The sequence below is a fragment of the Bartonella sp. CL25QHWL genome (genome assembly GCF_042195335.1).
Lineage (GTDB): Bacteria > Pseudomonadota > Alphaproteobacteria > Rhizobiales > Rhizobiaceae > Bartonella.
The window spans coordinates 57,672-115,342 of sequence record NZ_JBHIOE010000006.1; the positions used below are offsets into that span (position 1 = coordinate 57,672).

Genomic DNA, 57,671 nt, shown 5'->3' on the forward strand with positions numbered 1-57,671 from the left:
AGTGATGCTCATTCCTTTGGTAACGGCATGGGACGTGAACTTTATCACAATTATCAAAATCGATTAAAAGATCTTAATGCTTGTGATTTTGGTGACCTTCTACTTCATTCTATCTCTATCTTCCAACATAATCCAGATATTCTTCGCGAATATCATTCTCAATTTCGTTATATTCTTGTCGATGAATATCAAGATACAAATACAGCACAATATCTTTGGCTTCGCCTTTTGGCCCAACATCCTCAAGGTCAACATGTTAATCTTTGTTGTGTTGGCGATGATGATCAATCCATTTATGGATGGCGTGGTGCAAAAGTCGAAAACATATTACGTTTTGAAAAAGATTTTCCTTCTGCTAAAATTATTCGTCTAGAACGCAATTATCGCTCAACATCCCATATTCTCAAAACCGCCTCCCATCTCATTGCTCATAATGAAGAAAGGCTGGGAAAAGTCCTTTTTTCTGCTCAAATAAAGAGTGAGGAAGAAAAGGTAAAAATTCATTCAGCATGGGATTCGGCAGAAGAAGCACGAGCAATCGGAGAAGAAATCGAACGCGCACAACAAACCGGTCATGCATTAAATCATATGGCTATATTGGTACGCGCATCATTTCAAATGCGTGAATTTGAAGATCGCTTTGTAACACTTGGCCTTAATTATCGCGTCATTGGTGGTCCTCGTTTTTATGAGCGAATGGAAATACGTGATGCCATGGCTTATTTACGCGTTGTTGTCCAACCTACTGATGATTTAGCTTTTGAGCGTGTTATTAATACACCAAAACGCGGCATAGGAGATGCAACCCTGCGCATTCTTTATGAGAGTGCACGTGCACGTGCTGTTCCTCTCTTTTCTGCTGCCGCTGACATCATTGAAACAGATGAATTAAAGCCTAAGGCACGCAGTGCGTTACGAAGCCTCATTGAAAGCTTCCGCCGCTGGCAAAATATGCTTCAAGACACTCCTCATAGAGAACTTGCCGAGATCGTCCTTGATGATTCTGGTTATACAACCATGTGGTTAGAAGATCGCTCACCAGAGGCTCCTACAAGACTAGAAAATCTTAAAGAAATGATTCGTTCCATGGAACAATTTGAAAATCTTCAAAGTTTTTTGGAACATGTTGCACTCGTTATGGAAACGGAAAATAATGAAAATATGGATGCAGTCAACATCATGACACTTCATTCAGCCAAAGGACTTGAATTTGAAACAGTTTTCCTTCCAGGTTGGGAAGAAGGACTCTTTCCCCACCAACGCTCATTAGATGAAGGTGGACGTTCAGGATTAGAAGAAGAACGGCGCCTTGCTTACGTAGGTCTAACAAGAGCAAAAAAACATTTGCATATATGGTTTGTATCTAATCGAAGAATTCATGGACTTTGGCAACCTGCTCTTCCCTCCCGTTTTCTAGATGAATTACCAGCAGAACATATAGAAGTTGTAGAAATGGAAACATCCTATGGTGGTTATGGAAAATCTTCCTTTCAACATCACGATTCCTTTTATACTGACTATGCAACAGCAAGACAAAAGCGTGCACAAAAAAACAAGAATATTGAAGGGAAAGTTATCTCTCAATCAATCTCTCATGCACCATCAGATTTTTCTGTCAATGATCGGATTTTTCACATAAAATTTGGTTATGGTCATATTACAGCAATAGACGATCATAAATTGACAATAATGTTCGAAAAAGCCGGAGAAAAGCGTGTACTAGACAATTTTGTAAACAAAGCTTAATTACAAGTAAACCACGATCAGTTTTTTCAAGAAACCACTTTATTTTATTCTGAATGTCATTTCCATTTACGAACAAAGGCTTCAATAGGCAAATTTTGCATATCAGGCAATGCGTTGTGAATTTTATCAAGCGGCCAATCCCACCAAGCCATATCTAAAAGGCATTCTATCACATTATTGGGAAAACGCATCCGCAACCGTTTAGCAGGCACCCCAACGACAATCGTATAAGGCAAAACATCTTTCGTTATAACAGCGTTCGCGCCAATGATAGCGCCATGACCAATAGTCACCCTAGGCATAATAACCGCACCATATCCAATCCACACATCATGCCCAATAATAACACGTTTTGCACAACGCCTTTCACGAAAACCACTATCTAATGCCATATAACGAAAATATTCGTTTGGACGATAGGTTATTTTATGCGTTGAAACGCGCTCCATAGGATGCTCCAACGCATTCATCCGTACATGAGATGCAATAGAACAAAAACGCCCAATATCGCTATAAATAGCCTCACTATTACGTTCTAAATAAGAAAAATCTCCAACGGTTACATCCCGTAAAATCACCCGCTCATTAATTTCCACATAGCGCCCTAATTTACAACCATGCAGCCGTGCCGTCGTATGGATACGAGGCTCACTTTCATGAAACCGAAGATCGTTCTCAATATTCATGCATCTTTCACCAATGTTTCATCATAGATATGGAAAGACATACCAATCAAGCCAATAAAATCAACCATGAAACACACATTGCAAAACAAACCTGCCGATGTTACAATTTCTCGATCTATTTAAGAGAGTCAAACTATGAAAAATGTAATACGCATCTTGGGGCTGACAATCATATTTCTTGCAGGTGTTTTTATTTATGATACGCTGACAAATAAGCCTTTAGGTGATAACTTTACTCTCACTGATTCTAATGGAAAAAATATTACTGAGGCTGATGTTCGAAGCAAGCCTTCAATAATTTTTTTCGGCTTCACTATGTGTCCTGAAAGCTGCCCTACCACACTGATGAATCTTGATCGATGGCTTACAGCCCTTGGGCCTGAAGCTGATAAATTAGGTATATGGTTTGTGACTGTTGATCCTGAACGAGACACACCAAAAGTACTCCATGATTATCTCAGTAATTTTAACAATAAAATTGTTGGCATCAGCGGAGATCCTGAAAAAGTTCATAAAATGGTCAATTCTTTCAACATCGTTGCTGAAAAAGTCCCTGAAACAGATGGAAACTATACATATAACCATACAGCAGCAATTTTTTTACTCAAAAAAGGTGGAAAATTAGCTGGCGTTATCCGTTATGACACGAAAGAAAGCGATAGCGAATTAAAAGATGAAATCGCCATTGAACGGTTAAAAAAACTCATCTTAAACTAAAAAAACCGATCAAAAGAAAGAACAGCATGTCGCAACAAATTCGCCTCTATTATACTGCTTCTAAAAATGAAGCAGAACGGTTCTATACCCTTATAGAAACAGCCTTTGACGAAGAAGGGTATCCTCTTGCTCTCACAGAGATAGATGAACAAAATGCTGTATATGAGCTTTCTCTATATGTCGATCAAGACAATCAAGAGAACGCATTGAAACGTTTTGCTCAAATCCTTTCTATAGATTTTGATAAAATTAATATGGAAGTTTTACCCAACATTGATTGGGTACAAAAAAGCCTAGAAGGACTAAAACCTGTGCAAGCTGGTCCTTTTTTTCTTCATGGAAGTCACAACCGAAACGCCATTCCAGCAAATGTTCTCCCTATTGAAATTGAAGCTAATCAAGCTTTTGGCACTGGACATCATGGAACAACAGCCGGTTGTTTAGAAATGATTGCCAAAGTCATGAAACACGAAAATCCAAAAAATGCCCTTGATCTTGGTACTGGGAGCGGTGTACTAGCCATTGGCATAGCAATGCTCAAACCAATTCCTGTGCTTGCATCCGATATTGACCCAATTGCTGTTCAAGTTGCACAACACAATATCGAATTCAATGGTGTCAAGGAATATATTACAGCTATTACAGCAACAGATTTTGCCCATGATGCAATTGCATCACGAACCCCTTTTGATCTCATCGTTGCCAATATCCTTGCTAATCCGCTTATTGAACTTGCGCAAGAAGTGGTAAAGGCACTTCAAAAAGGGGGATCACTTATACTCTCTGGAATTCTTGAAGAACAACATGCCCATGTTTTGGAGACTTATATAAAACAAGGAATGAAGCATATCGAAACATACCACCGGCAAGGATGGGTTACGATACATCTGAAATAAAAGAAAAGAAAAGGACGTCGTTATGTATCAATCTTTTGAGGCGACAACAAATCCTGCTTATACAGCAGAACGCATTTCTTGCCTTCGTAAAGAACTCGATCACCTTGGACTCGATGGTTTTCTTGTTCCGCGGTGCGATGAGCATCAAGGAGAATATGTCCCCCCTCATGCTCAACGCCTTAGCTGGTTAACCGGCTTTACTGGATCAGCTGGGATTGCACTGATTTTAAAAAACAAAGCCATCATATTTACAGATGGGCGATATAAGCTCCAAGTTCGCCAACAAACTGATCCTGATATTTTTAATTATGAAGATCTCATAACTTGTCCTCCCTCACAATGGCTTGAAAAAAATGGTCAAAAACTTTCTATTGGCTTTGATCCATGGCTCCACACGATTGCTGCCACCGATGCATTGAGAAACGCATTAGAAATGAAAGCAGGTGGAAAACTTGTAGAAGTTCAACATAATCCCATTGATTTGCTCTGGCATAATCAACCAAAATTACCACAATCTGCCTTATCAATTCACCCTCTCAAATATGCTGGGTGCGATACAGATGAAAAACTCGCTTTGATTTACAAAGATATACAGCAAACTCATGCAAATGCTTTTATTTTTACAGACCCCTCTTCCATTGCATGGACATTCAATATACGGGGCAATGATGTTTCCAACACGCCTTTTTCCCTTTGTTTTGCTCTCATTCCACTTAACGAAACACCAACCTTATTCATTGACAGCAAAAAACTTGGTGTAGAACAGAAACAATATCTGGAACATTATGCAAAATTATATGAACCAGAACAGCTTATTCCCAAGATCAAAGAGTATGTTCAAAAAGGGACCGTGTTTGCCTTAGATCCACAGCTAACATGCGAAAAATTACGAACTGTTATTGAAGAAAAAAATAGCTCTTTTATCACACTTACCGATCCTGCTGCTCTACCACGTGCCATTAAAAATGACACAGAACTCAATGGCGCACGCAAAGCGCATCTACGCGATGGTGTTGCCCTAACCCGTTTTTTTTCTTGGTTAGATAAACAAATACCAGGGTCAATAAGTGAAATTTCTGCTGCTCAAAAATTAGAAGAATTTCGCATAAATACAGCAAACGAAATGGGAGAAAAACTTAAAGATCTTTCTTTTGATACAATTTCAGCAGCAGGAGAAAATGGCGCCATTATTCATTATCGTGTAACGACACAAACAAATAAACAACTCAATGCTGGTGAACTTTATCTTGTTGATTCAGGTGGCCAATATCGTGATGGAACGACAGATGTCACACGTACAGTAGCAATTGGGAATATTGGAGAAGAAGAAAAACGCTGTTTCACTCTTGTTCTCAAGGGCATGATTACTCTTTCAACTGCTTGCTTTCCCAAAAGAACCCGTGGACAAGACATTGATATTCTAGCACGCATTGCATTGTGGAAAGCTGGTTTTGATTATGCTCATGGCACCGGTCATGGTGTTGGGTCTTATCTTTCTGTTCATGAAGGACCACAAAATATTTCCCGCAAAGGATGCCAAGAACTCATCTCCGGTATGATTCTTTCAAACGAACCAGGATATTATCGCGAAGGTGCTTTTGGTATCCGTCTTGAAAATTTGATGATAGTAAAGCCAGCACAAAAAATTGATGGTGGAGATATAGAAATGCTCTCGTTTGAGACACTCACACATTGCCCCATTGATCGACGGTTAATCCTTCCAGAGCTTTTGACACAAGAAGAACGGCAATGGCTCAATGATTACCATGCGCGCGTTTATCAGATGAATGCACCTTACTTAAATGAAGAAGATAAAAAATGGGCAAAAGAAGCAACAATGCCCCTTTAAATGAAGCAACCTATAACTTTTACCCTTTCTACAAAAACAGCACCGTCTTTTTTTAGAGAAAAATATGTACTTGCGTCAGGAAATACAAAAAATATTTCTACAAGATACTTCACGTTTTTTCTGATATGGCAAACACTGACCTAGGTGAAGCAGAGTGAGATACGCCTGCACGTGGTTAATGCTTATTTTGGGTATTACCATCTAGACACTACCATATCCCTAGTTTCTTTATATGGAAACTCTCGTTATATTTTGTAATCCTTCGCATCGTATTTCTAAAACACCTATTATAACCAGCTTATTACGCTGTTTGGATTCAAAAATTCTGCATATTTATTCGAATAAATTTTACCTTTTTGTTTGCTTCACAATGATAATTTATATTATTTTAATTCTTGAATCATTTTCAATAGTTGTAGTTCATTATAATACATATTGCTACAATAAAATAGAATCTGCTATGAAATAAAATTAAGTATTTAGAATTAAAAGAAGGAGCATGCTGATGACATCAGCGTTAAAGTTTTTTATTTATTTGCATAGTTAACAGTAAAATATTATTTTCTAGACTATTACTTACTGTTGAAAAAAAGTTACCCACAATATAGATAGTTTCCAACTACACAGTATAAAAACAACATATATGGAGGCATGTGTTTTGACCTGAATGTGTTATTCAGCTAAAAATTAACAACAATAACAGAGGATATGAAAAACTAGATAACACAAAAACAGTCACGTAAATAAAGAAGATTCAAACTCTCTACAGAGTTTTACAAATGCTCTGAAAAATACACAATAAAACGTGTGTCTTATAGCTTGTTAGTTAACAAAATCTTAAGCACAGATCTTAGTAATCTATATCCTTTCCTTATCCAGTATTTTAGAAATAAAGTGACTATCCTAATGCGTATAATTTTATTTTGTTCCGTAATATTATTATTTGGATACTATATTGGGCCTTCTGTATTGAAGGAAATTACTAAATTTAAGCGAATTCCTATTGCTTTATTTTCTGAAAATCAAGTCATTACTCCAAATCAGTACGATAAATTATACGAAGAGTACGTAAAGACACAATATCCTGATAATATATACGAAGAGCGCCTAGAAATTGCAAAAAAATATCTGGATAATAAGAGTTATGGTGTATATCATGTTCTAAGCCCTGGGATGGTAGTACTAATTCCTGAAAATATAAATCTTATCCATGCGAAAGTTGTTTGGTGTGCATGCCTTGTGGACTTATTACAGGGAGAGTACAATAAAAAATTTCCAGCATTATCCCTACCTACCTACATACATAAGCTACGTTCTCAATATAATTGGAAAGAAAACGATTTCATTTGGGCAAAAAATTTGGTCATGAACTCGACAGATCCAATGTTTAGATACGCACGAATGGTATTTAATTCTGAAATATTCTCAATCCAAATACTAGCTCTAATAAACGAAATTTCCTATGCTGAGAAATTTGAGAGAGATGAAGGAAGTCAGGAAAAAAATTATGCTGCTAGACGCATTAGCGAATATCCGAAATTTTGTAATGAAATTGGACAAGTGTATCATCTAATAATGCCTGATAAGTATAGGTACCAGTAATCTTTTATAAATTCAACATAATAAACAACTCGCATTTATATCCCTTATTCATTTATAGCGGAATGTTTTATTATATTTTGTAATCTTCCACGTTACATTTCTATTACGGCATTTTGGATTAAATTCTACATATTTGTTCAAAAATTTTACCTTTCTTCACAGTAATAATTTATATCTTTTACTAATAATAACCTTGCATATTCTTCATCATAATAGTTTAAGTTTAATATTTAAGTTCAACGTTAATTATTTTAATAACTTAATAAATATCAAAGTATATGGCGCTCTATTTTTGCAAAAAACAGCTCCTATTATCCCCTTTTTGATTTCATCCCCCCAAAAAATGTAAGAAAGATAATCATATCAACAGTATACGATCTTCTGGGAAACACCCTTTAAATATTATGTTTCTCAATCAGCTGTAGCCAAACCTCTTCATCGATAACCTCAACACCTAATTCTTCAGCTTTAGCCAATTTGGAGCCCGCTCCAGGTCCTGCAACAAGAAGATCTGTTTTTTTAGAAAGTGAACCAGATGTTTTAGCCCCTAATCGCTCTGCCAATGCTTTTGCTTCATCGCGTGACATATGCGACAAAGTTCCTGTAAAAACAATGATCTTCTCCGCTATTGGTGAAGAATCTGCTATGATAGGCTCTTCATCAAGAGGGGTTACTTCTTCAAGCAAAACAGATAAAATCTCACGGTTATGCGCTTCTTGATAAAAATCAACAATTGCGCTCCCTACCTGTGGTCCAATTCCTTCGATATTGGTAAGCTCCATCCAAGCCTCATTTCCTTCTTCATTTTTCTTATCACATGGCATAAGTGCTTCCATAGCCGCGGTCTCAAAAGCTGTATAATTTTTATAAGCACGTGCAAGGCGGCGTGCATTCACTTCGCCAACATGACGAATCCCCAATGCAAACAAAAAACGGCTCAAAGGAATTTCTCGGCGCGCATTAATGGCATCATACAATTTCCGCACTGAAACAGTACCAAAACCTTCCATATTTTCCAAACGTATCAAAGATTTTTCTTGGCGCCGTTGTAACGTAAAAATATCGGCTGGTGTATGAATACAAAGCGCTTCATCTTGAACATGGAAAAAGAACTCCACTTGTTTTTTACCCAAGCCCTCAATATCAAAAGCATTGCGTGAAACAAAATGACGAATACGTTCAATCGCTTGTGCCGGACAAATAAGCCCCCCTGTACAGCGACGCACGGCTTCTCCCACTTCACGAACAGCATGACTCCCACAAGCTGGGCACAAATGAGGAAAAATAAAAACAGCAGCATCTTTCGGGCGTTTTTCAATGATAACATCAATAACTTGAGGGATCACATCACCAGCACGTTGTACAATCACGCTATCGCCTACACGGATATCACGTCCTTCACGAATGGGCTCTCCTTTATGACCAATTCCCTTAATATAATCCTCATTATGCAAACTAGCATTGGTCACCACCACTCCACCAACAGTAATAGGCGTAAGACGTGCAACAGGTGTCAAAGCTCCCGTGCGACCAACTTGAATGTCAATATCTTCCAAAAGCGCTATCGCTTTTTCTGCTGGAAATTTATGAGCGATAGCCCAACGCGGCGAACGAGAAACAAACCCCAAACGCTTTTGGAGCATCAAATCATTAACCTTATAAACAATGCCATCAATATCATAGCTTAAAGAATGACGGCATTCTTCGATATCGTGATAATACGAAATAATTTCTTTTACTGTCTTAAAGACTTTTGTTAATGGATTGATAACAAAGCCATATTCTTTTAGCTTTTTCATCATCTCCATTTGACTTTCTGCCAATATTTCACTCACCTCACCACAAGCATAAGCAAAAAATTGAAGTTTTCTGCTAGCGGTTATCCGTGAATCAAGCTGACGGAGTGAACCAGCCGCCGCATTTCGAGGATTGGCAAAGGTTAACTTGCCCTTCTCTTGTTGGCTGATATTCAGTGCTTGGAAATCTTCCCGCCCCATATAAACTTCACCGCGAACCTCAATGATATCAGGAAAATCACTTTGTAAAACTTGTGGAATATCAGCAATTGTTCGGGCATTTGCCGTCACATTTTCACCGACAGTTCCATCCCCACGCGTTGCCGCACGCACAAGCCGCCCCTTTTCGTAGCGTAAAGACAAAGATAAACCATCAATTTTTGGCTCCGCTGTTATTTCCAACACTTGTGTTTCTGGAAGCCGTAAAAAACGACGAATACGCTCAACAAATTCACTAACATCTTCAGAGCTAAACGCATTATCAAGTGAAAGCATAGGCTGTGCATGAACAGATTTTTCAAACTTTTCAGAAATTGGTGCCCCAATTTTATGTGAAGGAGAATCAATACGTATAAGCTCTGGAAAAAGAGCTTCAATTTCTGCATTACGGCGGCGCAAAGCATCATATTCTGCATCAGAAATTTCAGGCTGATCATCACGATTATAAAGCACATCATGACGTGCAATTTCTTTTGCCAACCACTCTAATTCACGTTCTGCTTCAACAGCTGTGAGATTTTTATCTGCATCTTTGTTCATAAAATCTATTCCAAATTACAAGCACTGCCACAAGGATTTCCACACGCATCCTCATCAAGTGAATCTCAATAAATACAAGCTTTCCAGTATTTTTATCGCTGACTAATTACCTTTATGCTAGAAGCTTTTGAGCCGCTGCACGCGCTTCTTCAGTAATCTGTTCTCCAGCCAACATACGGGCAATTTCTTCTGCACGCTCATGCTCTTCCATTTTATGAATCGCAGTAACAAAGCGTCCTTTATCATGACTCTCAATTTTTGAAATAAGAAAATGACCATGCGCTTTCGATGCAACCTGTGGAGCATGCGTAATAGCGAAAACTTGGACATGTTCTGATAAGCATTGCAACCGTTGCCCAATAGCCGCTGCAACAGCCCCCCCAACGCCTGTATCAATTTCATCAAAAATCAGCGTCGGTGCTGATCCTCGATCAGATAAAACAACTTTTAATGCCAGCAAAAAACGAGATAATTCACCGCCAGAAGCCACACTAAGCATGGGACCGGCCCGTGTGCCAGGATTTGTTCGTACCCAATATTCAACACGATCACATCCCTCTGCACTCCGCTTTTCCATATCACTTTGCATTTCAACAATAAATTCAGCCCTCTCTAATTTCAATGCCGGTAGCTCAGTCATCACGCTTTCAGACAAGTTCTTTGCAACCTCTTGACGTTTTATTGACAACGCTTGCGCTAACATATCATATTTTTTTTGTGCTTGTCTTGCCTCATCTTCAAAGCGTGTCAATATAGTCTGAGCCTCTTCAAAATCAGCGAGTTCTGCATCCATTTTATCGCGTAACTGAATCAATTCATCCGCTGAAACTTGATATTTACGAGCAAAACCCCGAAGAGAAAAAAGACGCTCTTCTATCCGTTCCAATTCATCAGGTTCAAAATCTAATGCTCGTATTGCCGTCTCAATACCTTCTTGTGCTGTTGCAAGTGCATGCAATGCCTCATCAATAGATTTCACCACTGGTACAATAAGTTCTTGCGCCTCAGGAATTTTCCGCTCCAAACGCCTCACCAAATTAGAAAGTACTGGGATTGGTGATTTTTGACCCGTTAAAAGATCATCCGCTTCTTTAATATCTGTCGCTATTTTTTCTAATTTAAGCATATCAGCACGACGAAGAGAAAGAGCTTCCTCTTCACCAACTTTAAAATCAAGCTTTTCAAGCTCTTCTACACACGCACGAAGATAATCAACCTCACGTACGGCACTCTCTACTTTAAGACGCTGCCGTTGCAAACGCTCCTCAAATTCACGCCATGAGTGATAACACTGACGCAAATTTTCCACTTCATCTTCAAGACCACCAAAGGCATCTAATAATTGGCGATGTGTAGCAACATCAACAAGCGCACGATCATCATGTTGTCCATGGATTTCAACCAGCAAACGGCCAACACTCCGCATCAATGCAACACTAGACACCTGATCATTGATAAAAACACGGCTACGTCCATCACTTGATTGCACACGTCGTAAAATAATATCACCCTCATCATCAAGACCATTCTCACGAATAAGTTGACGTGCAGGATGTGAAACAGACACATCAAAAACAGCTGTGACCTGCCCGCGGTCAGCACCATGACGCACAAGCGAAGCATCACCCCGCCCCCCTAGAGCAAGTGATAAAGCATCAAGGAGAATAGACTTCCCCGCACCTGTTTCTCCAGTTAAAACCGTCAACCCCGCCGTAAAATGAATATCAAGCGTTTCGATCAAAACAATATTATGAATCGAAAGCTGTACCAACATAGAGAATCAACGTACCCTCTTCTTATCACCACCTAAAGCATTTGAGATCCAAGAAGATTTATGCTCACGTGGCGATATTTTATTCTTCTGCAAGAGATTATAAGAAAATTTATACCACTCACTTTTGGGATAATTACGTCCTAAAATAGCTGCTGCCGTCTGTGCTTCCGCCGTTAAGCCGAGAGCAAGATTAACCTCAGTCAAGCGGAAAAGCGCTTCTTCAATTTGATTTGTATCAGAATACTCTTCAACCACGGTACGAAACCGTCTACTTGCCGCAAGGTAACGCCGCCCCTCTTCATAATAACGGCCAATCTGCATTTCTTTACCAGCCAGCTGTTCGCGACCAAAACGGATTTTATCCTTAGCATCCTTGACATACTCAGAATTAGGATAACGCTCTATAAGAAGCTGCATAGCAGCAATAGCACGTTTCGTATCACGTTGATCACGTGTAACATCAGGAATCCGACGGAAAGAAGAAAGACCAATAATATAATACGCATAAGCCGAGTCAGTCGACCCTGGATAAAGAGTAATATAGCGTTGAGCCATACTAATTGAATCATCATACTTTCCGAGTCGATAATTAGTAAAAGCACCCATGACCAAAGATTTACGCCCCCAGTCTGTATAAGCGTACTGTTTTTCAATCTTCAAAAACTTCTTCGATGCATCCCCAAGCCGCCCACTTTCAAGGCTAGCAAGCGCCTGATTATAGAGAACATCTGGTGGCTCTATTTTCAAAACATAAGCAGATGGATCAAGGGTTTTTTTCTCTTTAAAGAGACATCCCGCTAACATACAGGTGCTTCCTAAAAGTACCACCCCCAATATCTTGCGTACAATGTTAGATTTTCTATATGTCATATTTCCAATGCACACATGAGATTTTTTCATAGTTTTTCCGGCCTCCAGAGAATATCACCTTGTAGCAAAAACAATTTATTAAAGTTTTTATACCATATCACTTTAAAATCCACATAACCAATTTAGCAGTTTAGGTCAATCATCCCCTTAAAAATCAAATAAACGATAAAAAAATCTTGTCAATTTTCTTTTACTCTTTCCCTAAAAAGCTTTTTTGGTAATATGATTCGTCTGCCAAAACAGCTTTCACCAATTGCGCATTAATTCTATGCCCACTACAATAAGAACGAAATAATCCAATAAAAGGTGCTCCCAGCAAAGCAGTATCACCAATCGCATCAAGCATCTTGTGCCGAACACATTCATTCTCCCAATAAGGACCATCGGGATTTAAAATTTTATCATTAAGGTCGATAACAAGAGAATTTTCCAAAGAAGCACCTCTCGCCTTCCCAGAAAGCCTTAATTCTTCCACGTCTTTGATAAAACCAAAAGTGCGCGCACGTGACAAATCATCCCTAAACCCTCGTGTGGTAAGATCAAAACTGAAATGTTGCTTACCAATAGCAGAAGAAGGAAAAGAGATCGTTATATCAAAACGACGTCCATCGAATGGCAAAAGCTCTGCAACACCATGAGATCCTTCAACTCGCACCGGCTTTTTTATAATGAAATAAGAACGCAACGCATTTTGCTGTACAATACCAACATCTTCAAAAGCTTGGCAATATAGCCACGCTGAACCATCCAAAATAGGAATCTCATTATGTGACACTTCAATAACAAGATTATCCAAATTATAAGCAGCAATTGCTGCCATCAAATGTTCAATTGTTTCAACCCTTACATCTCCATCTCCAAGTACTGTTGATAATTCAGTTTCTCCTGTTTGCGATGCATGAGCTTGAAATATTTTCTCTGTTCCGTCTAATCCACAACGCTTAAAAACAATACCACACCCAACATCCGCTGGACAAACCTTTACCACTGACAAACAGCCACTGTGAACGCCAATCCCCTTAAATGTTACTGCTTTTTTAAGAGTAGACTGATATTTTGGTACTAAATTCATCATAATCATTTTATTAAATTGCTTGTACATCTTTTAACAAAATTTATAAAATTATAAAGAATATTCATAGTAAATAATAAAAAAAAACCGCTTATAATAAGCGGTTTTTTTTAAAACAAAGTATTTTATCAAAAAAACAGCAATATATTTTACTGTATAATTTTTGACTGATCATTAAAGAAATAATAATTTTTCTTACTTTATCTCACTTTTCATCAATTAATTTGCCTGACGACGTAAAAATGCTGGTATTTCCAACTGATCTTCTTCACTTATAAAAGTACGTTGATCTTGTGGTACCTGAGGGTGCAGCTCACCAGAACGACGTGGAACATACACAGAAGCATCTTGAGAAAGTGCCTGAGAATTTTTATTGTAAACATGAGACTCTTTCTGCTGAGATGATCTAACAGCAGGCTCCAGCCTCGCTTCTGGCTCAGCTTCTTCACGATGTGTCAAGCTCTGTTTCAAACGCTGCCAAAGATTACGAGGACCTTGATCAGTCACAAATGTTCTTTGACTTTGTCCATGAGCAACAGGAGGAAAATCCTTTAACTCAGGCATACGCATTGGAGCGCGCGCTTGCATTTGTTGCATTTGTTTTGGTTGCACTGGCTTTTCTTTTTGCTTCACAACCCCTGTCATCTCATCAAGAACATGTGCTGTTGCCTCCATACTCACAGGAGCTGTCATCGCCTGTTGAGAACCACGGCTTACTTGCATACGAGGCACATTGGATCTCTGTTCCTGAACAGCATTTGAACCATACGCAACAGCATTCGTGGCACTTCGTGTCGTCATTGATTCTGCAGGTTGTGCAAAAATTTGACTTTTGGGACGGAACTGTTCTCCGGTTGATTTACCCTTCTCTATTTCAAGTGATTCGATTACTTCTACCATTGACTCAGAACGCAGAGGCGATGACTGAACATGAAAAGAACTGTGTGACGTTCCAGGATCGCTCTTGCGTATTGAAGAAGCAGGTCTTTGAATCTGAGGATGAGAGGACTGAACAACATCACTAACTTCACGATCAATACCGGTGGCAACCACAGAAACACGAATAACACCTTCCAATGACTCATCATCAATAGCGCCAAAGATCACATTCGCATCAGCATCCACTTCTTCACGAATACGATTAGCAGCTTCATCAACCTCAAAGAGAGTCATATCACGACCACCTGTAATAGAAATCAGTAAACCACGCGCCCCACGCATAGAGGTATCATCCAACAGTGGGTTTGCAATAGCAGCTTCAGCCGCAGCCAAAGCACGCCCATCACCAGATGCCTCACCCGTTCCCATCATGGCTCGCCCCATTTCGTGCATAACAGAACGAACATCAGCAAAATCAAGGTTAATTAAACCCTCTTTAATCATCAAATCCGTAATGGAAGCAACACCAGAATAAAGCACTTGGTCAGCCATAGCAAAAGCATCAGCAAACGTTGTCTTATCATTTGCAATACGGAAAAGATTTTGATTGGGTATAACAATCAATGTATCGACAGACTTTTGTAATTCTTCAATACCAGCCTCTGCCGTTTTCATACGACGTGCGCCTTCAAACTGAAACGGCTTTGTCACAACACCAACAGTCAAAATACCTTTTTCACGCGCTGCGCGAGCAACAACGGGAGCAGCTCCTGTTCCAGTTCCTCCCCCCATACCAGCAGTAATGAAAACCATATGAGAGTCTGCAAGATGATCAATAATTTCATCAATACATTCCTCTGCCGCCGCTTGTCCAACTTCCGGCAAAGCCCCAGCACCCAAACCTTCTGTCACAGCTGCCCCAAGTTGGATAACACGTTCAGCCTTTGACATAGCCAAAGCCTGTGCATCCGTATTTGCAACAACAAAGTCAACTCCCTGAAGACCAGCATTTATCATATTATTCACGGCATTCCCGCCACCACCTCCAACACCAAAAACGGTAATGCGTGGCTTCAATTCCGCGATATCTGGCCGATGCAGATTAATCGTCATTTTCTTTTCCTTCTCATAAGACACCGCAAGCCAAAGCGATGAAATTTATCCAACTAGACTTAACTAAAAACTCTCACGCAACCACTCACCAACACGCTGAAAATACCCACGCGTGCCCATCGATAAATGATTTCCTGCCGCCTGCATTGTTTTTTCTTCAAAACCCACCAATTGCGGATAAATTAACAACCCAACAGCAGATGTAAACGCCGCCCCTTTTGCAAGAGAAGGAAGCCTCGAAATACCTAAAGGCCGCCCGATACGAACATTTCTTCCTAATATAGTACGTGCCATTTCTGGCAATCCTGTTAACTGGCTTGCTCCCCCCGTCAAAATAACACGTTTACCAATGATGTGACCAAAACCAGAACGATTTAAACAATCACGGACCATTTCTAAAATTTCTTCAACACGCGCACGAATGATACGCCCAAGAACCGCGCGAGGATATTGAGTTTCACGCTGTTCACTCCCAATTTCTGCTACATTAATCATTTGCCGCTCATCAGCACTTGTTAAAAGTGCTGAACCATAAACAACTTTTAAACGTTCCGCCTCTGTTAAAGACATAGAAAATCCGCGCGCAACATCAAGAGTGACATGATGCCCCCCAACAGCAAGAGCATCCGCATGAATAAATTTTCCTTCAAAAAACACTGAAAATGTTGTTGTTCCACCACCAAAATCAATACACGCAGCCCCTAAATGCGCCTCATCATTCATCAAGACAGCAAGACCACTTGCAAAGGGAGTAGCAACCATTGCTTCAACACTCAAATGTGCACGATTAATACAAGTTTCTAAATTACGCAAAGAGGCTGTTTCTGCTGTTACCACATGCACGTCGACACCAAACGTTTCCCCTGCCATGCCAATAGGATCAAAAATTCCTTTATCTCCATCCAATACATAAGAAACTGGAACTGAGTGCATAACATGACGTTCAGCATCAAAGGCTTTACGCGAAACATCTGAAAAGGCCATACGCATATCACGCTTGGTGACTTCACGACCATTCAAATGGACCTTTCCATTAATCAAAGCACTTTGTAATCGACTTGAGGAAAAATTCACAATCACTGAATCCACCACCAAACCCGCCATTTTTTCTGCCGCATCAACAGCCAATCTTATTGATTGTTCTGCTGCAAACATATCCATGACAACACCGGATTTAATACCACGTGAACGCTGCACTCCAAAGCCTAGAATTTCCGTAGAATGTGTACGACCATGTAAATAGTGTGCATGCTTCAAAGGACGCAAACAAGCAATAAGACAAACAATCTTACTTGAACCGACATCAAGTACCGTTAAAAAACGTGTTTTACGCCCCTTCAAATGATGTGATCTGAGTAGCATCATAGGCTTCCTGCCTTTCGCGCTTTTAAAATACGTTCTTCTTCTGCTACAGTAGCATGATAACGCTCCAACGTTTCATCTGATAAAGAAACAGTAATTCGATCAGCAAGACGTAAATCAACACTGAGAATATCGCGAGATAAAAGATCTTGCATTGTACCGGACGAAAAAAGAGAAGAAAGCCTTTCAAGAGCACCATTTTCAGGCAACATAACGCGCATTCCATTATTCAAAACAAGATCCCAACGTCGATCACCTACCCGCACAAAAGCACGAATACGATCATATACTTCCGGATAGACTGACAGCGCTTGAATAAACACTTTAGCAGCATTTTGTGCCCCCTGCCCAACCACAAGAGGTAAATCCCGAACAATTTCCCCTTTAAAAGGCACAATGACACGACCTGTATTATCAACAATATCCATTATGCCATCATGTTGCCAAATGGCATAGGGTTCACGCTCCACGATGGAAATGCGCATTTTATTAGGATAAATTTTCTGAACATTAGCCGATTGCACCCAAGCCTGTTTTTCCAAAAGAGAACGCGCTCTTTCAACATCAAAAGTGAATATAGAAGGCGCAACATCAAGTTTTAAAATTTTAAAAATATCCTGCTTTGCCAAGCGCTTATTACCGCTTATATCAACATGAGTGACCACAAAACTACTATCCAATATGATCGTGTTTACGATCACAGCCATCTGACCACTTGATGAAAGTCCATAAAAAGCCGTAACAAAGAAAAACCATACAACAGCAAAAGAGCCAAAATGGCGTGGAATATGAATATTAACAAAAACAAACTCAAACATAAACCGAAGAAAACGACGATAAAGACGTGGCAAAGCCGGCACTGAAAGCACCTCCATCGGAACATTTGTTTTACTAACATTCAACGCATACATGATGCGTCCTCCACCATCCATTGAACAATATCGCCGTAAGTACGGCCGCTCGCTTTTGCAATATCAGGAAGAAGAGACGTCGATGTCATACCGGGTTGCGTATTAATTTCAAGCCAAACCAACTCTCCCGTTTTTTCATCAAAACGAAAATCAGAACGGCTAACACCTCGACACCCTATCGCCTGATGGGCTGCTAAAGACATTCTTTGCACACTTTGGTAAATATTTAGTGAAAGTTGTGCAGGACAAATGTGAAGAGAACCACCCGTTTTATATTTTGAGTCATAATCGTAGAATGGAAAGTTTTTATCGGGAAGAATTTCACACACATCCAGCACTTCATTCCCCAAAACAGCACAAGTCAATTCACGACCAGGAATATATTTTTCAATCATCACCTCATCGGCATATCCCCACTCAGCTCCCCCAATATTATGCGGCGGTACAGCTTCATTTCCTTGGACAATGACAACACCAAAACTTGATCCTTCACACACAGGTTTAATTACATAAGGAGGCTCCATGGGATGCGTTCGGCCCAAAGCAAAGCGGCTCATGATACGAGAAGGAGCAACACAAACCCCAACATTTGCAACGATAATTTTTGCACGTCCCTTATCCATTGCCAAAGCAGATGCCATCACGCCAGAATGAGTATAAGGAATTTTTAAATATTCAAGAATCCCCTGAATCCGGCCATCTTCACCAAATGGACCATGCAATGCATTGAAGGCAATATCGGGCTGCAACTGTTCAAGAACAGAAGCAATACGAGCATCAACATCCACGCGGCTCACGCGATACCCCTGTACCTCTAGAACATCAGCACAAGCCGCCCCTGAAGATAAACTTACAGACCGCTCAGAAGAAAAACCTCCCATTAACACAGCTATATGTTTATCTTTCATAATAAATCACCCTCTTTCGCATACTATATGTAGTCTATATAGAATACATCAGCACCATATACAGGAAAAACAAAGTTTATCCTTGCGAATCAATAACCTAGCATTTTGCATAATGAATCAGACTCAAAAGCCTGATGCAAGAGATTCTTTGTTAATTTATTGATTCTTAATAGAAATTTTTTATTATCTCTTTGAAATGACTCAATTTTTTATTTTCACTTTTTTAGTGAACAATAAATCAATGAAATGGATCAAAAGGAGAAACACTTCGACCACGCTCAAATTGACCAATACGCTCTATTTCCCATTGTAAAAGGTGGGCTGAATTTGCAAAAACACGTGCACGCACTGTTTCTCCCAATGCTTCAAGATCATATCCTGTTGCTTGCCCTGTATTAATCATAAAATTACAGTGCATTTCACTCATTTGAGCGCCACCAATCCGTAAACCACGACACCCTGCTTCATCAATCACGCGCCACGCAGATCCATTCCCAGGATTTTTGAAAGTTGACCCCCCTGTTTTTTCACGAATAGGTTGCACTGTTTCTCTGTGGAGGGCAACTTCATCCATAGCAGCACGAATATCATCTTTATTGCCGAGTTTTCCTTCCAATAAAGCAGCCGTAAAAATAAAATCTTTAGGAACATCACAATGGCGATAGGAATAATGCATATCTTTCACACTCAAGATATGACGTTGCCCTTTACGATCCAGCGCATAGACCTCGACAACACGCGCTGCGGTTTCAACACCATTCGCACCAGCGTTCATTTTGAGAGCTCCTCCAAGACCTCCAGGAATACCATGATAAAAATGAAAACCTGCAATCTCAGCTTCTAAAGCGGCAGCAGCTAAATGTTTATCCGCCGCACCAGCACCAACTAAAAAGCCTTTTGGAGAAACCTGCTTCACTTGCCCAAAACTTTTTGGCGAAAGACGAATCACAACACCAGGAACCCCCCCATCACGCACCAGAAGATTAGAACCGATACCGACAATTGTTACAGGAACAAATTCAGGCAAATTTTGAAGAAAGAGAGCCAAATCTTCTTCATCAACAGGCTGATAAAAAAGCTCTGCCAATCCGCCCGTGCGAAACCACGTTACCTTACGCATCTCAACATTAGGTGTAAGTTTTCCTCTCACGCCACCCAACAATGGTTGCAATTGCGCCAATAGCGCCTCACCATCAATGTGCTGAAAATTTATCATGACCATCCAATACCGCTAACTGATGAGGCAACGCACAAGCCCATTGTGTGATATTGCCAGCACCAAGAAAAACAACATAATCCTCTGCCTGAGCAAATTTTGAGACAAGAGACACAACATCTTCCAAACCATGTATCAAGCGCACATCACGATGACCCGCCATTTTAATATGCTCTACCAATTCTTGAGAACCAAATCCTACAATAGGCTCTTCACCAGCCGCATAAACGGGCGTAATCAACACTGTATCTGCATCATTAAAACAAGCAGCAAAATCATCAAATAAATGATACAACCGTGAATACCGATGAGGTTGTGCAATCGCAATAACACGCCCTTTTGCACTCTCACGTGCAGCACGCAAAACAGCCTTTATTTCGACAGGATGATGTCCATAATCATCAAATATTTCAATGCCACGCCAACTTCCTGTTCGCGTAAAACGCCGTTTTACTCCGCCAAATTCTGCTAAGCCCCTTTTTATAGCTTCATTTGAAATGCCAAGTTCATGCGCAATAGCAATCGCCGCCGTTGCATTGGCAACATTATGCTGCCCTGCCATAGGCAAAAGCATATTTTTCAACTCAATCTTTCTTCCTGTTTTGCGTGAGCGAACAAGAACATCAAAATGCGTTTTTTGACCATCCATCGAAAGATTAAGAAAACGAACATCTGCTTGTGGATTTGCACCATAAGTGATCACCCAACGATCATCAATACGGCCCGCCAATGACTGAACCTCTGGATGATCAAGGCACAAAACAGCAAAACCATAAAAGGGAACATTTTCTACGAATTGCCGAAAAGCCTCACGCACAGCATCAAAACTTCCATAATGATCCAAATGCTCAGCGTCAATATTAGTAATAACAGCAATATCAGCAGGCAGCTTTAAAAATGTACCATCACTTTCATCAGCTTCAACAATCATCCAATCGCCATCTCCTGTACGAGAATTCGTACCATAAGCATTAATAATACCGCCATTAATCACCACTGGATCAAAATGACCAGCATCAAGAAGGGCTGCAACCATTGATGTGGTTGTTGTTTTACCATGTGTACCACCCACCGCAATTGCACGCCGAAACCGCATCAGCTCCGCCAGCATTTCTGCACGTCTAACAAGCGGTAAATGTCTTTCCTTTGCAGCAATATACTCAGGATTTGTTTTTTTAACGGCAGTAGAAAAAACAACAACCTCTGCATTCCCTAAGTTTTCAGCACAATGACCTATATGAACGTTAATTCCTTTTTTCCGCAAACGTTCAACATTTGCACTTTCAACTTGATCTGACCCTTGAACTTTATAGCCAAGATTATAAAAAACCTCCGCAATTCCACTCATACCGATCCCCCCGATTCCGATAAAATGGATAACGCCTATATCAAGTGGCATTTTCATTAAAAAGCTCCTCTTTTATATCTGACAACAATCGCCCTGCAATTAAGGATTCAGCCATATCAGCAAGGCAACGGGTTGCATGAGGTTGCCCAACTTTTTTTGCAGCAAGCGCTTGTTTTTCCAATAAATGGGGTGCACAACAAGCGTGCATTAAAAGAGAAAAAAGCTTTTGTGCATTCAAATCTTTTTCTGATACAATTTGCGCACCACCTACACGAGCAAGCAGAGCTGCATTGGCAGCCTGATCATGATCTAAAGCATGGGGATAGGGAACAAGCAAAGCAGGTCTACCAATCACCGCTATCTCACAAACGGACGAAGCCCCAGCGCGCGACAAAATAAAATGAGCATGTGCCATACGTTCAGCCATATCATCAAAAAAAGGAGCAACCTCTGCTTGTACGCCCATATCACGATAGATTTTGATCAACCCTCCTGCTTCACCGCGGACTTGCTGTACAATTCGTAAACGTTTACGGTTCTTATCATCGAATAAAGCAATCGCTTCTGGAACAATATGTGAAAAAGCAGAAGCCCCTTGGCTACCTCCAAAAATCAAAAAATTAAATGGCTTTTCCCCCTCTGAAGAATGATAAGGAATTTTGGCCGCCTTCAACACAGCCTCACGGACAGGATTCCCCGTCAAAAGTATTTTATGAGCATAAGCGCCATTTGGCGACAACAAACCACCAGCGATTGCACGCACAAAAATTGCCAACACCCGATTGGCACGCCCCATAACAGCATTTTGTTCATGAATAAATGTCACACGCCTCGTTAAAGCCGCAATAAAAAGAGGAGGAAAGCTCGGATACCCCCCAAATCCTCCAACAAGAACAGGACGTAATTTATAAAACAACGCCAACGATTGCCCCATTCCCCTTAGCAAAGACCAAAACGTCTTTATCAGAGCAAAAGGATGACGTCGTATAAACGTTGCCGATGAAACGATATGAATATGCTCTTCATCAAAGCACCGAACAAAAGGTCGTGCTCTTTCATCTGTTATTAAATGAACATCATATCCACGCTTCCTTAATTCAACAGAAAGGGCTTCAGCAGGAAAAAGATGTCCACCTGTACCACCAGCCACCAAAACAATAACTTTTTTATCATTCATAAGGGGTATCCAAGACAGAAGAGGAAGAAAAAGCTGAAAGGCGTGCTTCTGGCCAACGACGTGTTAAACTAAGCAAAATGCCCATTGAAAACGCAATCGCCACCATCGAAGAACCACCGTAAGAAATAAAAGGCAATGTCATGCCTTTTGGAGGAATTAAGTGAAGATTAACGGCCATATTAATAGCTGATTGAAAGCCAATCATCATTGCTATGCCAGTAATACCAAGACGTATAAAGGAATCACGTGTATTCATGGCTATATACAATGAACGCATAACGATAAAGCCAAACAGCATCATAATTAATAAACAAAGAATAATACCATATTCTTCAGCAGCAACGGAAAATACAAAATCTGTATGGCTATCAGGAATGATACGTTTTACTGTTCCCTCCCCAGGACCTTGCCCAAACCAACCACCATTCAAAATAGCCTCACGTCCTACATCCACTTGAAAAGTATCTCCTTCACCTGTCAAAAAACCATTGATCCGCTCGCGCACATGATGCAGAAAAAAATAAGCTAAAATAATTCCTACAACGCCTAAAATGAGAAAGAGAAAAATAATAGTAAGAGGTACACCAGCAATAAAAAACAGCCCCCCCCATGTTGCACTTATTAAAACTGTTTGTCCAATATCAGGCTGCAAAACCAGAAGCACACAACAAATGCCATAAAGTACAATCGCTAACGTATAACCTAGAATTCCCCTCTTGCGTATCTGTTCCGAAAAAAGCCAAGCGGACATAACCACAAAAGCTGGCTTCATAAACTCTGAAGCCTGTACAGAAAAACCAAATAGCTGAATCCATCGCCGTGCTCCCTTTAACTCTGGACCAAAAAATAAGGTTGCAACCATAAGAGCAAGCGTTACAATGAGCAAAAGAGCACATAAACGACGAATATTAGAAAGCGAAAAAAAAGAAATGGTAACCATCGTAAAAAATGCTAAAATGCTGAAAATAATATGCCACCGAACAAAATAAAAACTATCAGCAATTCCGATTTTTTTTGTAATAATGGGGCTGGCAGCAAAAGACAGCATAATGCCAATTCCCATTAAAATTAAACAAGCTGCAAAGATAGAGCGATCAATCGTCCACCACCAATTAGCAATTGGATCTCTATCTGCACGCGTCACCATGATATACACACCTTATCCATTTTATAAATTGTCTCAAAGTGATATGGGTTCCCAGCCTGTTTAACAAACACTTTAAAAACTAAATTACACAAAAAAAGATTCTGGAGTCTTAACGCAAAAATATTTTTTATAATTGATGCTTTTTTTATTGTAACTGCATCACAAAAGAGACAAATGCTTCGCCTCGCATTTCATAATTTTTAAATTGGTCATAACTTGCACAAGCAGGTGACAAAAGAACCGTCACCTCTTTTGCCTTACAGCCTATTGCGTCAACAGCTGCTTCACGCACCGCATTTTTCAAAGTTAAGCTCATAGAAAAGGGAAAAGAAGATCCAATAGTGCGAGCAAATTCTTCCGCCGCGCTCCCAATCAAATAGGCTTTACGAATTTTAGGAAAAAATTCTCTAAGAGACTCTATTCCTCCCTTTTTTGCCTGTCCCCCAACAATCCAAAAAATATCATTAAAGGTGGAAAGCGCAGGAGCTGTTGCATCTGCATTAGTCGCCTTGCTGTCATTGATAAACAAAACCGCCCCCATTTTACGCACCTGTTGCATACGATGATCCAACCCTTTATAACTTGCTAAATGCTTGTCCATAGAAGGATCGGTTATTTTTAAAGCCTGCAACGTTGCTAATGCCATAAGGGCATTTTGCGCATTATGCCTCCCACGTAACACCGCCATAGGAGCAAGATCTGCAAGCATATGACGCTGTCCTTGACGAACAGAAAAGAGCTTGGTCCCATCTGCATAAAAACCATTTTCAACAAAATGATCCTTGGAAATTGCCTCAATTTGCTTCCCCTCATGAAGTAACTGTTGATATAAAACCCGGCAAGCTGCATCATCAACTGAAATAAAAGCCTGAGAAGCCTGAGCAATCAGATGCCTTTTGGTTTGCACATAACAGGCAAAACTTCCATGTCGATCAATATGATCAGGTGTGAGATTTAATAAAAGTCCAATAGTCGGCTGAAGAGAGGGAGTAAGATCAATTTGAAATGATGAACATTCAATCACATAGATACGTTTTTTAACAAAGGGCTTAAGCGTCAATATTGCCTTTCCAATATTTCCCCCCATCTGCACATCATAGCCCATTTTTTCCAACAAATGCGCAAGTAAAGATGTTGTGGTTGACTTCCCATTCGTCCCCGTAATCGCAATGAAAGGAACGTCTTTGTCACAAAAACCATAATGCTGTAAAAATTGATGGCGCGCCCGAACAAATAATTCAATATCACCGATAATTTCTATATTTTTTTTTCGTGCTTTTTCAACAACCCAATGGGGTTGAGGATAACTTAAAGGAACTCCAGGAGCTACAATCAATGCAACAAATTCTGACCAATCTTCATAACGGAGATCTCGTGTTGGAATATTGTGCCGAAAAGCCATTTGCACGCTTGAAGGACTATCATCCCACGCCACCACTTCTGCACCACCACACATCAATGCTTGTGCCGTTGCTAGTCCAGACTGTCCCAATCCAAACAGAGCAACTTTTTGACCTTTATAACACGCAACAGAAATCACATTCTCACCGCAATTTAAGTGTTGAAAGACCTATGAGAGCGAGAACAATCGAAATAATCCAAAAGCGTATCACGACTTGGCTTTCAGTCCAGCCTTTTTTCTCAAAATGGTGATGTATCGGTGCCATAAGAAACACGCGTTTTCTTGTTAATTTGAAATAACCAACCTGAATAACGACCGAAAAAGCTTCCACAACAAAAAGCCCACCAATAAGAACCAAAACAATTTCGTGTTTCGTAGCAACCGCAACAGTCCCTAAGAGTCCTCCAAGAGCCAATGAACCAGTATCTCCCATAAAAATAGCTGCAGGTGGTGCATTAAACCATAAAAAACCAAGCCCTGCCCCAACAACAGCTCCCAATAAAACAGCCAATTCACCTGTACCCGATACATAATGGATTTGGAGATAATCAGCAAAATTCATATTACCAGAAAGATAAGCAATCAGAGCAAAAGATAAAGCTGCAACCATCACAGGAACAATAGCAAGCCCATCGAGTCCATCCGTTAAATTAACCGCATTACCCGTCGCGACAATGACAAACGCAGAAAAAGGAATAAAAAACCAGCCCAAATTGATAAGATAATCTTTTAAAAAAGGCAAAGCGAATCCAGATGAGCCAATTTTCAGAATAACAAAAGCCGCAATTGCGGCAACACAAAACTCTAAGCTTAACCGTGCTTTCCCAGAAAATCCTTTGTCTGTTTGTTTTGTGACCTTAAGATAATCGTCATAAAATCCAATTGCCCCAAAAGAAAGCATAACCAATAGCGATACCCAAAAGTAAATATTCGATAAATTACACCACAAAAATGCCGATACCACAATGCCGGTTAAAATCATCAATCCACCCATTGTAGGTGTTCCAGCCTTTTTAAAATGTGTTTGAGGACCATCAGCACGAATCGGTTGTCCCTTACCCTGCCGCAATTTAAGAGAAGCAATGATGCTAGGTCCAAACAAAAAGACGATAAGTCCCGAAGTAAGCATAGCCGCTATCGTGCGAAAAGTAATATAACGAAATACATTCACACCTGGAAGCCAATCACTAAACGAAGAAAAAAACAGCATCATTGTACAAAAAACCTCTTAAAACTATGAAGAAACCGCTTTATAGCGATCAAGCAATGCAGTCACAATATTTGATGAACAAAGGCTATTGGATGATTTAACCATAAGCAGATCCCCAGAAGAAATTTCTGCTAAAAGAAGCGGTAAAATTTTCTCAATATTTTCAGCATAATGAACCTTAACACCAGTAGACAAATCACTGACTAAAGATTTCATCGCCTCACCAAATAGAAAAACCGGATTAGCACCGGAAAGACGTATTGGTTTTATTAAATCACGATGAAGCTTTTCACTATACTCCCCTAATTCTAGCATATCCCCTAAAATAGCAATTCGCCGCCCCTCTTTCCCTACAGGTCCTGTAGCAAGAAGCTCAAGTGCAGCACGCATAGAAGCAGGATTTGCATTATAGCTTTCATCAATGAGATAAAATTCACCCCCATTTGATAAAGACAATTGATAACGAACACCTCGCCCCTTTTGAGAAGAAAAATGGCGAAAAGAAAGAAAAACAGGCTCTAACTCAACCCCCATAGCATCACAAGCAGCAATAACCCCTAAACTATTTTGCACAATATGGCGTCCTGGAGCACCAATTTGAACCTCCCTATCTCGCCCCCCAATACGCACAATCATAGAAGTACTATCAGTTAGAAGACGTATACCTCGCGCTTGATAATCAGCATCTTTAGTCTCACCAAAGCTTAAGATCTTCTTTACACCGCATTTCTTTGCTTTTTGAACGAGATAAGAAAAAAAATCACTATCCGCATTTAAAATGGCAATTCCTTTTTCATCTAATCCTTCAAAAATTTCAGCTTTTGCCTTTGCTATTTCTTCAAGATCTTTGAAAAAACCCATATGTCCTGCACAAATATGCGTAATGAGAGCAACATGCGGACAAACCAGTTTGACCAGAGGGCGAATTTCATCTCTATGATTCATACCAATTTCAAAGATACCATAATCACTCTCCATAGACATCCGCGCTAAAGTGAGTGGAACCCCCCAGCAATTGTTTAAAGAAGCGAGATTCGCATGAACATTCCCAGCAGTTGCAAGAGCTTGTTTCAAAGCTTCTTTTGTCGTTGTTTTTCCCACTGATCCTGTTACCGCGATAATCTTAGCTCTTGAACGTTTGCGTGCAGCTTGTGCAAGTTGTTCTAAGGCTTGCAAAACATCAGGAACGACAATGAGTGGAGCCGATATCTTTTTCATATCCCTCAAACGGTGTTCCGCAACGATAAGAACGCCTGCACCTCGTTCATAAGCTTGCGCAGCAAAATCATGACCATCAAGATGATGCCCCTTAATGCAGAAAAAAACATCCCCTTCCGCAAGAGTACGGCTATCAATGGAAACCCCAGAAAAAGTTTCTGGCATGCTTCCCATTACAACACCATTAATTGCAGCAACAAGTGCTTGCTTATCCCATAAAGCTGTCATTTCTTTCGGTCCTCTAAAGCTTCTATCGCTTTCAGACGATCTGAAAAAGGATAAGTTGTCTGCCCTATAATTTGGCCATCCTCATGACCTTTTCCAGCAATGATTAATGTGTCACCAACTTTCAAAAGCTCCACCGCGTAAGAAATAGCCTCACCACGATCTGCTATCTCTATTGCTGTTGGCACCGCCTGTAAAATATCCTTGCGTATTTTTTCTGGCATTTCTGTGCGAGGATTATCATCCGTTACAATAACAATGTCCGCTTTATCCGCCGCAATTTTTCCCATCAAAGGTCTTTTTCCTTGATCACGATCTCCTCCACAACCAAAAACAACGATCAAGCGCCCTTGCGTAAAGGGACGAACAGAAAGCAAAACCTGCTCCAAAGCTTCTGGTTTATGGGCATAATCAATATAAACAAGTGCATTATTTTCTGTCTTTCCCACAAACTCTAATCGCCCAGGTGCCCCCTGCAAAGTTTCAAGCGCAGAAAAAACCTTACGAGGTGAAGCACCCGTTGCAATTGCTAACCCCGCTGCCATAAGCGCATTAGCTACCTGAAAATCTCCAGCTAAAGGCAAAACAAATGTATAAATATTGTTTTCCACACGACACTCAATACACTGTTTTGAGCGTTGATGTTCGACACGATTAATCGTGATAAATTGCCCCTTACGACCAATTGTCAAAACACGGCGACGCGCTTGTGTGACAACATCAATAACCTTTTGTGAATAGACATCATCAGCAAAAATCAAAGCAGGAGCAGATACAGGCAAAAGTGTATCAAATAACCTCATTTTAGCCCGCAAATAATCCTCTACCCCCGTGTGATAATCCATGTGATCTCGCCCTAAATTGGTGAAGGCACCAGCCGTTAAACGGACTCCATCAAGTCGCCCTTGATCAAGCCCATGCGAAGAAGCTTCAAGAGCTGCATGTGTCACACCTTCATGAGAAATTTCATAAAGAAGACGGTGCAAGACGACCGGATCAGGTGTTGTGAGAGAACCATAAACATTCCGTTTAGGAGAAACAACACCAACCGTTCCTATACTCGCAGCACAAAATCCAACATAAGTCCAAATTTGCCGAAGAAAAGAGACAACAGATGTTTTACCACTTGTACCAGTCACAGCAACGACCGTTTCAGGCTGAGAACCGTAAAAACGTGCAGCTGCCAACGCTAAACTATGACGAACATTAGAAACACGTAAAATGGGAACAGATAAATCCTCAAGAACAGCATGACAATCTGTAACGATTGCTCGTGCACCACGCTTTATCGCATCATCTATATAGTGTCTTCCATCACTTTTTTTTCCTTGAACAGCAACAAAAACATAGCCTGGCAAAACTTGTCGAGAATCCGCACTTATTCCTGTTATTTCTATTGAAGAAAGACTTTCATCTTCAACGCATTCTGTAAAAACTGTTCCCAACAACATGATAACGCACCTTTATATTCATTTTACCGTTGTTTAACGAAACTTGAATTGCTCTTTTTACTTAAAAGAGGCTCATATTCTTTTTTAAAATCGGGTTTTACACCAAGAAAACTAGCTGTGCGACGAACAATATTAGCAAGCATTGGTCCAGCATTCATCCCCGCTGTTGCTGAACGCTGTCCCTCAGCAGGCTTTGGTTCATCAATAATTGTTAAAACAACATAAGCAGGATCCTCAATAGGAAAAGCAGCAAGAAAACTATTAAAATTTTTTGTTTTAGAATATTTTCCATTTTCAACTTTTTCAGCTGTTCCTGTCTTACCACCTACACGATAACCTTCAACTTTTGCATTACGTCCAGAACCAATATCACTATTTAATTTATAAAGGTAACGCATATTTTGACTTGTTTTAGCCTGCAAAACCCGTTTTGCATGGTGCAAAGTTTGTTCTTTTGGCCGTTTTAAAAATGTCGGAGCAATTAACCAACCACCATTCATTAAAGCAGCAGCCCCGACAGCTGTTTGCAAGGGTGTTGTTGCCATACCATGCCCAAAAGAAATCGTCATAGAATGGATATCCTTCCAATGATTTGGCACAATAGGGTGGGCAACTTCAGGCAACTCTGTTGTGAGACGATCCAGTAATCCAAGTTTTTGCAAAAAACCACGATGTTTATCAATCCCTATCGCCAACGCCTCTTTAGCAGAACCAATATTAGAAGAATAAATAAAAACCTCCCATAACGTTAAGGGTCGATTTTTTCCATGAAAATCATGAATAGTATAGCCACTACTTGCTTTTATTGGCTTTGAAGCATCAATAATACTGTTTAAATGAAAAATATCGGAATCAAGAGCCATAGCGGTCGTAAAACTTTTAATGATCGATCCCATTTCAAAAGCTCCTGCCGTCATCCGATTGAGACGATCACTTTTTAAAGCTTCAACAGGATTTCCAGGATCAAAGTCTGGTAGTGATGCCAAAGCCAAAACTTCCCCCGTATGTATATTTAAAATAACAGCTCCTGCAGCAATTGCCTTATAACGCTTCATAGCCTGAATAAGTTCATCATGAACAATTGACTGAACACGCACATCAATCGAAAGCTGAACTTGTTTTAATGATTCTTCCATGGCAAGACCAGCGGCACGCAAAGCACTCAGCCCCGCATCATCAATGTATTTTTCCATACCTGCAATGCCCTGATTATCAACATTCACCATACCGAGAATATGGGAAGTTACAGGTCCATCAGGATAAAAACGACGAATTTCAGTCCGAAAACCAATTCCTGGTATACCAAGAGCCATAATTTGCGTCTTCTGCATTGGTGTTAACCCACGCTGTATCCAAGAAAAACCAGATTTTCTTTTTAAGCGCTTATAGGTTTCCTGCCAATTAAGATCAGGCAAAACTGTTGAGAGCAATTCAATTGTTTCATCCACATCAATAATACGCCGTGGCTCAGCAAAAAGTGAATAAGTTTTAATATCTGTTGCCAATAAACGACCATTACGATCAACGATATCAGGCCGTGCCATCAATTGAAGCATTCCTGGCCCCTTTGCTTCTTCAATCTGTCCACCTTCCAACCCATAAGAAATAAGGCAAGCCCCCATGATTCCATATAAAATTAAAAAGCAGAACAACGAAAAAAGCAAACGTGGACGACTAGAATAGGGACGACGAACAGAAACATTATGATTATTCAACGAATTCTTTAAGCGCTTTTTCTTCTGTGAGAATAAAAAAGTCGATTTCATTACTGCGCGCCTTTTTGGACAACACTATTGATCTGAGAAGCTCGATTATTTGTCAAAATATCCTGATTATCTTCCAAGATATTTTGTTTAATCACTTCTTCAATTTGATCATGTACCTGTACCGGAATGTCTTTAAACTCCACGATTTGACGCGGCTGTATAACCTCTAACCCAAGTTCTTTCTGATAACGTTTCGCAAGTTTTTGCATGCGTGAAGGCCTTATCATCACAGCCCACTCAGCATGAAGCAAACTTACCGTATTTTTTGCTGCAGCAATTTCATGCTCAAGATGAAGAACTTCGTTCATTCGTTTTTGAACATCATATTTTACCTTATAAGTAAGTCCTGCCATACAAATCATAATCAACACTAAAATCATATCAAATGTACGAAAAACTGTCATTTTTTGCTGCCTTCAAAACTGGCAATCTCTGCTAAACCAAATAATTTCATATCTGCTGCAAGAGCCTCTGCTTCAGTCCGTACACCAATACGCAACCTCGCAGAACGTGAACGAGGATTTTTCTGTAACTCCTCTTTAGTTGCCGTGATCCCACCTTTAAACAAAGGAAAAAATGTTGCTGGAGCAGCCTTCATTTCAGGCAGATAGCGTGATCTCATACATTCTCCAGAACGAGCCGAAAAAAATCTTTTGACCATACGATCTTCAAGAGAATGAAAACTGACAACCCCCAAACGGCCTCCAGCTTTTAAAACGCGTTCAGCAGCAAATAAACCACATGCCAATTCACCAATTTCATCATTAACATAGATACGAAGAGCCTGAAATACACGTGTTGCTGGATGAATACGATCTCCCGGTTTACGTCCTATCAACGCTTCGATAGCATACGCCAAATCACCTGTACGCAAAAAAGGCTGTACAACACGACGCTTTTCAATCATCCGTGCAATTCGCCCCGCATAACGCTCTTCCCCTAATATCTTAAAAATACGTGCCAAATCCCTTGCTTTTAAATGATTGACAACATCGCTGGCTGTAAAACCAGTCTGAGCCATTCGCATATCCAATGGACCATCTTTTTGAAAAGAAAAACCTCTTTCTGCTTCATCCAGCTGCATTGAAGAGACACCAATATCCAAAATAACTGCATCCACCTTCTCTTCAACGACACGATCGAGCTGTGAAAATGCCATATGGACCAAACGAAGACGTGGAAAAAATTCTTCAACAAGCGATTGTCCTGCACTGATAGCATGAGGATCACGATCAAGAGCGATCACCTGTGCCCCTGCCTTTAACAAAGCGCGCGTGTAACCACCAGCACCAAAGGTACCATCAATTACTTTTGCTCCAACCAATGGCATAAGCCCAGTCAAAACTGGCTGCAACAACACTGGAATATGGCGTTCAGCTCTTTGATCCTGATTTATCAAAATAATCCGTCTTGAAGTTATGCTGTCTCAAATCAACAGCTCTCTCATGGCAACTGATCTTAGAATAACCTAGCCTTCAACTTTCATATTAATCACAATGAACGAAAAAACTAAAGTTATCCCAAAACAGATCCTAACGCATTATACTTAAAGAAATGTTATAATTTTTTAAAACACTCTTTGCTCAAGTGTCCATTTCAAACACATAGACTCCATAAAAGATCATATATAATTGATCTTATAAAATATCGCGTATCATCATGAAATATCAGTCGGCCTATAAGCCGGGTTCTGTAGAGTAAAGCTTACACTTTACATGGCAACCATTCATCTGGGACGGATGTTACCATCCGCCTCGTGCAACCTACCCGAATGACTCGCCCGGAAATCGGCTGCAAATTAAATTTTGCACGTCATTTCTATTTGGTCTTGCTCCCGGTGGGGTTTACCTTGCCACATTCATTACTGAATGCGCGGTGGGCTCTTACTCCACCCTTTCACCCTTACCTATAAAAATAGGCGGTTTACTTTCTGTGGCACTTTCCCTAGGGTCACCCCCGCCGGGTGTTACCCGGCACCGTCTTTCCATGGAGCCCGGACTTTCCTCACCTGCCGTATTTGAGCATCAGACAAGCGCGGCTGCCCAGCCGACTGACATATTGATTTATAAAATATTTTTTGCTCAATGAAAATAGCATCTTAAAATATTTTATGACAAACCTCTCTCAACAGATGTTTTTATTTTAATGAAGCCAGATAAGTTTTCACTTTTGCGCAATATTTCGCCGAAATGGAATTCATTTTTTTTGCAGCATGACCTGCATTATATTTAAGGATTGTACCACACGTACTTCCACCACTGAGTTTATACGCCCGTGCCAAATAACGCATACCATATTCAAGATTGGTCGCAGGATCGTACAAATCCTGTACAGAACCACTAAAGCCCAACCCTCGTGCCGTAGAGGGTTTAATTTGCATCAAACCTATTTCGCCAGCAGCCCCCTTTATACCTGCCTTATAATTACTTTCAACTTTTACAACAGCATGTGCTAAATTAACGGGAACATTATATTTATTCGCAAGTTTCTGAATAAGAAACTCATAAGGGCGATCAGGAATCTTAGGAGCAACAATCACTGAGGCTTCTCCTGATTCCGCAACATTTAAGACACTATGAGTCCAACTTATGTCAAATACAAAAAATACAGCACACGCTGTATTTAACAAGATTTTCAAAAATTGCATTTTCTTTCTCTTCACTCAAACATTCTCAAATTCTAGCCGCAAGTAATTTGCAAACGTATTATACAAAAAAAGAAAGCAAAAGAACGGCTTGAAAAAGGAAAGAGTAAGACAATTTCAAGATAAAATCATGTAACAAAAGAATATCTCTTTATTCACAAATCATAGATTTCTCTATATCATAAAATAAAAAAATAAAGAAACTATGGTTAATCTTATAGCGTATTAAATAAAATGATATAATCTATAAATTGCTGCTATCGCTATTGTATCACTTAATTTTTATATTAAAAAAATAGCATCTTAACTAGATGTAATATTTTTTACATAAGATTATTAATTTTTTTATTGGGATCAATCCCACAAAGTAAGAGAGACAAGAGCATCTTTTTACCGAAGATGCTCAATATCAAGAAAGTTTCATAAAAATATAAACCGCTATCAACGCTTCTCTCTGGTTAATACCCCCCCACAGCACTCTTTATATCCGATAAAACCTCAACAAATCACAAAACAAATCCCCCATTATCGCACATAAAAAATTCATAAATATACTAAAACCATCATACTCTTTACCAATTCAAAATATTGCAACAGACTTTTAGCTCTCAAGATGTCTCAAAGAAGCTTTTTAATTCCTTTTTAAAAGAGCTGTTATCCACACAGTCCTCCCACTGGTAGTGTACTAGAAACTAATTTTGATTTTTTCACCATGAATAAATTTAAAATGAGAAAATTTGACAATTCTTAAGATTCTTATTCAAGATAAAATGATAATTTATCATTATAAAACAATATACTAAAGAAGTTATATCCGTCTTTGTCTCTACAATAAAGCCTAACAATTACTTGTGTCTGTTTTTCTGAAAAATGTTAGAAAACTCAATACCCCCAAAGCCTTTTTAAATAAAAATAGACCTCTCACCTTCATTCAAATATTTTTTCTTTGTCACAGACTATCACCTTATCAGCCTTGCACCTCATTTTCAGAAATCATACAAGTGGATAAATATCCTAAAACCCGTAGAACAAAGAAAGCTTAAATCCTTTAAAAAATTTTTATTTTCTCATATCAAATAAAAAATAACTGGCATATAAAATGCGATTAACGTATTTTATGATAGTCAATACTGCTTTTGTCACTGTAGCGATTGATAATGCAATTAACTTGACCAATACCCTTGATAGATTTTTTATCTCTCCTGTAATGATTGCAACATTACCGTTATACTCCGACTGCATACCTTTTGAGTAAGATAAATTTGTTAATTATCTTACAAATTGATTATCTCCTCGCACTTTTCAAAACTTCACGAAAAGCTCTTTCTCCTTTAAAACCCAAAAGCGCAATTAAAAAATAGCTAAAAATAAGCATTAGCAATGGAAGGACGAGAAATCGCTTTTGAGAGAGCCATAGCAACAGTTTCACCAGATTTTTGAGCCTGCTCACGACTCTGACCACTTTTAGCAGCAAGCGCAATTACATCACGACGCAGCTGCGCAATAAACAACTCTTGCTGTTGAGGGTCCATCTTAGAAAGATGCTTGATAATATCTGGAAAAGACACGGACAATCTCTCTAACAACTCCTCCTCTGTTACATCAAGGTTCTGAGAAGAAGAAGAACGACCGGAAAAAAACTGATAAACAACACTACTTTGAGAAGCAAAAAAGACAGCGCCAAAAATAAAAAATACGAATAAAATAAAAATAATACGATGCGAAAAAGATCCCATTATCTCTTACCTAAAGATCACAGAATACAAACATAGATTCCTTTTATGATTCCCCTTATAGCATTCAACAATGCCTCAATAAAGAAAAATCAAATTATTAAAAATGAATACGCTAACACTCTCCGCCCAATAAGACCCGCCCCTCTATGTATTTAGGTACTATAGGCGAAACAATAACAGATCTTACACTTCCCCCCTAATAACACTTTACATTTCCTAAAATAATTACAAAAAGCCTGACTGAGGAAATCCTCAGTCAGGCCAGACAATCTAGGGGATCCACGCGGGGGGGGGGAGGAGGTTCCCCGATTGTCCTCTTACATCAACCACTAAGATAGCCGATGCAATATTCTTGCTATGGAATAAAATTTTTTAAACAACAAGAAATTCTTATCATCTTCTACGCAAAAAAACATAAAAGAATTATAAATTATTTAAAAATGTTTAAATTTAGGCAAAAAAAGTTCAAAATGACCCAATTTGAAGCAATTTTATTTCTAGAAGCACCAATTAGAATCTACGATCATTATAACTTTTAAATAGTTTCTTTCATAACTCTGATGATCATAATTTAAAAAAAACAGTAATTTCTACGTATCCACCCTATAAAAATCAAACTACGTAAAAGTAGAATCATTTTTCCAACAGCAATCACCACAAAAAGAAAAACGTAGATTTTTAAAATCTTACACAAATAACCGTAAAAAATGAAAAACATCTTCTTGCAAGAAATCTATGAATTATTCATATAAAACAATAAATTAGAGAAATAAAATCTTATCTATTTTTATAAAAAATTGCTGTAAATGATCATTAAAATATTGTGACATCCCTCATGTAACAATCAATGAAGAATTTAAACTGCTTAATCTTATGAAAAAATGAGAACTCTGAAGGTATTTGTTTCGAATCACGCCCCATCGTCATTCCAAATAACGATAAATCATTTTACAATAACCAACAGTCTCTAACGCATTTTAACATAACAAACCGAAATCAATGCAGACATTTTCTCTTAATCTCTATCATTTAAATGATCCCGTAAAATAATACACACAGTAGTTTCTGTGATAAAAAATTGTATAGTCTGTTCTTCTAACGTAAACAATTCATTGATTTACAATCATAACTCATCATTTACAATTTACATGAGAGATCTCAAGAACGTAAGGTTCCCTTATTTTCAATCTTCGTCTATTGAATCAATGAATAGCCATACTATCGCACATCACAAACAAGAAGAAGCGTATGGATAAAAAACATAAAACGATAATGCCGGCTTACAACTTTCACTTAAACTAAAGACGATGGTGCCCTATCAATTTTACGCTATACCCACGGACTGCGTCATAAGATGAGCGGCAAACATAAAAAGAAAGAAAATACGTTTGGCAAGAACAATGGACTTATTTAATAACCTTCATAACTTCTCAATGATAAAGAGATACGAAACTTTAGTGTAATATCACGCTTTTCTTTCCTACTTTCAGCCACGGACTATCCATAGATCATCGCCGATCTTATTTTTATGAATATAATGCAAAACACATAGATGAACACCATATATGAATGCTTATAGGAAGAAATAAACGTAAAGCCAGATGCGTTATTATAACCGTTGTTGTACAAAATGTTTTTAAAATTCAGAATATCACTCCAATCCATTACCAATTTATGAGTAATTTTATGGCGTCATCTACCAAGCTTTTACTTTTTCTATTACTTGTAAATCAACACCTGCTCTAAACATAGCAATATGTTTGAGATAAAGATTAGAGCAAATGAGAGCCATGTGAAAAATCCCAGCTTTTATACGCCCAATTAGAGTAAAAATATTTACGTCTGGTTGAGAAATCTTAAAAAAAGCCATCATTCATTTTGGAAGAAACATAAAAGCCCAAAGATAAAACTATTGCCATCTTTACCATCCCTTTCATTTGCCTTTACGACTTTCAAACACGCTCATAACGCTGTATTTTAAATAATGAAAATCATGCATTGCCTCACCTTTTTACTTTTTCGTCTTTTTAGAGCATCTTTTTGCACTCCTCACTAAAAGTTCCAAGGCATTTCTTATCTAAGAACCTGTTTTAAAGAAATATTTTAAGATCTATTGGGCACACCACCTTTGACATTTATGAAGGTATGAGCCATCACTATATTATATTGTGCGGCACAATATCATATTGCAGCCGCAAAGATGTATTTTTTTTACAAACGTTATCATTAAGATAAATACCTTCTTTTGTAACAGACAAACAGACTCTTTTGGATTCTGAAACAGGAAATTTGAAATGAAAAAATATTCCTGTATTCAAACCTCTCATTGAGTCTAAAAAAATCAATGATCTTTTAAAATCAATATATTGGCTAATAACATAAATATGATATCAAGAACACCTTAAATAATGATCCTCATAGGCTTAACTCTATAGAAGGTGCTTTCATTATACAGCCTACACGCCGCTATAAAACACCAATACTCCCATATAAAAACATAATACAAATGTAAAAAACAATAGCTTATCAATGATTGAATAAAGTTTTATCTCTACGCTATTCCTTGAGAAAAATCAGAGAATAAAGCACGTTAACAAACGCGATTTATGCAAAATCTACTTGTTTATCTTTGATATCGTCAACCAATAAACGCGGATCACGAGCAAGCCAAAGCGTAACCATACCCTCCTCACTGTTTTCATTTTGTATAGGAGTAAGACAAACCGTTTGTTCTAGAACAAGTCCCGCATTTTTAAGCCATTGTTCTATTTGTAAAGCCGAAAATCCAAGACGCATATGCGCTTGATCGGAATATGAAGGCTCAATTTCATGATAACCAAAATCCACAATCAATAAACGGCCATGAGGACGCAAAACACTTGATATTTCATGAAGAAATATTTCAGGATTTTCAAGAAAATGTAAAACCCAATGAAGAATAACTAAATCAAAAGTTGTATCTCCAACAGACAAGTGAAAAACATTGCTATCAAGCACAACTTGAACCGCATGCGTATAAAGGTTAGAAAACAATTTTAAGACAGAGTCTCCACCTATTCCAATATTCAGCATCGTCTGAAATGGCTTATCGCCAATGATTTCAAGTAAAGCGTTTTCCACACCATGATCTGCCATATAGGATGACCGTAATACATCCCATTGCAACACATTTTGTAAGAAATGCTTCTTCCTCGTTTTTTGACGCTGCTTTTTGACATCCTTCAAACGTTCTAAATCATGCGCTAACAACACATCATGCTTTGGCAAAGCCGAAAGAACACCCATCACAATGTCTTTACCCCAAAAATCATGACAAAGCTTAAAATAAAGGCTATCTCCCTTCTGATAACGCTCAATCAATCGAGCTTCGTACAAGAAACGTAAATATCGTGATATACACGCTTGCGACTGATCAAGAATAAAAATAAAATCAGGAATTGTTAAATCTTCATGACGCAAGAGCGTAAGAACACGTAAATGGCTTACTTCTGCGACCGCTTTCAGCAGCACAATCATTGCATCTAAACTTGCACTTTTTTGCATAATTATCCCCTAAACATTCCTATAAACATTTGTTTATAGGAAAAAAAGTCAAGCATACAACGCATATTCTCATCTATTTTGTTCTCTCTATTTTATCATACTATGAAAAAAATAGGCTAATGTAAAAAACGAACAGATCTTATCTCCCTGCAGCTCGTTATAATGAGAATGCATTGATTTATAATAATAATTCATTCATTGTTAACTTGAATAAAAAACCGGAATACCGTAAATCTTTCTCATTTCAAATCTATTCATGATAAATCAATCCAAATCATTCTCTTACAGCTCATAAACGGAGGGGACATATGGATAAAAATATCTTTTATACCCACCTCAAAACAAGAACTGCATACCATTGAGAAAAAATAAATAACATGATAGTGCCAGCTTGCATTTTTATTAAGTAAAGATAATAATGCTCAATGACCAGAGCATTCGTAGAAATAGTACTATACTCTTCATCCCCTCCTTTTCATTGCAATTTTACAAGCAATAACCGGTTATATATCATGAGTAGAATAACCCTATTTAGGTCATAATTTCATAAAGTGTCTCTTACTCTTTGTTTAATGAATAAAAACTTACACAGAGTACACACACTTTATTTATGAAATAACAAACGCAATAAAGTACACTATTATTCCAACAAAGTTGAGATAAGAAAAAAACTTCTAGCGTGTAAGAGGTTTATAATTTGCATGCTTAGGATTAAGAGATTCCGCCCCAAGACGACGAACTTTATCAGCCTCATATTCAGCAAAATTACCTTCAAACCATTCTACATGACCATCACCTTCAAAGGCTAAAATATGTGTTGCCAATCGATCAAGAAACATACGATCATGCGATATGATAACTGCACAACCAGCAAAATTTTCCAATGCATCTTCCAATGCACCTAATGTTTCAGTATCAAGATCATTTGTCGGTTCATCAAGAAGAAGCACATTCCCCCCCTCTTTTAGAAGTTTCGCCAAATGTACGCGATTGCGCTGCCCTCCTGATAAATTTGCCACCTTCTGCTGCTGATCTGCTCCCTTGAAATTAAAAGCCCCGCAATAAGCGCGGCTATTCATCTCATATTTACCTAATTTAATAATGTCATTTCCACCAGAAATTTCCTCCCAAACAGTTTTATCCCCCACCAAAGAATCGCGACTCTGATCCACATAACTCATGTGAACTGTTTCACCGATACGTATTTGACCTGAATCGGGCTGTTCCTGTCCCGTCAACATTTTAAACAAGGTCGACTTTCCCATACCATTGGCCCCAATAACGCCGACAATGCCACCAGCAGGAAGTTTAAAAGAAAGAGAATCAATCAATACACGTTCACCATAAGCTTTAGAGAGATTATCAACCTCAATAACAACCTGTCCTAATCTTTCTCCAATAGGAATAATGATTTGCGCCTCTCCAGGACGGCGCTCACGTGCTGCTTGAACCAACTCATCATAAGCCTTAATCCGAGCTTTTGACTTTGCTTGTCGCCCCTTTGGACTAGAAGCGATCCATTCTTGCTCACGTGATAAAGCACGTTGACGCGCTGCCTCTTCACGGCCTTCTTGAGCCAAACGCTTGGCTTTAGCCCCCAAATAAGCAGAATAGTTCCCCTCATAAGGAATACCTCTACCGCGATCTAACTCTAAAATCCAACCCGTTACATTGTCGAGAAAATAACGATCATGGGTTATCAAAAGCACAGCCCCTGGATATTCACGTAGATGCCTCTCAAGCCAAGCCGTCGTTTCAGCATCTAAATGGTTTGTCGGTTCATCCAAAAGTAATAAATCAGGTTTTGACAAAAGCAATTTACAAAGTGCAACACGCCGCTTCTCACCACCCGAAAGTTTTGTTACATCCCCATCGGCTGGCGGACAACCAAGAGCAGCCATAGCCATTTCCACTTGACTTTCTAAATCCCAAAGATTTTGACTGTCAATAATGTCCTGAAGCTGTGCACTTTCATCAGCCGTTTCCTCGCTATAATTCATCATCAATTCGTTATAACGCTCAAGAATTTCCTGTTTATCTGCAACACCTTCCATTACATTGCCACGCACATCTTTGCTCGCATCAAGCAAAGGTTCTTGTGGTAGATAACCACAGCGTGCTCCTTCAGAAATCCATGCTTCTCCCGTATATTCCTTATCTAGCCCAGCCATAATACGTAAAATAGTTGACTTCCCCGCACCATTTGGCCCTAAAATACCGATCTTTGCATCTGGATAAAAAGACAAATGAATATTTTCTAGAACTTTTTTATTGCCGTAAGACTTGTTAAGCCCAGCCATATGATAGATAAATTGACGTGCCATAAATTTCTCTTTATATTGTGCGATATTAAAGATTAGGATTTTGAAAAAACTGCTTTTGCTTTTTGAAACTGTACAGTAAATAGCACTTACATCGTATCAAAAGCTTTTCGCTTTATATTGGTACATTTTTTCCAATCTCACAAGCCCCAGTATGGTCCTGAATGCAAAAAAACATCTCCCTAAAAAGCAAAAAGCAAATCTTTTTAGCTGTACCTGAAACCTGTTATCAAACATTACCTCTCTTTTCCATACCAGATATAACATTGTATTTTTATCGTATTAAACCAACTTATCAATGTAATATGGTACCACAAAGAAAAGCAATTCTCTATGCGCCTTCTTTTCTCGCTTTATGGGCTTTATATTACGCAGTAAAAAATCCTTCTCTTTTTTCATCGATTTTTTGCTACGGAAAGCAATGGACCTCACCCCTTGCCTTGATATGGCTTAAATTACGTTTACAAAACGACCGCCGCCTTATGGGATCTGACGTCCCAAGCCCAATGATCATGAAAGCTTTGCATCAACACGTAGCAACAAATGAATACAGTGCACTTCCCATTGGTACGTGGTTACAATTCGTAAAAAATTATAAAACCAATTGTAAAAACTTATCCATCCCCCTCTTTTGGCTTGATAATTATAAAAATAATATCAATATCCAGCACATCATTTCAAAACTTCAAGACGACATATAGCTTTTTAAAAATACGATAAAAGCTCATCTCGTATAGGAATATATTTATGGAAAAAAAAGCCTTAATCGTCATTGATGTTCAAAATGACTTCTTACTAGGTGGAGCACTTGCCGTACCACAAGGTGATGCTATTTTACCCGCCGTCAATAATCTCATAAATCATTTTGACCACGTTATCTTAACCCAAGACTGGCATCCCAAAAACCATTGCAGCTTTGCTTCCTGCTATCCTGAAAAAAAGCCCTATGATACAGTCATTCTTGACTATGGTCCTCAAATACTTTGGCCTGATCATTGCATACGAGGAACACAAGGAGCAGAATTCCATCCATCTCTTAGAGTAGAAAAGGCACAACTTATCCTTAGAAAAGGCTATAATCAAAAAATGGATAGCTATTCTGCTTTTCTTGAAAATGATCAAAAAACACCAACAGGTTTACAAGTTTATCTCAAAGAACATGGTTTTACTAAGCTCATTATGTGTGGCTTAGCAACTGATTTTTGTGTCGGATTTTCTGCTCTTCACGCTATGCAATGCGGTTTTAAAGTCAGTGTTTCATTAAATGCCTGTGCTGGTATTGATGTAAACGGATCACTAAACACTATGCTTAAAACGATGAACGAAGCTGGTATAGAACTTTTAATGGTCTCTTAAAGTATCCTTCTCTAATCTACCATTATAATACACTGATTTATAAAGGATAAATTATTTTACACATATTTAAGTAAGAGTCCAGAATATCGTAAATTCTCTCATTTCAAACCTGTTTCAAAAACATTCTCTTACACGTTACAAAGAGAATCAATGTATGAATAAATCATTCAAAAAAACAGTAAGAATGCTTCTTATGCCCCATTAAATGCAAGAGCTTGTCATAATATTGAAAGCTGATAAAAAGTATAACATCAGCTTTCTGTCTTATATTTAGGTCAAAAAGTATCCTAGAGATTGTACATTATTCCCTTCATGGGTAGTATCATGCAATGAACTCAACTTTAAAAAAACGCAAATAAGCAATAAAATAGTATTTTATTTTGCATGAAAGACCTCTTTTTACTCAAAGATATGCGATCAACAAAAGCGTGAAAATCTCCATTACTTAGACACAACATGTTTATACAATTGACGATTCTTAAAACGAATCGAAGAATATAATGCCATTCCAATAATACAGATTCCCACAAGTCCTGTTAAAACTTCAGGAACCGATATAATCGTTTGCAGATACATAATCACTGCAAGAACTAGAATTGCATAAAAAGCACCATGCTCTAAATAACGATAATGCAATAATGTTCCCGATTCAACCAACATAATTGTCATAGAACGAACGTAAAATGCACCGATACCAAGACCTATCGCAATAATAAAAAGGTTATGTGAAAAGGCAAAAGCACCAACCACGCCATCGAAAGAAAAACTAGCATCAAGAACTTCTAAATAAAGAAACGACCCTACTCCCCCGTGAGCTACTGTTGTTAAAGTCTTTTGAGGAGTATCCAAGAGATGACCAACAACTTCAACACCGATAAAGGTCAAAAGTCCATAAAGGGCTGCCAATAAAAAAGTTATTTTATTTTCTGCGTCAATCTGACCTGAAACAAATAAGATCAAAATCAAAACAATTGCAATATCAATTCCAACAAGCGCCCCAAACTTTTGAGCAGGTCTCTCTATAACATTAAGCCAATGCACCTCTTTTTCAGAATCAAAAAAATATTTTAAGCCAACCATCATAAGGAAAGTTCCTCCAAAAGCAGCAATCCCCATATGCGCATCGGTTAAAACTTCAGCATATCGATGTGGTTCCCATATCGCTAATTTGACTGCCGCAATTGGATTAATCCCAACAGCAACGACAACCACCAATAATGGAAAAACAATTCGCATCCCAAATACAGCTATCAAAATGCCCCATATAAGAAAACGACGACGCCACAATGGACTCATTCTACTAAGAACACGCGCATTGATAATAGAATTATCAAAAGATAAAGAAATTTCCAAAATTCCTAAAACAACGCAAATAAAAAAATATTTAAGAAAACCAGTAATACTTTCCGTCTCAAACCAACCAATAACCCCTCCTAAAAAGACACCAATAATCGTGAAAAAAAAAGCAAACCCAAAATAGCGTAATAGGGCCATGATCATTCCTCAAAGTTTATTTTCTACTTCATCTAAAGCACACCCAGTACAAATCCAAAGTTTGCATCTCTTTAAAGTTGCATCTATTAATGCAGAGGTGTATAGAATATATATGGTAAAGTTACATGAAAATTCTCTCAAAAAAAGCAAGAGACAAATGTAGCAAACAAGGAATTTTGTTTTGAAGTGAATATCAATTGTCAATACAATAAGTGAAAGATTGCTTTCTATCCACGAAAATAAAAAAATAAAAAGAAATTAAAGCTATAATATTGACATTATATCATAGAATATTAATACATAGTGTGCTTTTATTATTTAATGATTTATACCATGATGATTTACCGAGGGAGATAATTCGTGGCACGTCCTGAAACTGAATCAAAAACCATATTTGGAAAACGTTTACGTTATGTACGTCTTGCTTTAGGCGATCCATCACGTGAAACCTTAGCTAAAAGTTTTAGCATGACAAAAAATTCCATTGCTTTTTATGAGCGTGGAGAGAGAGAACCCAATCTTAGTGTCTTACAAACATACCGCACGTTATACGGTGTCAATATTAATTGGCTTTTAACTGGACAAGGAAAAATGTTTGACACCGAATATACAAAAGGTGATTTTGACTGGAATTATTTTATTAAAAAAATCGAGGGACTGGAAGAAACACTTGCCGATAGTGATCGTAACGAAAAACTAAATCAAGAAAAAATCGACAGTTCTTATGAAAAATTGCAGCAATATTTGTCAAGACAAGGTTTATCAAATAGTTTTAACCCTAAAACTACAACCTCTCTTATCGATATGAAAGCTAAAATGGCCAATTCTTACACCCTTAGCTTATTCATTGATTTACTCATTCGAAGCGTATCCCAAAAAGAGGTTATAGCTAATCAATAAACGTCTATTTCAAAAGAAAAAACAAGAAATGATTAAACTCTACCAGTATGGAGAAAAGTGTTTTTACTTTATCCGTGCTGGTGAAATTTTGTATAATTTATAAATTTTGTTTCTGTAACGACAATAAAAATATTTGCGTTGTAAGTGAAAGTATAGTGTCTTTAACTTAAAAAAATAATTTTATAGTATAAAATTCTCATTCATATCTTATTGACAAGAAATTTTTTCTTGTTAAAAGAATAATAGCTCTCATAGAAATTATTTTTTTAAGTCAGAAAATTTAAGGGGAATATATTGACGACTTCCTATAGAGACATACATTAATGTTTACAAACGGATTAGTTAAATATTTATCCTGAAAATTATCAGCTATTTTATGAGGTGAGAAACATGTATTTTGAGGTGTTTCAAGGAGTTCACAATCAATGGTACTGGCGTTTAATCTCAGGAGATGCACAAAAAATTGCTTTTTCTAGTAAAGGCTATCCAACAAAACAAGATATCCTAATCAATATTGAGCAAATAAAAGAAGTTACACATAAGGCTCTTATTAGAGAACTACAATCCTAACGTTCTTTACCATTAAAACAAGCGTTTATTTTGTATAATGGTATGTTGAGTTATTTTTGTGACAAATGAACAGTGATTGTTTTTCCCTCAATGAGAGGGCGTTTTTTGTATTATTTCTGACGCTTACAAATAACAGTCATATTCTTACAGATTATGTGTTTATTTTCAATCACACACAAATCTCTATAGCCTTTATCAAAAAGAAAATCTCTTAAGTCTTGTATTTTTCATAAAAAATAAACGCACATGAAGAGAAGATAAACATCAATGAGAGATATAATTACTCTACAAGATATTAATATCTTTTACGTTCATATTCCTCTTCTGTATCTGATAATCATAACTGACTTACCCATTTCATCTTCATAAAAAGCAAATATCTCTTTCTTCCTATTATCATGCAATTTTTTATACCTATTAGCTGAAACTATCGTAGCATTTATACCTTACATCTAAAAGGAACGTGCAAAATTGTTTCCAGCAATAATATAAAATTGCTGGATTGTATAGACGCGCTTTTTAATAACCAGCCTACCTATAAACTGGTTTATCATCATAAACTCTTATTTTATGACCAACGACGCTCTGTCTTATAAACTTAAATGTTTTCATAAAATCAGAGTAAACTTGAATATTCTCTTCTAATACAATATCTCCATCAGCACCATAATTGGCTTCATTAAAGTTTATCTCTCTCGTCATTCCAATCTTCCTAACACATTTTCAAACCCTTTAATGCAAAATATGAATACAATCACTCTTTATCATCTTCAGATTTAAGCATTTTTTTATATTTCTTTTCATTTTTTTCATATTGCTTAATTTGTTTTTTCAGTTTTTCAATTGCTTGGTCACGTCTTTTAATCACCATACTTTGCTCTCTAATAGCTCTATCTCGTTCTTCAGTCATCTTCATAGAATCTCTTAAAAACTCATGCTTTATTCTTCTAGATTCCTCTTTTAAAATTTTCACTTGACTGCGATAATATAAAGAAAACCGAAATATAACCCCGCTGCACAACAAAACAACAACCATTGCTCCCAATAAAATTTCGTTTACACTCATTTGGATCTCCCTTAATTGTCGCTCAAGTGATCATCTTGACCAATTTATTTCATCCTCAATCAAAAAAAGAATGCAATAAATTGCATGTTCCAAGTGTGAACAATCACTCTCGGCATTCTTATTTTCTCCATTAAAGCATTGATCAATGGCGCAAACAAATCTCTGAAAGCGGCTAAATCTACACTCACACCAATTATTTGCGACACATTTATTGACACAAAATACAAAAAATAAGGAACGTCAAATAAAACTAACGACGCAATGCAATCATAAAAGCCTTGCCCAAATCGTTCCTATCTTCCTTTTTACGCCATGTGGAATGCGGCTATATGAAAGTTTTTCATTATTACAAAAATCTTCACTGTCATAAAGCACAGCATTTCTGTAAAATTTTGCCTTCCCACAAATCTTTACATCACCATAAACTAAAGCATCATTATAAACTCGAGCCTTTCTACAATCACGAGTATCACCATAAAATTCAATACATTGAACATTCAAAACTTGATCAAAAAAGACCGCATTAGCGTAAACATATGCATCTCCACTCATATTCAAATAACGATAAAGTTCTTATTTTTCATAAACATGCAAACTCTTACGAACGACTACACAACCATATGTTAATGCATTGTTATAAATAACAATATCATTGTAAACACAGACTTCATTATAAACCGCAGCATCATAAAAACACACTCATCCCCATAAGGGCATTGATCGAATGTATAATTCTACCAAACAACCACCTTTGTGGATCAGATTACCTTCCTGTTTAATAAAATATCCAAGATCACTTTTTTGATATTTCCCAATTTTTTAATGCATATATACGATATACCATCTGATAGTGATCTAATTTATTACAATAAAGGAGAAATCAGTATTCTTTGCCTATGAATTTACATTTTTTCTACAGCCATTATCCTATCTCTTAAGGCTCTAAAGCTTCGTTATATTCACATACTACCTCAACGCAGAATTTTTTTACAAATTCTGATGTTGGGGTATATCTTGATTTATAATGCTGCTACGTATACTATCACAGTGAAATCTCATAAACATACGAGTGTGTATCGCCCTTTCTGGTATACACATTTACTTTTTCACAACCGTGGAACTAAGCAACCATTTTTATTGATTCGAATCTGAAAGTGTATGGGGACATTTTGTTATTAGTTAAAAACAACTCTATATGCTTCCTTAGCGAAGAGCTACACATGGATATTTTCACGCTCCTTGTATCATATATTCTGGATTCGCAACGCAATATTAACGCTATAGCGTAAATATGTAAAGGTCTAAAAATGACAAAGACTGAAAAAGATTGGTTCCAACGCTTAGTTGAATTGATAAAAAGTGACGGACGAACAATGATTGAAATAAGCAGAGCTGCAGGCTGTGGACAAAATTACGTCCAACAAATGATAAATGGGGGAAAGAGGCCTTCTGTAGATAAACTCATGGCTATTTTGAACACACTGGGAAATGCTAGTGCCATATATGTAATAACTGGTTTCAACATCTCCGATGAAGATTTAAAACTCATAACTTTGATTTCGTCTGGAGATAAAAAGAAGATTGAAGCCTTAAATGTTCTGTTGAATGAGCAGAATCTGTAGAATTTTCTACTTTATCCAATATCGCTTGCTTTTGAGACGTCGATAAAGACTCCCATTTCACAATAATATCAGATAAAGTTGTTTCAAATTTTTTATCATTCTTCATAGTCATACTCCATGTAGTCAAACTATATAACGCTAAAGCGTTCAAATATATCTCATACCTTAGAAAAAAATATTTGCAATAGGCAGTATGGAAGCAATTGTGTACAAACTTATTTTACAAAATCAGATGAAGTTCTATTAGTCATGTACCATGGTGAAACAAAAGGCATCACACGATCCAGACCTTACTTATGAAAATTGGTATAATCTATCAAAAACGCGAATAATGTTACGCAGATCTTGCGATTCGGACCAATGAAAACTAATGTGAAAATATCCCTGAAGACACTCCTGAACTCTATATAAGAGAACACGAAAAAGCTTTTTGAAAAAATACATCACAATTTTATGCTACATAGCACTATCTATGTTTTTTAAACAATATTGCAAAGCAAGAATATAACAATGTTATAGGAATAAATTCTTATAAACAGAGCCACACTACCTAAAACTCTGTAACACGTTTACAGGTAACCTCCCCTCTAAACACACCTTGTAAATACTAATATAAGTCTCTATCATGAGCAAAAATGATATTCTTAAAAAATAAAACGAATCACCACGCACAATCTTTGTACGTAAATTGTATACAGATTTACAACAAGAGAGAAATTCCCTTATGCAAATGAAGAATTATATTTTCAAAGTATGATTTTGAAGAAGAAGTGTACTTTTACAAAAAAATCCCCCTCTCTGCCAATACTTTTTCATAAGAGAGAAAACTCATAACAAAGATAAAACTCTCTACACGATCAATACGAGAAAAAGGTTAGCAATACAAAAAAGTGGTAGGTTTACCGCAATATTGCCAATCCCTTATGAGAGTAAAATTAAAAAAGACATCTGCTCTTCAATAATAATTCGGATCACATGAAAACTCTATAATTTGAACATTAAGAAAAAAATACACAAAGACAGAAAATGGCATTTTAACGATTTTTTTAATATCATAGAAAACATTTCTTACAGAATAATAAAATGCTTATTACAATAAAATCGGGATGATGCAAAGCGATAGAAACAATCACTCAATTGATTTTTCAAAGAACAATTGATGAAATTCTTTTCAAAGAACACGCCTCCGTCACTATGAACAATATTTCTCAAAAATCAAATAGAACTCCTTTCTTGGGAAAAAGAAAATATCAACAAATGTTACCATCGTTGACCCCATGATACATATGAACGCCTATAGATCACATTCTCTTATATACAACCTTTCATCACGATGATGCTATTCGAACGTCTAAAAGACATTAACATCACTTAGAAAAAAGCAAATTTACACTAAATGTTTTTTGAGCCATTTGTTCTGAACAGGTCCAATCTTTAAAATTTGTTTTATTGAGATCTGTTTATTTGCAGAACAAGTATAAATAAATTTATCTAATGAAGCTTTTAGTCTTCTATTTTATGAAGCACATCACACAGGAAAAGTACAAAACAGTATATGAATTAAGCAAGTAAATAGCGACACATATCAGTTAATCAAAATGCTACAATGTTGCAAATGAGAGAACTTCTTTGATGAGACTAAAAAAATATACCCTCACTTTATATTAAAGTGACTGAGAGAAAAAAAATGAAACAAACAACGACTAAAGGATTTTAGAACAAACAGGAAAATAAATAAAAAAAACGAAAAAGGTAGAATCTCAAAACTTTTATATAAGCGATCCATTTTTCTATTGGATATTTCCCTATTGGTGGGCCCGGAGGGACTCGAACCCCCAACCAAGCGGTTATGAGCCGCTGGCTCTAACCAATTGAGCTACAGGCCCCACATAGGTTGTTTCTCTCTAAACTAAAATGCCCTATGATACAAGAGCTGACAAAGATTATAACCCATCTTTTTCTCTTTTCTATTGGTTTTTTTTTCAGTGCTCTAATTTCTTTACAAAAACTCTTAAAAATGAGAGAATAATTAACTGACAAATATAAAGGTATAGATATGATAGAAAAGAAAATTCAACCACTGAAGGGTTCTCTGGTTAAAACAGTTATATTAGCATTTACACTCTTAACCACATCGTTGACTGTACGTGCTTATGCTGAAGAAAATAAAATGAAAAATGCAACAATTACAGTGACAGCAATCGGAGAAAGTCAAGCCGCACCGGATATGGCAATTATTAATCTAGCCGTTGTTACCTATGATAAAACTGCCCAAAAGGCATTAGCTTCCAATAATCAATCCATCAATGATATTATAAAAGCTTTTAAAAACAATGGTATCCAAGCAAATGATTTGCAAACATCAGGCTTATCCATTTATCAGTCAACCTCTGATAAACAGCACGAAAAAAAGAATAATGAAAAACTCTATCATGTTTCAAATTCTTTAACCGTACGCATTCGTGATCTTACCAATGCTGGTAAAATCTTTGATCAAGCGATGTCACTAGGTGTTAATTCAGTTAACGGCATTACTTTTACCAACGCAGATACAAAGCCATTTTATCAAGAAGCACGTAAAAAAGCCATTACTGAAGCCATTGAAAAAGCGCAAACGATAGCGCAAGCGGCCGATTTAAAATTAGGAAAAATTATTGAAATCAATGAAAAGGATGATTACTATCACCCAACACCACGTCTCATGAGTAGAGCAGCAGATGTAAGCTACGCAAATACAAATTTTGCAGGTGGTGAGTTAAATTATAACGTGAGCGTCACTGTAGTCTTTGCGATCGATTAAGTCACAAACAGTTGTATAAAAATTACATTACTGGCCTTCACGTAGAAGACCAGTAATGTGATAAAGGTATTCTTCCTCAGATAATAATTCGTCTTCGTAAACCTCTATTTGTCCGCGTGCAGAAATACGCGCTGTATGTACCGTCTGACAATCTCCTGATACTAATGGATGCCACCAATGAAGATCTTTTCCCTCATAAATTAATCTATAAGCACAACTTTCTGGAAGCCAGCGCGCTGTTTTAACTGTCGTAATGTCTAGCGACATACAATCTGATACAATTGATTTACGATGAGCATAATCTCGACACCTGCAAGTTTCCCCATCTAAAAGACGACAAGCAATACTGGTTGCATAAAGGTCACCCGTATCGTCGTCCTCAACTTTATGGAGACAACAACGGCCACAGCCATCACAAAGGCTCTCCCACTCAGAAATGGAAATCTCTTCTAATTTTTTTACTTTCCAAAAGGGGAGTTCTCCACTCATAAACTCAGACACACCTTTTTTAATTAAGACGATCTATAAAAATAAAACGTTTAATTTCTATAATTTCATCTATTTCTGTCTCTTAAAAAGATTCAACTCAATGTATACTTTAAACCATGTTCTTAAAATCTATCTAAATAAAAAGAGAATATTCAAAAATAGCGCATATAAATGAACATAACCTATTGAAACATCCCTTTATAAACTGACAAAGAATAAAATGAGTCACCTAAAATGATAGAAAAATCCCGCAAAAGAATACACATTTTTCATCAAAAAGTTCGTATGTTGCAATATAAGTTTATTCCTAATAGATCCCATTTCTTAAAAAACGAGCTGGGCTATATGCAAGGTAATGTTTTTATCGTTCATTTCTTGAAAGCCCCCCTACTCTCTACTCCATAAACACCCTTTGCCCTATATCTATTCTTTTGAGACAGAGAAGTATAAAGCCCCAAAGCTAAGAAAAACATTAAACATCGCAAACTTTCTAGATTATTCAAATTCTTCCCATGTTTTTCTCAAGAAAGTATCCAAGTACAACATGACGCACCTCCCCCCCTTCATTAAGAAGAAAGAGGAAGTTATTAAAATGCACAAGAATTCCTTTATTTAAGAATCGAGAAAACTGCGCAATTTTCGTGAACGGCTAGGATGTTTCAATTTACGAAGTGCCTTTGCTTCAATCTGACGAATACGCTCTCTTGTAACTGAAAATTGTTGTCCTACTTCTTCCAACGTGTGATCTGTATTCATCCCTATTCCAAAACGCATCCGCAAAACACGTTCTTCCCGCGGTGTTAATGAAGCAAGAACGCGTGTTGTCGTATCTCGCAGATTAGCTTGGATAGCTGCATCAATTGGTAATAACGCATTCCTATCCTCAATAAAATCACCCAAATGGGAATCATCTTCATCACCAACAGGCGTTTCGAGAGAAATAGGTTCTTTTGCAATTTTAAGAACTTTTCGTACTTTTTCTAACGGCATAGAAAGCTTGCTAGATAATTCTTCTGGTGTTGGTTCTCGTCCAATTTCATGGAGAATCTGACGCGAGGTACGAACGATTTTATTAATTGTTTCAATCATATGAACAGGGATACGAATTGTACGTGCCTGATCAGCAATTGAACGTGTAATAGCCTGACGAATCCACCATGTTGCATAAGTTGAAAACTTGTAGCCGCGCCGATATTCAAACTTATCCACAGCCTTCATCAAACCGATATTGCCTTCTTGAATAAGATCAAGAAACTGCAAACCACGATTAGTGTATTTTTTTGCAATTGAAATAACAAGACGCAAATTAGATTCTACCATCTCTTTTTTCGCAATAGTTGATTCGCGTTCACCTTTCTGCACCTGCATAACAATCCGACGAAATTCACCAATCGAAATAGCCGTTTCTTGCGCAAGATTTTGTATCTCACTTCGCAGTTTTTGGATTTCTTTTGCTTCACGCACCGAAAACTCTTTCCAACCAGGTGTAGGCAAAGCAGCAATATAATTCATCCAATCTGCGTCCAATTCACGCCCTTGGTATTCTTTTAAAAAGTCCTCATGGCCAATACCATAGCTATTGGCAATCCGTTTCAGCTTACCTTCATTATGAATCAATCTCTTATTGATGTCATAAAGCTGTTCAACCAAAGCTTCAATACGATTTTGGTTTAAAGAAAGAGATTTTACTGCTTGAATCAACTCACCCTTTAATTGAATATATTTCTTCTTCTGAGAAGAAGTAAGGGCCCCCTCTTTACGCTCTGCCAAACTGCTTTCAACATGCTGATCTTGTAATTTTCGTAATTTCACATAGGTTTGAGCAATAAAATCCAATGTTTCCATAACTTGAGGACAAAGCTCATTTTCCATTGCAGCAAGCGATAAGTTAACATCGTCATCGTCTTCTTCATCATCGTCTTCAATATTTCTCTCTCCTGCGCTCTCCCCCATATTACGTATACCAGAAGACATTTTTTCTTCTACCGTCTTATCAACTTCACTTCGCTCAATAATAGGAGCCTGCTTTGCTTCTGGACCAGCATAAGTCGTTTCAAGATCAATAATTTCACGAAGAAGAATACGCTGCTCTTTTAACTCGTCACGCCAGATAATAAGAGCCTGAAAAGTCAAAGGACTCTCACAAAGTCCCGCAATCATTGTCTCACGCCCTGCTTCAATACGCTTAGCAATGGCAATTTCGCCTTCCCGCGAAAGAAGCTCAACAGCTCCCATCTCACGCAAATACATACGCACCGGATCATCCGTACGATCTGTTACTTCGCGTTTATTCGTTGTCGTTGCAATTGCGTGGCTAGAGGCTTCTACTAAATCACCACCCTCTACCGTAACTTCTTCTTCATAATTTTCAGACTCAACTTCATCCTCATCATCCACAACATTAACCCCCATCTCAGAGAACATCGCCAAGATATCTTCAATTTGTTCGGATGTAACCTCGTCAGAAGGAAGAACTGCATTGAGTTCATCCATTGTTACGTAACCATTTTTTTTGGCAAGCTTAATCATTTTCTTGATGGCATCATCAGAAAAATCAAGAAGAGGACTATCCAAACTCGCTTGGCTTGTTACTTCTGCATTATCTTTCTGTTTAACCTTTGTTGCCATACCATAACTCCACTCGATCACTTCACAGTTTCCATGTAACCATAGTTTCCATGTGACCAGTTTGTTTGTTCTCACTAAAATCTACCAATAGTTACTCATATATACTTCCTTTTAAGAGATTACTATTGGAAAGAATACATTTTGTATATGCCCTGACATCCAGACAAACTCGACATCCAGACAAAAACGCGGGAAAACTCCAGAAGTTTCCCCGACACCTCTCAGCCCTTCTGAGATAATCTCTGTACCCTATCGTAAGAACCAATTTCCCGCTTTTCCTAAAATTTACCCGCTTTTTCTAAAATTTAATTGTCATCTTTATAAAAATGTCACTCCACATAAAGTTCCTCATCTAAAATTTAAGTGACTGATTCGCATTAAAAAAGCGAATCATTTTATCGTATCTTGTGTATTCCCGTCTATTTTTTCATCCAACCAACTTCCAAACCCTTCAATTAACGCTTCTGTTGCCTGCATCTGCTCCAGCTCATTTTTTACCTCACGAAGCAGATCAAAAACCTCACTCTTAGGATTTTCTACAAGTTGCTCTTCAATATCCTGTAATCTCTTATGTAGGTGGTGTTCTTGAAGATGCAAGTAGACAGCTTGTTTTAATATAGCACGTGCATCTTCTATAGGGGCTCCACCAAGGATAATACGCATACCAATATTTTGCACAAGATGTTTCATACGCTCTAACAGAGCTTTTTGTTCTCTTTTCTCTAAGAATGCAACCATCGTCTCTTTATCATGAAGCTGTTGGTCCCCAAGAATTTCCAACATAGCTTGATGAAGAGTTATCAATTGAGTATTTTTTAATTCTAACTCAGAAAGAATTTCAAAATTTTCATACCACAACTCAGGATAGTAAGCTAAAGTGAGTAAAATCACTGCTTCACGCAAAGGAATAGATTGCGAAGAATTTCGTACTATTTCAGAATTTGCTAACAGAGAAAAGGTTTGATCTTTAAAGGTCCTATTTGGTGAAGATTGATCATATCGCCCTCCCCCCTTTTTTTTCGAAAAAGAGGGACGAAAAAAATCAAAAAGGCGTTTTTTTACATCTTGCAAATAATAACGGCGGACATCTTCATCCTTAATCGTAAAAATTTGTTGTTTCAGTTGTTTTTCTAGCGCTGCTCGTGTCTCTGGAATTTCAAAATGCTTTCCATAGGTAGCTCGCCACCATAAAAGCTCACTCAAAGGAATTGCCTTTTGCAAAAAAGAAGAAAAAAGCTGTGCTCCACCAGCACAAACAATTTCATCAGGATCTTTCCCTTGTGGCAACAAAACAAAGCGTACACAAACCCCAGCCTTTAAAAGAGGCAACACACGATCAGCAACACGAAAAGCAGCTTTTAAACCAGCATCATCACCATCAAAACACAAAATGGGCTCCTTCCCCATCTGCCATAAAAGCTCAATTTGCGCTTCCGTTAATGCTGTCCCTAAGGGCGCTACGACTCCTTCAAAACCAGCTTTAGTCAATGCAATGACATCCATATACCCCTCAACAACAAGAAGTGAATGAATTTTTTCATCGCCAACAAAGCGACTATTTTTGCGAGCTGCTGCCGCGTTATAAAGTATATTTCCTTTATGAAACAGCACTGTTTCAGGGCTATTGAGATATTTTGCTCGTGTCTCTTTCTCTAATGCACGCCCTCCGAAAGCCACCACACGTCCGCGCAAATCTTCGATAGGAAACATAATGCGATTTCTAAATCGGTCATAAGAATCCGCGCTCTCCTCATGCACTGAGAGAAGCCCACATTCTTCCATTTGCTTTATTGAAATGCCCAGTGCACTCAAAGCTTCTTTCAAAGCTGTACGCCTTACCGGTGCAAAACCAATGCGGAAACGCTCTACAAGCTCTGGTGTAACACCACGTGCATCCAGATAACGACGTGCTTGCGTACCTTCTTTATCGCGTAAATTATATTGGAAAAAATCTGTAGCAATTTTCATCACATCATAAAGGTCAGCTTTTTCCAGTTGACGTTTATGACTCTGTGAATCCAAAATAGGGAGTTTTATTCCCGCAAAATCAGCCAAACGCTCTACACTTTCTGAAAAGTGCAATCCATCAAGCTCACACAAAAAGGTAAAAATATCTCCACTTACACCACAACCAAAACAATAATAGCGCCCTTTATGATCATCACAATGAAAACTTGGCGTTTTTTCACCATGAAATGGACAGCAACACCAAAAGTCTCCCCGTGAAGGCTTACTTTTTCGAGGATCAAAATCCACCCGTTGCCCAATCACTGTTGAAATTGGGAGTCTCGTACGCAGTTCATTAAGGAAATCGGGCGGAAAACGCATTATCTCTCACAGAGTTTGAAAATTCTTTTTTGCATATTTAACGACTTTAGAGCATAATTCCAATACTTCCTCTTAAGCAGTTGTAAAATTTTAAACCCTCAACTGCATATATTTTTAGAAATGGAGAATAAAAAAGTGATCGAATTTATTGTTCAATATCCGTGGTTAGAGGCTATTTCTTGGCTTATTATTCTTACTATAGCTGCCCTTTTAGTGAACTTTCTAGGACGAAAATTACTTATTCACGGAGCAAAAAAACTCTCTTCTTTTCTCCCCAAAAATACAACGATCGATATTAATAATGCTATTCAATACATGGCAAATATCACTTCAGCTTTTATTCTTTCAATTGGTGTTAATTTTATTCCAACATTGCCCGATGCATTTAGCACTGTCATCGGTAATGTTGCCAACGCCTTCATTATCTTTTTTGTTGTCCTGACAATTTCTTCCTGTCTCAATGTCATTAACATCCTTTACGAACAACGACCAACAGCACGACTAAAACCAATAAAAGGTTATATTCAAATTGCTAAAATTGCACTTTTTGCTGTTGCAACAATTTTAATGGTTGCTACATTGATTGACCGCTCCCCTCTTATTCTCTTCTCCGGTCTTGGTGCAATGGCCGCGGTTCTCATGTTAATTTTTCAAGATACGCTCCTTTCTCTCGTTGCCGGTATTCAAATTTCATCCACTGATATGGTTCGCGTTGGAGATTGGATTGAAATCCCCAATCTCGGTGCCGATGGTGATGTTATTGAAATTGCCTTGCATACTGTTAAAGTTCAAAATTTCGACAACACCATCACCTCAGTTCCTATCCGTAAACTTGTGACCGACCCTTTTAAAAATTGGCGTGGCATGCAAGAATCAGGTGGCAGACGCATCAAACGCTCCCTTTTTATTGATCAATCAAGTATCCATTTTCTCACAGAAGAAGAACAAAAATATCTTTCTCGATTTAATTTATTAGAAAATTATTTCACGCAAAAAGTAGCAGAAATTGATCAATGGAATGCTCAATTAGATAAAAATCATGATGTCTTAGCCAATACGCGCCGTTTAACCAAC

The 57,671-nt window shown here is 37.9% G+C and carries 44 protein-coding genes, 1 tRNA gene and 1 other RNA gene (2 of these 46 cut by a window edge); 12 read left to right on the forward strand and 34 right to left on the reverse strand.

All coding sequences use genetic code 11. The annotated features are described in order from the left end of the window. On the forward strand, positions 1-1,746 hold the 3' portion of the coding sequence (locus ACFILY_RS04780) for an ATP-dependent helicase (RefSeq protein WP_375637651.1). It extends 594 nt beyond the left edge of the window; 1,746 of the gene's 2,340 nt are visible here — the last part of the coding sequence; its start codon lies off the left edge, out of view; its stop codon occupies positions 1,744-1,746. Positions 1,747-1,802: 56 nt separating this feature from the next. Here ACFILY_RS04780 and ACFILY_RS04785 read toward each other — a convergent pair whose 3' ends face one another. Beyond that, on the reverse strand, positions 1,803-2,432 hold the full coding sequence (locus ACFILY_RS04785; protein ID WP_375637652.1) for a chloramphenicol acetyltransferase: 630 nt from the start codon (positions 2,430-2,432) through the stop codon (positions 1,803-1,805). A 135-nt stretch (positions 2,433-2,567) separates the two neighbouring features. On the opposite strand from ACFILY_RS04785, the gene ACFILY_RS04790 reads away from it, so the two are divergent. From ACFILY_RS04790 to ACFILY_RS04805, 4 genes are all read left to right on the forward strand, one after another. Continuing rightward, positions 2,568-3,149: an SCO family protein gene (locus ACFILY_RS04790; protein ID WP_273790767.1), complete on the forward strand. Its 582-nt coding sequence runs from the start codon at positions 2,568-2,570 to the stop codon at positions 3,147-3,149. Positions 3,150-3,175: 26 nt separating this feature from the next. Next, positions 3,176-4,045 carry a 50S ribosomal protein L11 methyltransferase gene (locus ACFILY_RS04795; protein WP_375637653.1) on the forward strand — a complete coding sequence of 290 codons (870 nt, stop codon included), beginning with the start codon at positions 3,176-3,178 and terminating at the stop codon, positions 4,043-4,045. A gap of 22 nt (positions 4,046-4,067) precedes the next feature. Next, positions 4,068-5,894, forward strand: a complete 1,827-nt coding sequence (locus tag ACFILY_RS04800; protein ID WP_375637654.1) for an aminopeptidase P family protein — start codon at positions 4,068-4,070, stop codon at positions 5,892-5,894. A 906-nt stretch (positions 5,895-6,800) separates the two neighbouring features. Next, complete coding sequence (locus ACFILY_RS04805; RefSeq protein WP_273790770.1) at positions 6,801-7,496, forward strand: hypothetical protein; 696 nt, start codon at positions 6,801-6,803, stop codon at positions 7,494-7,496. 395 nt (positions 7,497-7,891) lie between these two features. On the opposite strand, the gene ligA is transcribed toward ACFILY_RS04805, so the two are convergent. The 24 genes from ligA to ettA form a co-directional block, all read right to left on the reverse strand. Then, positions 7,892-10,051 carry an NAD-dependent DNA ligase LigA gene (ligA, locus tag ACFILY_RS04810; protein ID WP_375637655.1) on the reverse strand — a complete coding sequence of 720 codons (2,160 nt, stop codon included), beginning with the start codon at positions 10,049-10,051 and terminating at the stop codon, positions 7,892-7,894. Between the two features lie 112 nt (positions 10,052-10,163). Further along, positions 10,164-11,825, reverse strand: coding sequence for a DNA repair protein RecN (gene recN / locus ACFILY_RS04815; protein WP_375631174.1), 1,662 nt, complete (start codon positions 11,823-11,825; stop codon positions 10,164-10,166). A 6-nt stretch (positions 11,826-11,831) separates the two neighbouring features. Further along, entirely contained in the window at positions 11,832-12,725 is an 894-nt protein-coding gene (locus ACFILY_RS04820) for an outer membrane protein assembly factor BamD (protein ID WP_273790773.1), read from the reverse strand. 160 nt (positions 12,726-12,885) lie between these two features. Further along, positions 12,886-13,770, reverse strand: coding sequence for a UDP-3-O-acyl-N-acetylglucosamine deacetylase (gene lpxC / locus ACFILY_RS04825; protein ID WP_375637669.1), 885 nt, complete (start codon positions 13,768-13,770; stop codon positions 12,886-12,888). Between the two features lie 216 nt (positions 13,771-13,986). Next, positions 13,987-15,759, reverse strand: a complete 1,773-nt coding sequence (gene ftsZ, locus ACFILY_RS04830) for a cell division protein FtsZ (protein WP_375637656.1) — start codon at positions 15,757-15,759, stop codon at positions 13,987-13,989. Between the two features lie 63 nt (positions 15,760-15,822). Then, positions 15,823-17,124, reverse strand: coding sequence for a cell division protein FtsA (gene ftsA, locus ACFILY_RS04835; protein ID WP_273790775.1), 1,302 nt, complete (start codon positions 17,122-17,124; stop codon positions 15,823-15,825). Continuing rightward, the gene (locus ACFILY_RS04840; protein WP_273790776.1) at positions 17,121-18,032 is read right to left on the reverse strand and encodes a cell division protein FtsQ/DivIB; all 912 of its coding nucleotides are present in this window, start codon (positions 18,030-18,032) and stop codon (positions 17,121-17,123) included. Before ACFILY_RS04840 ends, ftsA begins: the two co-directional genes overlap by 4 nt. Continuing rightward, complete coding sequence (locus ACFILY_RS04845; RefSeq protein ID WP_273790777.1) at positions 18,020-18,940, reverse strand: D-alanine--D-alanine ligase; 921 nt, start codon at positions 18,938-18,940, stop codon at positions 18,020-18,022. The genes ACFILY_RS04840 and ACFILY_RS04845 overlap by 13 nt, the downstream gene beginning before the upstream one ends. A gap of 238 nt (positions 18,941-19,178) precedes the next feature. Next, the gene (murB, locus tag ACFILY_RS04850) at positions 19,179-20,156 is read right to left on the reverse strand and encodes a UDP-N-acetylmuramate dehydrogenase (RefSeq protein WP_273790778.1); all 978 of its coding nucleotides are present in this window, start codon (positions 20,154-20,156) and stop codon (positions 19,179-19,181) included. After that, positions 20,134-21,561, reverse strand: a complete 1,428-nt coding sequence (gene murC, locus ACFILY_RS04855; protein ID WP_273790779.1) for a UDP-N-acetylmuramate--L-alanine ligase — start codon at positions 21,559-21,561, stop codon at positions 20,134-20,136. The genes murB and murC overlap by 23 nt, the downstream gene beginning before the upstream one ends. Beyond that, complete coding sequence (gene murG, locus ACFILY_RS04860; RefSeq protein WP_273790780.1) at positions 21,545-22,681, reverse strand: undecaprenyldiphospho-muramoylpentapeptide beta-N-acetylglucosaminyltransferase; 1,137 nt, start codon at positions 22,679-22,681, stop codon at positions 21,545-21,547. The genes murC and murG overlap by 17 nt, the downstream gene beginning before the upstream one ends. After that, the gene (locus ACFILY_RS04865; RefSeq protein WP_273790781.1) at positions 22,674-23,828 is read right to left on the reverse strand and encodes an FtsW/RodA/SpoVE family cell cycle protein; all 1,155 of its coding nucleotides are present in this window, start codon (positions 23,826-23,828) and stop codon (positions 22,674-22,676) included. Before ACFILY_RS04865 ends, murG begins: the two co-directional genes overlap by 8 nt. A gap of 145 nt (positions 23,829-23,973) precedes the next feature. Next, a complete protein-coding gene (murD, locus tag ACFILY_RS04870; protein WP_375637657.1) occupies positions 23,974-25,368 on the reverse strand; it encodes a UDP-N-acetylmuramoyl-L-alanine--D-glutamate ligase in 1,395 nt (464 codons plus the stop codon). 4 nt (positions 25,369-25,372) lie between these two features. Then, positions 25,373-26,443 carry a phospho-N-acetylmuramoyl-pentapeptide-transferase gene (gene mraY, locus ACFILY_RS04875; protein ID WP_273790783.1) on the reverse strand — a complete coding sequence of 357 codons (1,071 nt, stop codon included), beginning with the start codon at positions 26,441-26,443 and terminating at the stop codon, positions 25,373-25,375. Between the two features lie 21 nt (positions 26,444-26,464). Beyond that, positions 26,465-27,886 carry a UDP-N-acetylmuramoyl-tripeptide--D-alanyl-D-alanine ligase gene (gene murF / locus ACFILY_RS04880; protein WP_375637658.1) on the reverse strand — a complete coding sequence of 474 codons (1,422 nt, stop codon included), beginning with the start codon at positions 27,884-27,886 and terminating at the stop codon, positions 26,465-26,467. Continuing rightward, the gene (locus tag ACFILY_RS04885) at positions 27,883-29,334 is read right to left on the reverse strand and encodes a UDP-N-acetylmuramoyl-L-alanyl-D-glutamate--2,6-diaminopimelate ligase (protein ID WP_375631181.1); all 1,452 of its coding nucleotides are present in this window, start codon (positions 29,332-29,334) and stop codon (positions 27,883-27,885) included. The genes murF and ACFILY_RS04885 overlap by 4 nt, the downstream gene beginning before the upstream one ends. 23 nt (positions 29,335-29,357) lie before the next feature. Then, complete coding sequence (locus ACFILY_RS04890) at positions 29,358-31,100, reverse strand: peptidoglycan D,D-transpeptidase FtsI family protein (RefSeq protein WP_375637659.1); 1,743 nt, start codon at positions 31,098-31,100, stop codon at positions 29,358-29,360. After that, positions 31,100-31,504 carry a hypothetical protein gene (locus tag ACFILY_RS04895; protein ID WP_273790787.1) on the reverse strand — a complete coding sequence of 135 codons (405 nt, stop codon included), beginning with the start codon at positions 31,502-31,504 and terminating at the stop codon, positions 31,100-31,102. Before ACFILY_RS04895 ends, ACFILY_RS04890 begins: the two co-directional genes overlap by 1 nt. Continuing rightward, entirely contained in the window at positions 31,501-32,499 is a 999-nt protein-coding gene (gene rsmH, locus ACFILY_RS04900) for a 16S rRNA (cytosine(1402)-N(4))-methyltransferase RsmH (protein ID WP_273790788.1), read from the reverse strand. Before rsmH ends, ACFILY_RS04895 begins: the two co-directional genes overlap by 4 nt. A gap of 264 nt (positions 32,500-32,763) precedes the next feature. After that, positions 32,764-33,154: RNase P RNA component class A (gene rnpB / locus ACFILY_RS04905), an RNA gene on the reverse strand. Between the two features lie 83 nt (positions 33,155-33,237). Then, positions 33,238-33,747 carry a lytic transglycosylase domain-containing protein gene (locus tag ACFILY_RS04910; protein WP_273790789.1) on the reverse strand — a complete coding sequence of 170 codons (510 nt, stop codon included), beginning with the start codon at positions 33,745-33,747 and terminating at the stop codon, positions 33,238-33,240. Positions 33,748-35,105: 1,358 nt separating this feature from the next. After that, the gene (locus tag ACFILY_RS04915; RefSeq protein WP_375637660.1) at positions 35,106-35,480 is read right to left on the reverse strand and encodes a hypothetical protein; all 375 of its coding nucleotides are present in this window, start codon (positions 35,478-35,480) and stop codon (positions 35,106-35,108) included. 2,604 nt (positions 35,481-38,084) lie between these two features. Then, a complete protein-coding gene (locus ACFILY_RS04920) occupies positions 38,085-39,023 on the reverse strand; it encodes an ArsR/SmtB family transcription factor (RefSeq protein WP_375637661.1) in 939 nt (312 codons plus the stop codon). Positions 39,024-39,697: 674 nt separating this feature from the next. Further along, the gene (gene ettA / locus ACFILY_RS04925) at positions 39,698-41,347 is read right to left on the reverse strand and encodes an energy-dependent translational throttle protein EttA (protein WP_273790793.1); all 1,650 of its coding nucleotides are present in this window, start codon (positions 41,345-41,347) and stop codon (positions 39,698-39,700) included. 161 nt (positions 41,348-41,508) lie between these two features. Here ettA and ACFILY_RS04930 point away from each other — a divergent pair, with 161 nt between their 5' ends. Together ACFILY_RS04930 and pncA are read left to right on the forward strand one after the other, a co-directional pair. Further along, complete coding sequence (locus ACFILY_RS04930) at positions 41,509-42,045, forward strand: hypothetical protein (RefSeq protein WP_273790794.1); 537 nt, start codon at positions 41,509-41,511, stop codon at positions 42,043-42,045. Positions 42,046-42,091: 46 nt separating this feature from the next. Beyond that, the gene (gene pncA / locus ACFILY_RS04935) at positions 42,092-42,700 is read left to right on the forward strand and encodes a bifunctional nicotinamidase/pyrazinamidase (protein ID WP_273790795.1); all 609 of its coding nucleotides are present in this window, start codon (positions 42,092-42,094) and stop codon (positions 42,698-42,700) included. A gap of 441 nt (positions 42,701-43,141) precedes the next feature. Here the strand turns inward: pncA and ACFILY_RS04940 are convergent, their stop codons facing one another. Continuing rightward, positions 43,142-44,194, reverse strand: coding sequence for a DUF475 domain-containing protein (locus ACFILY_RS04940; protein WP_273790796.1), 1,053 nt, complete (start codon positions 44,192-44,194; stop codon positions 43,142-43,144). 360 nt (positions 44,195-44,554) lie between these two features. On the opposite strand from ACFILY_RS04940, the gene ACFILY_RS04945 reads away from it, so the two are divergent. Together ACFILY_RS04945 and ACFILY_RS04950 are read left to right on the forward strand one after the other, a co-directional pair. Beyond that, positions 44,555-45,094, forward strand: a complete 540-nt coding sequence (locus tag ACFILY_RS04945; protein WP_273790797.1) for a helix-turn-helix transcriptional regulator — start codon at positions 44,555-44,557, stop codon at positions 45,092-45,094. Between the two features lie 390 nt (positions 45,095-45,484). Further along, on the forward strand, positions 45,485-45,664 hold the full coding sequence (locus tag ACFILY_RS04950) for a DUF1508 domain-containing protein (RefSeq protein ID WP_273790798.1): 180 nt from the start codon (positions 45,485-45,487) through the stop codon (positions 45,662-45,664). Positions 45,665-46,195: 531 nt separating this feature from the next. Here the strand turns inward: ACFILY_RS04950 and ACFILY_RS04955 are convergent. From ACFILY_RS04955 to ACFILY_RS04965, 3 genes are all read right to left on the reverse strand, one after another. Beyond that, positions 46,196-46,366, reverse strand: a complete 171-nt coding sequence (locus tag ACFILY_RS04955) for a hypothetical protein (protein WP_375631186.1) — start codon at positions 46,364-46,366, stop codon at positions 46,196-46,198. A 52-nt stretch (positions 46,367-46,418) separates the two neighbouring features. Further along, positions 46,419-46,730 carry a hypothetical protein gene (locus ACFILY_RS04960; protein WP_273790799.1) on the reverse strand — a complete coding sequence of 104 codons (312 nt, stop codon included), beginning with the start codon at positions 46,728-46,730 and terminating at the stop codon, positions 46,419-46,421. A 267-nt stretch (positions 46,731-46,997) separates the two neighbouring features. Next, positions 46,998-47,288, reverse strand: a complete 291-nt coding sequence (locus ACFILY_RS04965; protein ID WP_375637662.1) for a hypothetical protein — start codon at positions 47,286-47,288, stop codon at positions 46,998-47,000. A 749-nt stretch (positions 47,289-48,037) separates the two neighbouring features. Between ACFILY_RS04965 and ACFILY_RS04970 the strand changes: the two genes are divergently transcribed. Continuing rightward, positions 48,038-48,352 (forward strand): helix-turn-helix domain-containing protein, encoded by a 315-nt coding sequence (locus ACFILY_RS04970; RefSeq protein WP_007347852.1) that lies wholly within the window; start codon positions 48,038-48,040, stop codon positions 48,350-48,352. Here the strand turns inward: ACFILY_RS04970 and ACFILY_RS04975 are convergent. After that, on the reverse strand, positions 48,276-48,458 hold the full coding sequence (locus tag ACFILY_RS04975; protein ID WP_273790801.1) for a hypothetical protein: 183 nt from the start codon (positions 48,456-48,458) through the stop codon (positions 48,276-48,278). The genes ACFILY_RS04970 and ACFILY_RS04975 overlap by 77 nt on opposite strands. A gap of 1,703 nt (positions 48,459-50,161) precedes the next feature. Further along, positions 50,162-50,238: transfer RNA gene (locus ACFILY_RS04980), tRNA-Ile, on the reverse strand. 170 nt (positions 50,239-50,408) lie between these two features. Here ACFILY_RS04980 and ACFILY_RS04985 point away from each other — a divergent pair. Continuing rightward, positions 50,409-51,152, forward strand: a complete 744-nt coding sequence (locus ACFILY_RS04985; RefSeq protein WP_273790802.1) for an SIMPL domain-containing protein — start codon at positions 50,409-50,411, stop codon at positions 51,150-51,152. 27 nt (positions 51,153-51,179) lie between these two features. On the opposite strand, the gene ACFILY_RS04990 is transcribed toward ACFILY_RS04985, so the two are convergent. From ACFILY_RS04990 to dnaG, 3 genes are all read right to left on the reverse strand, one after another. Further along, complete coding sequence (locus ACFILY_RS04990; protein ID WP_375631188.1) at positions 51,180-51,641, reverse strand: YcgN family cysteine cluster protein; 462 nt, start codon at positions 51,639-51,641, stop codon at positions 51,180-51,182. A 612-nt stretch (positions 51,642-52,253) separates the two neighbouring features. After that, entirely contained in the window at positions 52,254-54,269 is a 2,016-nt protein-coding gene (gene rpoD / locus ACFILY_RS04995; RefSeq protein ID WP_273790804.1) for an RNA polymerase sigma factor RpoD, read from the reverse strand. Positions 54,270-54,659: 390 nt separating this feature from the next. Beyond that, positions 54,660-56,597 (reverse strand): DNA primase, encoded by a 1,938-nt coding sequence (gene dnaG, locus ACFILY_RS05000; RefSeq protein ID WP_375643446.1) that lies wholly within the window; start codon positions 56,595-56,597, stop codon positions 54,660-54,662. 135 nt (positions 56,598-56,732) lie between these two features. Between dnaG and ACFILY_RS05005 the strand changes: the two genes are divergently transcribed. Continuing rightward, on the forward strand, positions 56,733-57,671 hold the 5' portion of the coding sequence (locus tag ACFILY_RS05005) for a mechanosensitive ion channel family protein (protein WP_375631190.1). 279 nt of this gene lie beyond the right edge of the window; only the first 939 of its 1,218 coding nucleotides appear in the window; it begins with the start codon at positions 56,733-56,735; its stop codon lies off the right edge, out of view.

Excerpts from the sequence above, each read along its gene's own strand:
- ACFILY_RS04785 (WP_375637652.1), bottom strand. The coding sequence starts at position 2,432 with ATGAATATTGAGAACGATCTTCGGTTTCATGAAAGTGAGCCTCGTATC.
- ACFILY_RS04790 (WP_273790767.1), top strand. The coding sequence starts at position 2,568 with ATGAAAAATGTAATACGCATCTTGGGGCTGACAATCATATTTCTTGCA.
- ACFILY_RS04795 (WP_375637653.1), top strand. The coding sequence starts at position 3,176 with ATGTCGCAACAAATTCGCCTCTATTATACTGCTTCTAAAAATGAAGCA.
- ACFILY_RS04800 (WP_375637654.1), top strand. The coding sequence starts at position 4,068 with ATGTATCAATCTTTTGAGGCGACAACAAATCCTGCTTATACAGCAGAA.
- ACFILY_RS04805 (WP_273790770.1), top strand. The coding sequence starts at position 6,801 with ATGCGTATAATTTTATTTTGTTCCGTAATATTATTATTTGGATACTAT.
- ligA (WP_375637655.1), bottom strand. The coding sequence starts at position 10,051 with ATGAACAAAGATGCAGATAAAAATCTCACAGCTGTTGAAGCAGAACGT.
- recN (WP_375631174.1), bottom strand. The coding sequence starts at position 11,825 with ATGTTGGTACAGCTTTCGATTCATAATATTGTTTTGATCGAAACGCTT.
- ACFILY_RS04820 (WP_273790773.1), bottom strand. The coding sequence starts at position 12,725 with ATGAAAAAATCTCATGTGTGCATTGGAAATATGACATATAGAAAATCT.
- lpxC (WP_375637669.1), bottom strand. The coding sequence starts at position 13,770 with ATGATGAATTTAGTACCAAAATATCAGTCTACTCTTAAAAAAGCAGTA.
- ftsZ (WP_375637656.1), bottom strand. The coding sequence starts at position 15,759 with ATGACGATTAATCTGCATCGGCCAGATATCGCGGAATTGAAGCCACGC.
- ftsA (WP_273790775.1), bottom strand. The coding sequence starts at position 17,124 with ATGATGCTACTCAGATCACATCATTTGAAGGGGCGTAAAACACGTTTT.
- ACFILY_RS04840 (WP_273790776.1), bottom strand. The coding sequence starts at position 18,032 with ATGTATGCGTTGAATGTTAGTAAAACAAATGTTCCGATGGAGGTGCTT.
- ACFILY_RS04845 (WP_273790777.1), bottom strand. The coding sequence starts at position 18,940 with ATGAAAGATAAACATATAGCTGTGTTAATGGGAGGTTTTTCTTCTGAG.
- murB (WP_273790778.1), bottom strand. The coding sequence starts at position 20,156 with ATGATAAATTTTCAGCACATTGATGGTGAGGCGCTATTGGCGCAATTG.
- murC (WP_273790779.1), bottom strand. The coding sequence starts at position 21,561 with ATGAAAATGCCACTTGATATAGGCGTTATCCATTTTATCGGAATCGGG.
- murG (WP_273790780.1), bottom strand. The coding sequence starts at position 22,681 with ATGAATGATAAAAAAGTTATTGTTTTGGTGGCTGGTGGTACAGGTGGA.
- ACFILY_RS04865 (WP_273790781.1), bottom strand. The coding sequence starts at position 23,828 with ATGGTGACGCGTGCAGATAGAGATCCAATTGCTAATTGGTGGTGGACG.
- mraY (WP_273790783.1), bottom strand. The coding sequence starts at position 26,443 with ATGATGCTGTTTTTTTCTTCGTTTAGTGATTGGCTTCCAGGTGTGAAT.
- murF (WP_375637658.1), bottom strand. The coding sequence starts at position 27,886 with ATGACAGCTTTATGGGATAAGCAAGCACTTGTTGCTGCAATTAATGGT.
- ACFILY_RS04885 (WP_375631181.1), bottom strand. The coding sequence starts at position 29,334 with ATGTTGTTGGGAACAGTTTTTACAGAATGCGTTGAAGATGAAAGTCTT.
- ACFILY_RS04890 (WP_375637659.1), bottom strand. The coding sequence starts at position 31,100 with ATGAAATCGACTTTTTTATTCTCACAGAAGAAAAAGCGCTTAAAGAAT.
- ACFILY_RS04895 (WP_273790787.1), bottom strand. The coding sequence starts at position 31,504 with ATGACAGTTTTTCGTACATTTGATATGATTTTAGTGTTGATTATGATT.
- ACFILY_RS04910 (WP_273790789.1), bottom strand. The coding sequence starts at position 33,747 with ATGCAATTTTTGAAAATCTTGTTAAATACAGCGTGTGCTGTATTTTTT.
- ACFILY_RS04915 (WP_375637660.1), bottom strand. The coding sequence starts at position 35,480 with ATGGGATCTTTTTCGCATCGTATTATTTTTATTTTATTCGTATTTTTT.
- ACFILY_RS04920 (WP_375637661.1), bottom strand. The coding sequence starts at position 39,023 with ATGCAAAAAAGTGCAAGTTTAGATGCAATGATTGTGCTGCTGAAAGCG.
- ettA (WP_273790793.1), bottom strand. The coding sequence starts at position 41,347 with ATGGCACGTCAATTTATCTATCATATGGCTGGGCTTAACAAGTCTTAC.
- ACFILY_RS04930 (WP_273790794.1), top strand. The coding sequence starts at position 41,509 with ATGCAAAAAAACATCTCCCTAAAAAGCAAAAAGCAAATCTTTTTAGCT.
- pncA (WP_273790795.1), top strand. The coding sequence starts at position 42,092 with ATGGAAAAAAAAGCCTTAATCGTCATTGATGTTCAAAATGACTTCTTA.
- ACFILY_RS04940 (WP_273790796.1), bottom strand. The coding sequence starts at position 44,194 with ATGGCCCTATTACGCTATTTTGGGTTTGCTTTTTTTTTCACGATTATT.
- ACFILY_RS04950 (WP_273790798.1), top strand. The coding sequence starts at position 45,485 with ATGTATTTTGAGGTGTTTCAAGGAGTTCACAATCAATGGTACTGGCGT.
- ACFILY_RS04955 (WP_375631186.1), bottom strand. The coding sequence starts at position 46,366 with ATGACGAGAGAGATAAACTTTAATGAAGCCAATTATGGTGCTGATGGA.
- ACFILY_RS04960 (WP_273790799.1), bottom strand. The coding sequence starts at position 46,730 with ATGAGTGTAAACGAAATTTTATTGGGAGCAATGGTTGTTGTTTTGTTG.
- ACFILY_RS04970 (WP_007347852.1), top strand. The coding sequence starts at position 48,038 with ATGACAAAGACTGAAAAAGATTGGTTCCAACGCTTAGTTGAATTGATA.
- ACFILY_RS04975 (WP_273790801.1), bottom strand. The coding sequence starts at position 48,458 with ATGAAGAATGATAAAAAATTTGAAACAACTTTATCTGATATTATTGTG.
- ACFILY_RS04985 (WP_273790802.1), top strand. The coding sequence starts at position 50,409 with ATGATAGAAAAGAAAATTCAACCACTGAAGGGTTCTCTGGTTAAAACA.
- ACFILY_RS04990 (WP_375631188.1), bottom strand. The coding sequence starts at position 51,641 with ATGAGTGGAGAACTCCCCTTTTGGAAAGTAAAAAAATTAGAAGAGATT.
- rpoD (WP_273790804.1), bottom strand. The coding sequence starts at position 54,269 with ATGGCAACAAAGGTTAAACAGAAAGATAATGCAGAAGTAACAAGCCAA.
- dnaG (WP_375643446.1), bottom strand. The coding sequence starts at position 56,597 with ATGCGTTTTCCGCCCGATTTCCTTAATGAACTGCGTACGAGACTCCCA.